General features: G+C 34.3%; 52 protein-coding genes, 1 pseudogene and 1 riboswitch (1 of these 54 running past the window's edge). Of the genes and pseudogenes, 16 read left to right on the forward strand and 37 right to left on the reverse strand.

Annotated elements, in window-relative coordinates:
- Window positions 1–188 (forward strand): annotated as a pseudogene (locus CBF36_RS12570) (transposase); the annotation flags it as partial.
- A gap of 119 nt (window positions 189–307) precedes the next feature.
- On the opposite strand, the gene CBF36_RS03865 reads toward CBF36_RS12570, so the two are convergent.
- From CBF36_RS03865 to CBF36_RS03900, 8 genes are all read right to left on the reverse strand, one after another.
- Window positions 308–616: a PTS sugar transporter subunit IIB gene (locus CBF36_RS03865; protein WP_125956795.1), complete on the reverse strand. Its 309-nt coding sequence runs from the start codon at window positions 614–616 to the stop codon at window positions 308–310.
- A 12-nt stretch (window positions 617–628) separates the two neighbouring features.
- The gene (gene iolG / locus CBF36_RS03870; RefSeq protein WP_125956797.1) at window positions 629–1,633 is read right to left on the reverse strand and encodes an inositol 2-dehydrogenase; all 1,005 of its coding nucleotides are present in this window, start codon (window positions 1,631–1,633) and stop codon (window positions 629–631) included.
- Window positions 1,634–1,657: 24 nt separating this feature from the next.
- Window positions 1,658–3,253, reverse strand: coding sequence for a solute:sodium symporter family transporter (locus CBF36_RS03875; protein ID WP_125956799.1), 1,596 nt, complete (start codon window positions 3,251–3,253; stop codon window positions 1,658–1,660).
- Between the two features lie 15 nt (window positions 3,254–3,268).
- On the reverse strand, window positions 3,269–4,153 hold the full coding sequence (gene iolE, locus CBF36_RS03880; RefSeq protein ID WP_125956800.1) for a myo-inosose-2 dehydratase: 885 nt from the start codon (window positions 4,151–4,153) through the stop codon (window positions 3,269–3,271).
- Window positions 4,154–4,242: 89 nt separating this feature from the next.
- Complete coding sequence (gene iolD, locus CBF36_RS03885) at window positions 4,243–6,156, reverse strand: 3D-(3,5/4)-trihydroxycyclohexane-1,2-dione acylhydrolase (decyclizing) (RefSeq protein ID WP_125956802.1); 1,914 nt, start codon at window positions 6,154–6,156, stop codon at window positions 4,243–4,245.
- 14 nt (window positions 6,157–6,170) lie between these two features.
- Complete coding sequence (gene iolC / locus CBF36_RS03890) at window positions 6,171–7,130, reverse strand: 5-dehydro-2-deoxygluconokinase (RefSeq protein ID WP_125956804.1); 960 nt, start codon at window positions 7,128–7,130, stop codon at window positions 6,171–6,173.
- Between the two features lie 17 nt (window positions 7,131–7,147).
- Window positions 7,148–7,966: a 5-deoxy-glucuronate isomerase gene (gene iolB, locus CBF36_RS03895; RefSeq protein WP_125956806.1), complete on the reverse strand. Its 819-nt coding sequence runs from the start codon at window positions 7,964–7,966 to the stop codon at window positions 7,148–7,150.
- 13 nt (window positions 7,967–7,979) lie between these two features.
- Window positions 7,980–9,437, reverse strand: a complete 1,458-nt coding sequence (locus tag CBF36_RS03900; protein WP_125956807.1) for a CoA-acylating methylmalonate-semialdehyde dehydrogenase — start codon at window positions 9,435–9,437, stop codon at window positions 7,980–7,982.
- 224 nt (window positions 9,438–9,661) lie between these two features.
- Here CBF36_RS03900 and CBF36_RS03905 point away from each other — a divergent pair, with 224 nt between their 5' ends.
- On the forward strand, window positions 9,662–10,417 hold the full coding sequence (locus CBF36_RS03905; protein WP_125956809.1) for a DeoR/GlpR family DNA-binding transcription regulator: 756 nt from the start codon (window positions 9,662–9,664) through the stop codon (window positions 10,415–10,417).
- A gap of 46 nt (window positions 10,418–10,463) precedes the next feature.
- Here the strand turns inward: CBF36_RS03905 and ftsY are convergent, their stop codons facing one another.
- From ftsY to aspS, 11 genes are all read right to left on the reverse strand, one after another.
- Window positions 10,464–11,669 (reverse strand): signal recognition particle-docking protein FtsY, encoded by a 1,206-nt coding sequence (gene ftsY, locus CBF36_RS03910; protein WP_125956811.1) that lies wholly within the window; start codon window positions 11,667–11,669, stop codon window positions 10,464–10,466.
- A gap of 11 nt (window positions 11,670–11,680) precedes the next feature.
- Entirely contained in the window at window positions 11,681–12,499 is an 819-nt protein-coding gene (locus CBF36_RS03915; RefSeq protein ID WP_125956812.1) for a Cof-type HAD-IIB family hydrolase, read from the reverse strand.
- 14 nt (window positions 12,500–12,513) lie between these two features.
- Window positions 12,514–16,086 (reverse strand): chromosome segregation protein SMC, encoded by a 3,573-nt coding sequence (gene smc / locus CBF36_RS03920; RefSeq protein ID WP_125956814.1) that lies wholly within the window; start codon window positions 16,084–16,086, stop codon window positions 12,514–12,516.
- 18 nt (window positions 16,087–16,104) lie between these two features.
- Window positions 16,105–16,806, reverse strand: coding sequence for a ribonuclease III (gene rnc / locus CBF36_RS03925; RefSeq protein ID WP_125956815.1), 702 nt, complete (start codon window positions 16,804–16,806; stop codon window positions 16,105–16,107).
- Between the two features lie 113 nt (window positions 16,807–16,919).
- Window positions 16,920–18,707 (reverse strand): oligopeptide ABC transporter substrate-binding protein, encoded by a 1,788-nt coding sequence (locus CBF36_RS03930; RefSeq protein ID WP_125956817.1) that lies wholly within the window; start codon window positions 18,705–18,707, stop codon window positions 16,920–16,922.
- Window positions 18,708–18,730: 23 nt separating this feature from the next.
- Window positions 18,731–19,633, reverse strand: coding sequence for an ABC transporter permease (locus CBF36_RS03935; protein WP_125956818.1), 903 nt, complete (start codon window positions 19,631–19,633; stop codon window positions 18,731–18,733).
- A gap of 30 nt (window positions 19,634–19,663) precedes the next feature.
- Entirely contained in the window at window positions 19,664–20,626 is a 963-nt protein-coding gene (opp4B, locus tag CBF36_RS03940) for an oligopeptide ABC transporter permease (RefSeq protein ID WP_125956820.1), read from the reverse strand.
- A 1-nt stretch (window position 20,627) separates the two neighbouring features.
- Entirely contained in the window at window positions 20,628–21,578 is a 951-nt protein-coding gene (locus CBF36_RS03945; RefSeq protein ID WP_125956822.1) for an ATP-binding cassette domain-containing protein, read from the reverse strand.
- Complete coding sequence (locus CBF36_RS03950) at window positions 21,575–22,579, reverse strand: ABC transporter ATP-binding protein (RefSeq protein WP_125956824.1); 1,005 nt, start codon at window positions 22,577–22,579, stop codon at window positions 21,575–21,577. Before CBF36_RS03950 ends, CBF36_RS03945 begins: the two co-directional genes overlap by 4 nt.
- A 423-nt stretch (window positions 22,580–23,002) precedes the next feature.
- Window positions 23,003–23,857: a YitT family protein gene (locus tag CBF36_RS03955; protein WP_125956965.1), complete on the reverse strand. Its 855-nt coding sequence runs from the start codon at window positions 23,855–23,857 to the stop codon at window positions 23,003–23,005.
- A 77-nt stretch (window positions 23,858–23,934) separates the two neighbouring features.
- On the reverse strand, window positions 23,935–25,701 hold the full coding sequence (aspS, locus tag CBF36_RS03960; RefSeq protein ID WP_125956825.1) for an aspartate--tRNA ligase: 1,767 nt from the start codon (window positions 25,699–25,701) through the stop codon (window positions 23,935–23,937).
- A 376-nt stretch (window positions 25,702–26,077) separates the two neighbouring features.
- Here aspS and CBF36_RS03965 point away from each other — a divergent pair, with 376 nt between their 5' ends.
- Window positions 26,078–27,394, forward strand: coding sequence for an N-acetylmuramoyl-L-alanine amidase family protein (locus tag CBF36_RS03965; protein WP_125956827.1), 1,317 nt, complete (start codon window positions 26,078–26,080; stop codon window positions 27,392–27,394).
- Between the two features lie 41 nt (window positions 27,395–27,435).
- Here the strand turns inward: CBF36_RS03965 and CBF36_RS03970 are convergent, their stop codons facing one another.
- On the reverse strand, window positions 27,436–28,518 hold the full coding sequence (locus tag CBF36_RS03970; RefSeq protein ID WP_125956829.1) for a 3D domain-containing protein: 1,083 nt from the start codon (window positions 28,516–28,518) through the stop codon (window positions 27,436–27,438).
- A 149-nt stretch (window positions 28,519–28,667) separates the two neighbouring features.
- On the opposite strand from CBF36_RS03970, the gene CBF36_RS03975 reads away from it, so the two are divergent.
- The 3 genes from CBF36_RS03975 to CBF36_RS03985 all read left to right on the forward strand — a co-directional run bounded on the left by CBF36_RS03975 (window position 28,668) and on the right by CBF36_RS03985 (window position 32,676).
- Window positions 28,668–29,144: a nucleoside 2-deoxyribosyltransferase gene (locus CBF36_RS03975; RefSeq protein ID WP_125956831.1), complete on the forward strand. Its 477-nt coding sequence runs from the start codon at window positions 28,668–28,670 to the stop codon at window positions 29,142–29,144.
- A gap of 85 nt (window positions 29,145–29,229) precedes the next feature.
- The gene (locus CBF36_RS03980; RefSeq protein WP_276330746.1) at window positions 29,230–30,939 is read left to right on the forward strand and encodes an ABC transporter ATP-binding protein; all 1,710 of its coding nucleotides are present in this window, start codon (window positions 29,230–29,232) and stop codon (window positions 30,937–30,939) included.
- A gap of 3 nt (window positions 30,940–30,942) precedes the next feature.
- A complete protein-coding gene (locus tag CBF36_RS03985; RefSeq protein ID WP_125956833.1) occupies window positions 30,943–32,676 on the forward strand; it encodes an ABC transporter ATP-binding protein in 1,734 nt (577 codons plus the stop codon).
- A 57-nt stretch (window positions 32,677–32,733) separates the two neighbouring features.
- On the opposite strand, the gene CBF36_RS03990 is transcribed toward CBF36_RS03985, so the two are convergent.
- The 4 genes from CBF36_RS03990 to CBF36_RS04005 all read right to left on the reverse strand — a co-directional run bounded on the left by CBF36_RS03990 (window position 32,734) and on the right by CBF36_RS04005 (window position 35,174).
- On the reverse strand, window positions 32,734–33,225 hold the full coding sequence (locus tag CBF36_RS03990; protein WP_125956835.1) for an LURP-one-related family protein: 492 nt from the start codon (window positions 33,223–33,225) through the stop codon (window positions 32,734–32,736).
- Between the two features lie 72 nt (window positions 33,226–33,297).
- Window positions 33,298–33,978, reverse strand: a complete 681-nt coding sequence (locus CBF36_RS03995; RefSeq protein ID WP_125956837.1) for a YjjG family noncanonical pyrimidine nucleotidase — start codon at window positions 33,976–33,978, stop codon at window positions 33,298–33,300.
- An 89-nt stretch (window positions 33,979–34,067) separates the two neighbouring features.
- Window positions 34,068–34,592 carry a folate family ECF transporter S component gene (locus CBF36_RS04000; protein ID WP_125956839.1) on the reverse strand — a complete coding sequence of 175 codons (525 nt, stop codon included), beginning with the start codon at window positions 34,590–34,592 and terminating at the stop codon, window positions 34,068–34,070.
- A gap of 39 nt (window positions 34,593–34,631) precedes the next feature.
- Window positions 34,632–34,736: riboswitch (THF riboswitch) on the reverse strand.
- A gap of 60 nt (window positions 34,737–34,796) precedes the next feature.
- Window positions 34,797–35,174, reverse strand: a complete 378-nt coding sequence (locus CBF36_RS04005; protein ID WP_125956841.1) for a methylglyoxal synthase — start codon at window positions 35,172–35,174, stop codon at window positions 34,797–34,799.
- 116 nt (window positions 35,175–35,290) lie between these two features.
- Here CBF36_RS04005 and CBF36_RS04010 point away from each other — a divergent pair, with 116 nt between their 5' ends.
- On the forward strand, window positions 35,291–36,397 hold the full coding sequence (locus CBF36_RS04010; RefSeq protein ID WP_117973577.1) for an ABC transporter ATP-binding protein: 1,107 nt from the start codon (window positions 35,291–35,293) through the stop codon (window positions 36,395–36,397).
- A gap of 49 nt (window positions 36,398–36,446) precedes the next feature.
- Here the strand turns inward: CBF36_RS04010 and CBF36_RS04015 are convergent, their stop codons facing one another.
- The 8 genes from CBF36_RS04015 to CBF36_RS04050 form a co-directional block, all read right to left on the reverse strand.
- Complete coding sequence (locus CBF36_RS04015) at window positions 36,447–37,013, reverse strand: hypothetical protein (protein ID WP_125956842.1); 567 nt, start codon at window positions 37,011–37,013, stop codon at window positions 36,447–36,449.
- A gap of 83 nt (window positions 37,014–37,096) precedes the next feature.
- Window positions 37,097–37,981 carry a 16S rRNA (adenine(1518)-N(6)/adenine(1519)-N(6))-dimethyltransferase RsmA gene (gene rsmA / locus CBF36_RS04020; RefSeq protein ID WP_125956844.1) on the reverse strand — a complete coding sequence of 295 codons (885 nt, stop codon included), beginning with the start codon at window positions 37,979–37,981 and terminating at the stop codon, window positions 37,097–37,099.
- A complete protein-coding gene (rnmV, locus tag CBF36_RS04025; protein WP_125956845.1) occupies window positions 37,974–38,549 on the reverse strand; it encodes a ribonuclease M5 in 576 nt (191 codons plus the stop codon). Before rnmV ends, rsmA begins: the two co-directional genes overlap by 8 nt.
- Window positions 38,542–39,318 carry a TatD family hydrolase gene (locus CBF36_RS04030; protein ID WP_125956847.1) on the reverse strand — a complete coding sequence of 259 codons (777 nt, stop codon included), beginning with the start codon at window positions 39,316–39,318 and terminating at the stop codon, window positions 38,542–38,544. The genes rnmV and CBF36_RS04030 overlap by 8 nt, the downstream gene beginning before the upstream one ends.
- 78 nt (window positions 39,319–39,396) lie before the next feature.
- Window positions 39,397–41,406, reverse strand: coding sequence for a methionine--tRNA ligase (metG, locus tag CBF36_RS04035; RefSeq protein WP_125956848.1), 2,010 nt, complete (start codon window positions 41,404–41,406; stop codon window positions 39,397–39,399).
- Window positions 41,407–41,532: 126 nt separating this feature from the next.
- Entirely contained in the window at window positions 41,533–42,153 is a 621-nt protein-coding gene (locus tag CBF36_RS04040; protein WP_243637970.1) for a DUF1054 family protein, read from the reverse strand.
- An 82-nt stretch (window positions 42,154–42,235) separates the two neighbouring features.
- A complete protein-coding gene (locus CBF36_RS04045) occupies window positions 42,236–43,624 on the reverse strand; it encodes an MmgE/PrpD family protein (RefSeq protein WP_125956850.1) in 1,389 nt (462 codons plus the stop codon).
- Window positions 43,625–43,648: 24 nt separating this feature from the next.
- A complete protein-coding gene (locus tag CBF36_RS04050) occupies window positions 43,649–44,614 on the reverse strand; it encodes an AEC family transporter (protein WP_125956852.1) in 966 nt (321 codons plus the stop codon).
- 244 nt (window positions 44,615–44,858) lie between these two features.
- Here CBF36_RS04050 and CBF36_RS04055 point away from each other — a divergent pair, with 244 nt between their 5' ends.
- The 7 genes from CBF36_RS04055 to CBF36_RS04085 all read left to right on the forward strand — a co-directional run bounded on the left by CBF36_RS04055 (window position 44,859) and on the right by CBF36_RS04085 (window position 51,002).
- Window positions 44,859–45,455 (forward strand): TetR/AcrR family transcriptional regulator, encoded by a 597-nt coding sequence (locus CBF36_RS04055; RefSeq protein WP_125956853.1) that lies wholly within the window; start codon window positions 44,859–44,861, stop codon window positions 45,453–45,455.
- 12 nt (window positions 45,456–45,467) lie between these two features.
- The gene (locus CBF36_RS04060) at window positions 45,468–45,872 is read left to right on the forward strand and encodes a DUF2871 domain-containing protein (protein WP_125956855.1); all 405 of its coding nucleotides are present in this window, start codon (window positions 45,468–45,470) and stop codon (window positions 45,870–45,872) included.
- A 62-nt stretch (window positions 45,873–45,934) separates the two neighbouring features.
- Window positions 45,935–47,002 (forward strand): ABC transporter permease, encoded by a 1,068-nt coding sequence (locus CBF36_RS04065; protein WP_125956857.1) that lies wholly within the window; start codon window positions 45,935–45,937, stop codon window positions 47,000–47,002.
- 5 nt (window positions 47,003–47,007) lie between these two features.
- Window positions 47,008–47,688, forward strand: a complete 681-nt coding sequence (locus CBF36_RS04070) for an ABC transporter ATP-binding protein (RefSeq protein ID WP_125956859.1) — start codon at window positions 47,008–47,010, stop codon at window positions 47,686–47,688.
- Between the two features lie 143 nt (window positions 47,689–47,831).
- Window positions 47,832–48,785, forward strand: coding sequence for a glycosyltransferase family 2 protein (locus tag CBF36_RS04075; RefSeq protein ID WP_125956861.1), 954 nt, complete (start codon window positions 47,832–47,834; stop codon window positions 48,783–48,785).
- Between the two features lie 2 nt (window positions 48,786–48,787).
- A complete protein-coding gene (locus CBF36_RS04080) occupies window positions 48,788–50,569 on the forward strand; it encodes a glycosyltransferase family protein (RefSeq protein ID WP_125956863.1) in 1,782 nt (593 codons plus the stop codon).
- Entirely contained in the window at window positions 50,562–51,002 is a 441-nt protein-coding gene (locus CBF36_RS04085) for a GtrA family protein (protein WP_125956865.1), read from the forward strand. Before CBF36_RS04080 ends, CBF36_RS04085 begins: the two co-directional genes overlap by 8 nt.
- Window positions 51,003–51,027: 25 nt before the next feature.
- Here the strand turns inward: CBF36_RS04085 and CBF36_RS04090 are convergent, their stop codons facing one another.
- From CBF36_RS04090 to CBF36_RS04110, 5 genes are all read right to left on the reverse strand, one after another.
- Window positions 51,028–51,894: a MurR/RpiR family transcriptional regulator gene (locus tag CBF36_RS04090; RefSeq protein WP_125956867.1), complete on the reverse strand. Its 867-nt coding sequence runs from the start codon at window positions 51,892–51,894 to the stop codon at window positions 51,028–51,030.
- 117 nt (window positions 51,895–52,011) lie between these two features.
- Window positions 52,012–52,971: a siderophore ABC transporter substrate-binding protein gene (locus CBF36_RS04095; RefSeq protein ID WP_125956869.1), complete on the reverse strand. Its 960-nt coding sequence runs from the start codon at window positions 52,969–52,971 to the stop codon at window positions 52,012–52,014.
- An 18-nt stretch (window positions 52,972–52,989) separates the two neighbouring features.
- On the reverse strand, window positions 52,990–53,748 hold the full coding sequence (locus tag CBF36_RS04100) for an iron ABC transporter ATP-binding protein (protein WP_125956871.1): 759 nt from the start codon (window positions 53,746–53,748) through the stop codon (window positions 52,990–52,992).
- On the reverse strand, window positions 53,745–54,701 hold the full coding sequence (locus CBF36_RS04105; protein WP_125956872.1) for an iron chelate uptake ABC transporter family permease subunit: 957 nt from the start codon (window positions 54,699–54,701) through the stop codon (window positions 53,745–53,747). Before CBF36_RS04105 ends, CBF36_RS04100 begins: the two co-directional genes overlap by 4 nt.
- A complete protein-coding gene (locus tag CBF36_RS04110) occupies window positions 54,698–55,645 on the reverse strand; it encodes an ABC transporter permease (RefSeq protein ID WP_125956874.1) in 948 nt (315 codons plus the stop codon). The genes CBF36_RS04105 and CBF36_RS04110 overlap by 4 nt, the downstream gene beginning before the upstream one ends.
- 142 nt (window positions 55,646–55,787) lie before the next feature.
- Between CBF36_RS04110 and CBF36_RS04115 the strand changes: the two genes are divergently transcribed.
- A complete protein-coding gene (locus CBF36_RS04115; protein ID WP_125956876.1) occupies window positions 55,788–56,255 on the forward strand; it encodes a DUF1694 domain-containing protein in 468 nt (155 codons plus the stop codon).
- A gap of 304 nt (window positions 56,256–56,559) precedes the next feature.
- On the forward strand, window positions 56,560–57,671 hold the 5' portion of the coding sequence (gene trpB / locus CBF36_RS04120) for a tryptophan synthase subunit beta (protein WP_125956877.1). The gene runs 73 nt beyond the window's last position; the window shows 1,112 of its 1,185 coding nt (coding positions 1–1,112); the start codon lies at window positions 56,560–56,562; its stop codon lies beyond the right edge, outside the window.

Here is a 57,671-nt window from a genome sequence, read left to right on the forward strand (position 1 = left end):
CAAAAGCACTTATCAATGCAGAAGAAACAGGCAAAATTTATAAACAAAGAAAAATTGATGTAGAACCAGCCTTTGGAAATCTAAAGGCTAATTTGTCGTTCACTCGTTTCTCTGTTAGAGGAAAAGATAAGGTGATTAATGAGTTAGGTTTTGCATTAATGGCAATAAACATAAGGAAATTAACTGCCTATAGGCAGTTGAAAAGTACGAATGAACTCAAAAACAAGGATTTAAAAATGATATTTTCATTCTTAAATCCTTGTTTTTTTATTTTAGAGACTTTTGGGTCAGCCTCTTCTTTGTCGTTTTATCTAATTCTCTCTAAAATGCGTTCAATATTCATTGTAACGAATTCGTCATCTTGAATCCCACTCACATATGACTCATGCGATTTTTCTTCAAGTATGCTTCTTAGCTCTTTTTCATAACGTTTAATTTGTGGTGCAAGTAAAATCACATCATAATGTTGTTGTGACAATTTTGTTTCCACACGTTGAACAGGCGCATAATCTACATCGTAGTCTAAACCATGTTCTTTTAAACTTTCTAACATTTTTGAAACAAATAATGAGGCACTGATACCTGACTCACAGATAAATAAAATACTTTTTTCCATGTCATTCACCTTTTATAATTTTTTAACTTTAACAGGCTGACCAGTTTTTAATGATTCATTTGCAGCAAACGCTAAACGTTGTGCCATGATGCCATCTTCATACGTCACAACAGTATCTGTGTCATCTTTAATCGCTGTCAAGAATTCTTCAACTTCTTTAATATACGCATCATTATAACGCTCTAAGAAAAAGTGAAGTGGTTTTTGGCTATGTACTCCAGCTTCATCTGATAACACAACATTATTCACTAGCTCATTTTCTGCTTGAGAGGCACCTTTTGAACCAAATGCTTCTAAACGTTGGTCATAGCCATACACTGCTTGACGGCTATTGCTAATCACACCTAAACACCCATTTTCAAATGTTAATGTCACAATCGCCGTATCAACATCCACACCCTCTAGCTCTGGGTTAACTAATGCATCCCCTGTAGCATAAACTTCTTTTACTTCACTACCAGTGATAAAACGAGCCATATCAAAGTCATGTATCATCATATCAAAAAATAGACCGCCTGACGACTTAACATAAGACAAAGGTGGTGCTTCTGGATCGCGTGAATCAATACGTAATAATTGGATATCTCCAATAGCGCCATCTTGAACATGTTTTTTAACTTGTGCAAAATTACGATCAAAACGACGGTTAACACCTAATTGGAATTTTACACCAGCTTCTTTCACGATATGATAAGTTTCAACTGTTTCTTCATCAGAAAAACTAATTGGTTTTTCACAGAAAATATGTTTTTTCGCTGCCGCAGCTTTTTTAATTAACTCAACGTGTGTATCTGTTGGTGTACAAATAAATACTGCATCTATTTCATCATCATTAAAAATTGTATCAAAATCCGACACTAAAGGGGCACCATATTCTGCTTCAAATGTTGGCATGTTATCTGCAAAAATATCTGCGACTGCTTTTACTTTCACACCTGGCATTTGTACCAAATTTTTTGTATGAAGTTTTCCAATACGTCCGCCACCAATTACACCTACAACTAATTCTTTTGTCATATCATTCATCCCCTAATTTTTTATTTATCTAGCAATCCCCAATGGAGAAAACATTAAATATGTTAAAATAACTACTAAAATGGTAATCACACTCACTAATTTGGTATGTTTCCAAGGTGTGATATCTACCTTTGTATTAAAGACTTTCAACTCAAAATCACCATCTGGCTTAAGTTTTGAGACAGCAAACATGACAAACATGTCTAAGAAAAATAGTACACTTAACACATATAAAAAATGCACATCTTTTAACACAACTTTTGATAACGCATACAAGACGATGTGCAAGTAAATCGTTACTTTTGCTGCAAAGGCTGTTGCTTTTTTAGAATAAAACGCTAATAAAATAATCACTAACAATGGCATATTATACAATCCATTAAACTCTTGCACAAATTGATACAATCCAGCTGGTGCAAATGAAATTAATGGTGAAATAAAGATAGATAATAATCCAATCGCAATGGTAATTCGTTTACCAAAACGCGTGATATCATGATCGGTTGCTTGTTTATTAAAAACAGGCTTATAAAAATCAAGAGATAATAACGTTGATGTGGCATTTAAAGCACCTGAGAATGATGATAAAATTGCGCCAAAAATAACGGCTGCAAAGACACCATAAATCATCTCTGGTAATACGTGTGTTACAAGTGTTGGATACGCATCATCAGGCATCCCCATTAATGCATCGCCAAAAATATTTCTCGCCACAATTCCTGGAAATACTAAGAATAATGCACCAAATACTTTAAAGAATCCAACGATAAATACCCCTTTTTGTGCTTCTGCTAAGTTTTTTCCAGCCAAAGCTTTTTGGACAATCATCTGATTGGTACACCAGAAATATAAATTGTTAAACATCATACCTGTTAATAGCGTTGGCCAAGGAACAATCGCTGAATCAATTGAACCAACAGAATTTAGTAACCACGGTGTGTTATCCACAATATGATCAATACCTCCAATGAAACTGCCATTACCAAGCATTGTAACCCCAATCGTTGGAATCAATAAACCACAAGCTAGTAAGCCAAAGCCATACACTGTATCACTGTAAGCACTTAAACGTAATCCTCCAATAAGTAGATATAAAATACCAATCACACCAATAGCAAGCGAAACAATAATAATAGACGTTATTGGGCGAATACCTAATAACTCATCTATTCGAAAAATCTTATTAAAGACTAATGAGCCTGAATACAACACTACTGGTAAAAACGATGTGATGTAAGTAATAATAAATAATGCCGAAATAATTCGCTTAATTTGTGTATCATAACGTATTTCAATAAAATCAGATACGGTGTTGATACCATACTTCAAATACTTTGGTAAGAAAACAGATGCTAGCATAACAATTGCAATGGCTGATGTGACTTCCCATGCCATAACTTCCATGCCCGCGACATAACTTTGACCATTTTGACCCACAATTTGTTCTGTTGATAAGTTCGTCATAATGATCGAACCCGCAATCGGTAGGGCAGTCAAACTTCGACCACCCATAAAGAATCCTTCTGCCCCATCAACATTGACACCACGTGAGCGTTTATAAGCAAATACCCACACACAACTAATAATGACAACAAAACTTAGAATAGAAAATAGATTCATGACCGTCTCCCTTTATTACAGTTTCGTAACTGATTTGATGTATTCACGAGCATTTTTGGCATAAATAAATGGATTAGCTTTTGCTGGATCTTGTTCTGCCTCTACGACAATCCATCCTTCATAACCATCTTTTTCAATTTCTTCCCAAATTGGCGTAAAATCAATCATGCCATCTCCAGGAACGGTGAACACACCTTCTTTAACACCTTTTAAGAAACTAAATGAGTTGGTTTTAACTTCTTCCATTTTTTCCTTGCGAATATCTTTAAAGTGGATATGTTTAATACGGTCTTTATGTGTTTGATAGATACTAATTGGATCTTCACCTGAGAAAACTAAGTGACCAGTATCATATAATAGGGATACTTTTTTAGGGTCTGTCTCAGCCATCAAACGATTGATTTCATCAGTTGTTTGAACGCCTGTCCCCATATGATGGTGGTAAACAATTGACATATCTTTTTCATTTGCCAACTCACCTAATTTTTCTAATCCTTCTGTTAATTTTTGCCATTCTTCTTCACTGAATTCAGGTTTTTTATCAAAAACAGGTGTATCCATTTGACCTTGTACACTATGTCCTTGTTCTGAAACAACAATAACTTTTGCTCCCATAGCATGTAAAAAATCACGATGTAACATAAAGGCTTCTTTTGTTTCTTCAAATGGTTTGGTTGTTAAAAAGGCACTAAACCATGCACTAGCTACTGATAATCCACGTGGTTCTAAGTAGCTTTTTAATTCTTCTGGATTTTTCGGATATTTGTTTCCAATTTCTGTTCCTGTGTACCCTGCTAATGCCATTTCACTGACACATTGTTCAAACGTATTTTCTTTACCTAATTCTGGCATATCATCATTTGTCCAAGCTATTGGTGCAATCCCTAACTTAATTGTCATAGTATCCTCCCGGCTCAAAAAGAGCGCTTTCTTTATTTTTAAAAGAAATATAGCTAACACCTTTATTTAGCTAGCTATATTCCCCAACCTTAATACTTCCACGCTTTTTCTAACTTTTGTTGTCGTTGTTTCCATGCTTGTGTCACATTAGGATTATCTGATACTTCTGATACCCCAACATTCCACCAACCACCATATCCATCAGTCATGGTTTTTGGTAATACTTTAATGTCAATCAATGTTGACACTGTTTGTTTTTTCGCATCTTCTAATGCGGCAACGAGTTCCTCTCGTGTGGTAACACGATACACTTTTGCTCCGTATCCTTTTGCAACCATCGCATAATCAATTGCCATAATTTGATTATCAACATCACGTAATTCACAGTTGAAACTTCCGCCACCATTAGACATTTGTAAATTATTAATACAGCCATATCCAGCGTTATCAAACAAACAAATATTAATTTTTTGTTTGTACTGTAGGGCTGTTACTAACTCTGTATGTAACATCAAGAAACTACCATCGCCTAATACGGCATAGATTTCTTGATCTGGGTTAGCTAATTTTGCTCCTAACGCTCCTGCCACTTCATACCCCATACATGAGTAACCATACTCTAAATGATATGTATTAACTGTGTCCGTTTCCCATAATCGTTGCACATCACCTGGTAAAGAACCCGCTGAAGCAACGACAACACTGTCATCTGCTACCGTATCATTTAACGTGATGAGTGCATTGGTTTGAGTAAATTCAGTTTGCAATACATCAGCATAATCATTCATGATTTCTTGAGAAAAATGATCCGCAATTTCTGCTTTAAATGTTTCTCTATTAAAGACAATATTATGTAAACGTTGGCGTTCTTCTTGCCATTCTTTTTGCCACTCTTGTAGCTCCTGACCATAACTTGCTTTATAATTACCAAGATGTTGACTAAACCATTCTAAACTAGCTTTTGCATCACCTACTACTTGTAGTGCATCAAATTTATAAGCTTGTACTCGACTCACATTAATATTAATAAAACGTGTTTTATCATAGTCAAATGCTGTCTTTGATGACGTGGTAAAATCGGTATATCGTGTTCCAATACCAATAACTAAATCAGCTGAGTCAATTGCTTTATTGGCTGCTGATGTGCCTAAGATACCTGTTCCTCCTAGGTTATAAACAAAACTATTTGGAACAGTTGATTTTCCAGCATGCGTTTCAACTAATGGGATATTATGTTGCGTTGCAATCTGTTGGATTACCTCACCAGCACTAGAATATCTCGCACCGCCACCCACAATCATCACTGGACGTTTGCTTTCTTTGATTCTATCTAGTGCATCATTCAAGGCTCTTTCAACTGGACTAGTACGATCTAAATAGTGTACACGTTTTTTAAAGAATGAGGCATCAAAATCAAATGCTTCCCCTTCAGTATCTTGCGGTAAACAAATTGTGGCTGGCCCTGCCGTTGCAGGATTTGTCATCACTTCAAACGCTCGAATTAACGCAGACATCAACTGTTCAGGACGTGTCACACGGTCCCAATATCGTGATACTGCTTTGAACGCATCATTTGTTGTTAGTGAAATACTAGATTCATGCTCTAGTTGTTGCAACACTGGATCTGGTTGACGTGTCGCAAAAGTATCTGCTGGTAAAAATAAAACAGGAATATTATTTGCATGCGCTGTTGCGGCTGCCGTAATCATGTTTGCTGAACCAGGTCCAGCTGAAGCTGTCACAGCATAAATTTTTTGTCGTTTCATTTGTTTGGCATAAGCAATCGCAGCATGCGCCATCCCTTGTTCATTTTTACCTTGCATTACGTTTAAATGCCCTGGATTTTCTTCTAGAGCATGACCTAGACCTAAGACATTACCATGTCCAAAAATATTAAATACTCCCTCAACAAAAGGTGTTTCTACACCATCAACATAGATATATTGTTGATTTAAAAACTTAACTAATGCTTGTGCTGTTGTTAATCGAATCGTTTCTCTCATTAGCTTACTTCCTTTTAGTTTGATTGTTCTTCCATTAATTCTTCAATTTGTTCTACTGTTGGCATGGCTTCAGATGAGCTATGTTTACTTACCACGATGGCTGCTGAGGCACTACCATATTGCAATGCTTCTTGAATTGTTTTTCCCTTACTTAAGGCATATAAAAAGGCTGCGGCATAAGAGTCCCCTGCGCCAAATGTTTTTAATACATTTGATTTATACGCTTTACCACGGAATGTTTCGCCCTCTTTTGTATAAGCATATGATCCTTCCACACCATGTTTAATGACGATTAATTCTGGCTCATGTTGGAATAAATACGCTACGGTGTTGTCGTTATTTCCTTCTGTTACGTTTTCCAACATATTAAACTCATCACGCGTACCAATCACGACATCTGATTGTTCTGCAACGATTGAGTAGTAAACAGATACTTCTTCCGCGTTTTTCCATGTGTAAGGACGATAGTCTAATTCAAACACCACTTTGACATCATTTTTTCGTGCTAATGCAACTGACTTTAATACGGCTTCACGGCTAGGACTTTGTGCTAAACCTGTTCCTGATACAACTAACATTTTCGCTTGTTTGATGTAGTCTTCACTGACTTCACTTGGCTCTAAATATAAGTCAGCCACATCATCACGGTACATTAAAATACTACATTCTGACGGACTTAAAATTTCAGTAAAAGCCAATCCTGCTTTATGTCCATCTTTATCTATTGCCATTTGGCTTGTATCAATTCCAATTTCTGACATGTACTTTGAAATAAATCTTCCGTGTTGATCATCAGGAATTTTCCCAATAAATCCACAAGATAATCCTAATTTTGATGCCCCAATTGCAATATTGGCTGGAGAGCCTCCAACGTATTTACTGAATGTTTCTGTCTCTTCCATTGGACGATTGTACTCGACTGCATTCAAATCAATACACGCACGACCAACGGCAATTAAATCATAAGTTGTCATAGTTAAACTCCTTTTTATTAATCTCTACTTAAAATCCATTCATGATCTTTGTCATTATGAAATTGCCATTTTTTGATTGGCCCTGCCATAATATTTAAATAATAACCATCGTATCCATCAGGGACTGATACTGGATGATAACCTTTTGGTACTAACACCACATTTTCATGTTCTACAGTCATTGTTTCATCTAACGAACGATCATCGGTATACACTCGTTGGAATACAAATCCATGTTTAGGGTTCATTTCATGATAATAGGTTTCTTCCAAGAATGACTCGTGCGGTAAATTATTTTGATCGTGTTTATGAGGGGGATAGCTAGACCAGTTACCACTATCTGTATACACTTCAACCACAATCAATTTATCTGAAATGGGACTTTGATCATCCATAATATTATGCACTGTTCGTTTATTTTGATATTTACCACGATGTTCTACTGTATTATCAGAAGCTTTAATTAAAGCTGTTGGCAATGATTTATTACTTGGTGCATAAGCAATTAGCACTCTAGCTTCATCACTTGTCGTAATCTGGAATGATTTGCCACTTGAAACATAGACACTATCAGTCGGTACTCGGTCAAACACGTCTTGTCGTTGTCCAATTTGTGTAAATGATTCTTCACCAACTGTCACATCAACTTTCCCAGTCATTGCAACAATACAGGCTTCTAAATCTGTTAATTCTTCTGTATAAATACCATCTTTAGATAGGTTTAAGACCCGCATTTCAATGTAGCGTAATCCATCGGCTTCACGTGTCACGTGATGGCATTCCACCACGTGTTCAGAAAGTTCTTTTTTATATGGACGTCGTTTTAGCTCAACCATTTTGTTTCCCCCTTTACACATCACTACGTGCATAACGTGCTGTTACGACTTTATTACGTGTATAGAAATCTACTCCTGCTTTTCCATTTGCTGGTAGTGTCCCGTAGAATGATGATTTCCATCCTGAGAATGGGAACATTGCCATTGGAGCAGGAACTCCTAAGTTAATACCTAACATTCCAGCATCAATGTTTTCTCTAAAGTATCGAATAGCTGAAGCATTATTAGTAAACAAACATGCGCCATTAGCAAACTCTGATGCATTTGCTATAGAAATACCTTCTTGTAAATCTTTAATTTTCATAATAGATAACACTGGAGCAAATAATTCGTCTTTCCAGATTGTCATGTCTGTTGTCACACCTTCAAAGATAGTTGGTCCAACAAAGAATCCATCTTCATCTAATTGATCACGGCCGTCACAGATTAAGTTTGCTCCTGCTTCAACACCTTGCTCGATATAGTTTAGTGTACGATCTAAGTTTTCTTGACGAATAACTGGTCCTAAGAACACACCGTCATCTAATCCATTCCCCATCTTGATATCTTTTGTGGCTTTTGTTAACTCAGCCATGAATTCATCATAGATACCTTCTTCTACTGTCACCACTGCAGCTGCCATACAACGCTCACCAGCTGAACCAAATGCGGCACTTACAATAGCAGGAATGCTATCTTTAAGATTTGCATCATTTAATACAATCGTATGGTTTTTAGCACCTGTTAGAGATTGAACACGTTTTAAGTTTTTAGAACCTTCTGTATAAACATATTGTCCAACTGGTTGTGACCCAACGAATGAAATAGCTTTGATATCTGGGTGTTGTAATAAACCGTTTACAACATCATGTGCTCCAAAAACAACATTGAACACTCCTTTAGGTAGACCAGCTTCTTCTAATAAGCTCACCACTTTTTCCATTAACATTGGCGCTTTTTCAGATGGTTTTAACACCACTGTGTTTCCTGTTGCAATCGCCATTGGGAACATCCAGAATGGCACCATCATTGGAAAGTTAAATGGTGTAATCCCACCAACTACTCCGATTGGGTATTTATAAACACTTGCTTCAACATCTGTTGCAATAGAAGATAAATTATCACCCATCATTAAGGTTGGTGCTCCAGCAGCAAATTCTACGTTTTCAATCCCACGTTGAACTTCACCATATGCTTCTGATAAAGCCTTTCCATTTTCTAACGTAACTAATTTGGCTAACTCATCTTTGTTTTCAATTAACAATTGATGAAATTTATATAAAATGCGTGCTCGTCTTGGCACAGCGACTTCTTTCCATGTTTGAAATGCTTCATGCGCTACTGTTGCTGCATGATCTAAATCTTCACGCGTTGATAAAGGGACGTCACACATTGCTTCTTTTGTAGCAGGATTTACCACTGTTTCATAGGTTGTTGTTTGACTTTCTATCCACTCACCGTTTATATAATTTTTTAATTTTCTAATTGACATTAATACCCCTCCATAGATTTACTTAAAACATACCATTTTAATTGTTATATCTTGGTTGTTTTGGTTAACTTCGACTTAATATTACCTTTAATTTAATCAACAGTCAATATTTTTTGTTAATTTTATAAAAATTATTGGTAATTGAAACGTAATTTGATTAACTCTTGATAAACTTATGTTTAAGTGATATGATAAAAGAAATGACAGAAAGCGGAGAAATACTTATGAAAGAGAAACGATTTGAATCAATGAAACAATATATTTTAGACCACAACCATGTGAGTCTAAAAGAATTGGAAGAGGAATTCAACGTATCCATGAATACCATCAGACGCGATGTTAATAAGATACTTAAAGACTCACGTTTTGAAAAAGTTTACGGTGGTGTTAGTGTAAAAGAGGGAACTCTTGTTGATTTTGAATACCGAAACATTGAAAATAAAGAAGATAAAAAAGCAATCGCAAAAAAAGCGGCTTCTTTTATTGAGGCAGATGACTTAATCTATATTGATTCTGGTACTACAACGAAATATATCCTAGATTATGTGGATGAAAACATTCCTCTTACAATTATTACCAATAGTTTAGATGTTGTATTAAAAGCTGAAAAACTAAGAAAAGCAACTATTTTTCTGATTGGTCATATCTTTAAGAAACCTACCCGTTCATTTGTTGGGGTAGAAAATGACGAATTATCCGTTAAATATAATATTACAAAAGCTTTTATGGCAGCAACAGCTGTTTCTATCAATAGTGGATTAATGAATTCTGATATTATGGAATACGAAATCAAGCGACAAGTGATTGATAAAGCGGGTAAAATCTTTTTACTAGCTGATGAAACAAAATTTGATCATTCGACGTTATTAACTTATGCAGATTTGAGTGATGTTGACCTACTCATTACAAATAAAGAGTTTTCTGAACCTTATTCTTCTTATTTTATTGAGCATAACATTGACGTTCTACATTCACTATAAATAACAAAAAAGCGATAAAACCTATCAAGGCTTTATCGCTTTTTATTTACCCATCATAATCTTCCATTAAATCTTTAAATAATCCATAAACAAATTGATTTGGATTGAAGGCTTCTAAATCAGTTATTTTTTCTCCCAATCCAACTAATTTTACTGGTAAATGTAATTCATTTCTAATAGCTAAAACAATCCCACCTTTAGCTGTGCCATCAAGTTTTGTTAAAACTATTCCTGTCACATCTGTGGTATTTTTGAATTCTTTTGCTTGAATCAATGCATTTTGTCCAGTTGTTGCATCTACTACTAATAACACTTCATGAGGAGCTGAAGGGTATTCACGTTCAATGATACGCTTCATCTTTTCTAATTCTTTCATCAAGTTTACTTTGTTTTGTAAACGACCGGCCGTATCCACTAGTAAAATATCATAATGCTCATTTTTCATTTTCTCAACAGCATCATACACGACTGCAGCTGGATCTCCACCGGCATTATGTCGAACAACATCAACACCAGCACGTTCTCCCCAGACAACTAATTGATCAATCGCTCCAGCTCTAAAGGTATCAGCTGCAGCTAACAACACTTTTTTTCCTTCGTCTTTGTAGCGTTTAGCTAGTTTCCCAATACTTGTGGTTTTACCCACGCCATTTACACCAACAAATAACATAATTGTTGGACTATCTTTTTGAATATTTAATTCATTGTTTTCTTCAACGCCCTCAGCTTCATAAATCTCAACTAATTTTTCAATAATTGTCGCTTGGACATCTTTTTTCTTTTTAACATTTTTTAATTTCACTTCTTCTTGCAACTCATCGGAAATACGCATCGCTGTTTCAAATCCAACATCGGCAGAAATCAACGCTTCTTCTAAATCCTCAAAGAATTCATCATCAACCATTCTAAAGTTAGCAAATAATTCATTCATGTATTGACCAAAAGATCGTCTTGATTTTTCTAATCCTTTGTCATATTTTTGAACGGTATCTTGTGGTTTTTCTTCAACCACCACTTCTTTGACTATTTCTTCTTTTGGTTGTTCTTGTTTTGGTTCTTCTTGTTTTGAATCAATGATTTCTTCAACCGCTACTTCTTCTGGTTCTTCGACAATGACAGTTGTTTCAAGACCTTCTTCTTTATCTATTTCTTCAATGCTTTGTTCTAATTCTTCGACAATCTCTTCTTTTGGTGTTTCTTCAACTTTTTTCTCACCGAGAACTGCTTTTTTAATCTTATCAAAAAATCCCATCTAACTGCCTCCTACTCATTAATTAACACAAATTTTTCAACGGCATGTGCCACGCCATCTTCTTGGTTACTTTTCGTAATAAATTGGGCAATGTCTTTCACACCTTGACTGCCGTTTTCCATCACAACACCTAATCCAGCATACTCAATCATTGAGAAATCATTTTCTTCATCACCAATTGCCATCACTTCTGATTGTTTAATCCCTAAATAATTTGCCAATTCATCAATGCCAGCAGCTTTACTCGCTTCTTTATGGATGATTTCTAATAAATTTTCACGTGATTTCATGATATTAAACTCTTCTAATAACTCTTTTGGTAATTGAGCTAATTTTTCATCCAAATAACTTGTTTCAACAGCCACAACCATTTTGTTAAACAAACGATTTTGATCCAATGTATCAAGTGTCGCATGCTCCACCTTAAGCAGTGGATTCATACTTTCATAAATAGAAGAGTAAGGTTCTTTAGCAGTATCTAAATGAATAACCGTATCCACTGAAATAATATCTAACGGTAAATTTAATGCGGTCATCACGTTAGTCACTCGACTAACTTCGTCAAAAGATAAAGAATGAGCTAATAGCGTCTCGCCAGTATCATTTTTTTGCACGGAACTACCATTAAACGTGATACTATAATCCCCTTCATCTCTCAACTCAAGTCTATCCAAGTAAGGCTCAATCGCAAATAACGGACGTCCCGTACAAATGACAACCTTTACTCCTTGTTCTTTCGCTTGAGTTAACACTACTTTATTTTTATCAGAGATTTTTTTATCATCAGTTAATAATGTGCCATCTAAATCAATCGCAATCAACTTAATCATGTTGTGTCTCCTATCTATTTTAATGTGGTTTCTAATTTTTCCATCTCTTCTAAGTGTACTGAAACAATCTTCGATACACCAGATTCTTGCATCGTGACCCCATATAATACTTTAGCAGATTCCATCGTTCCTTTACGGTGAGTAATCACAATAAACTGTGTCGCATCACCAAAATGACGTAAATAATTTCCAAATCGCGTCACGTTTGCTTCATCTAGTGCTGCCTCTACCTCATCTAGAATACAAAATGGGATAGGTCTTGCTTGAATGATAGAAAATAGCAGAGCAATAGCTGTTAAAGCTCTTTCTCCTCCTGAAAGTAAACTCAATTGCTGTAATTTTTTACCTGGTGGTTGAGCCACAATATCTATCCCTGTATGCAGTAAATCTGTTTCATCACTCAAGATTAAATCAGCATGTCCTCCACCAAACATCTTAGGAAATACTTGACGGAACTCTTCACGAATGTCACAGAATACTTCATGAAATTGCTTCATAACTAACATGTCCATCTCATCCATTGTTTCTTTCAATTCATCTTTAGCTAAATTCAAATCATCACGTTGACTCGTTAAAAAGTCATAACGCTCTAATATATCATCATGTTGAGCAATAGCCGAAATATTAACAGGACCTAAGTCAGCTACTTTTATTTTTAATTCTCTAATATTCTGACTCACGTTTGCTACGTCTTCAATCATGAAAGAACGCTCTTTTGCTGCTTCAAACGTTAAACTATATTCTTCTTGTAAGTAAGTTAATAAACTATCTAACTGATTATCACATGTTCCTTGATTAATGTCTAATTCTGTTTTTTGACTAACTAACACTTGAATATCTTGTCGATTTTTCTCAACAACTTTTTCTTGTTCTTTGATACTTGTTGTATAGTGTTCTCGCTGTGTTTTGGCTTCTGTAATTCGAGTTAAAACATCCTCACGCTTATTAGAAACGCTCCCCATCTCTTTGATAATTCTAGCTTCTTCTTCATGAAATTGACTGCTATCCTGCTCATTAGACTGCGTTTCTTGTAGCATGTCACTCATTTTCTTATCCGCAACATCTAAGCGTTCCATGCGTTCTTTTTGTTTTTCGTTCAATTGACTGATTTTTTCTTTCACCACTGCTAACTCAGCTTCTTTTTTAGCAAGTGATTGCGTCAACTCTTCTTTTTTCTCTAAATTAGTAGCCTCTAATTGATCCACGTCAGCCATTTTTTTATCAAGCTCGGCTATTTTTTTTGCTAACTCTTTTTGTTCAAGCTCGTAATTTTCTTTATCTTGTTGATATAACGTTAAAAATTGGTTCAATTCACTTTGCTCATACTCTATCACTTTTTTCTCTTTTTCTAATTGACTCACATCTTGTGTTAAAAGAGACACTTGAGTGCTTAACTTTTGCTCTGTTAATCTCGCTTCTTCGCCTAATTGACGTAACTTTTCAAGAGACTCATCTACTACAATGAGTTCCTCTTTTATATGAGACACTTCTGCTTCTTTTTGCTGATACAAAGTCGTCATTTGAAACAATTGTTTCTCTATTTCTTGTAATTCTTTTGATTGTGAAAACCAGTGCATAGACTGACCTGTTTTACTCATCCCACCAGTCATCGAACCACCAGGATTCATCACATCACCATCTAAAGATACCACACGATATTGAAAATTAATTTGTTTCGCAATGTGTGTCGCAGAATCCAATGAATCAGCCACAATCGTTAATCCAAGTAAGTTTCTCATAATAGTTGCAACTGTCTCATCATAAGATACCAACTCACTTGCTACACCAATAAAGCCAGACATATGAGACACTTTATCTAATACATCTTGACGAATAAAACGAGCTTTGACGGTTGTTAATGGTAAAAATGTCGCACGTCCCAATCGTTGTTTTTTTAGATAAGAAATAGCCTCTCTAGCACTTTGGTCATCAGTTGTTACAATGTGCTGAACACTTGTCCCAAGTGCTGTTTCCAATGCTAATTGGTATGCTTCTGGAATATCAATTAATTCTGCAACAGCACCCACTACTCCAGGAAATTGCTGTTTATCTTTTAATACTGCTCTAACACCTTGATAAAATCCAGCATAGTTATCTTGTAGCTCTTTCAAGCTTTTTTGTTTTGCTTGAGCTTGCTGTAAAATACGTAACGCATCCATTAATTGTGTATTTAATTTTTGAAGTTGCGTATTTAACTGTTCTTTGACTTGTCTTTTTTGCTGATAATCTTCCAAGTAAGTCACGACATTCGCTTTTTTTATGTCATACTCTTTCTCTAAATTTTCTAGGGTTTCTTGTTTTTCTTTAATCACCGAGACAAGCTGTTCATAATGATTGATTTCACGCGAATTTTTATTGGTTTCTTGACTATACTGTTTCTCTAAATGTTTTAACTCATTATTCACATGACTTTGTTGTTGCATATATTCTAAATAATCACTACGCATATCATCTAACTGTTCTTTTGCTGATTTGCTATATTGAACTAATGCCTCTCTCATACGATAAATATCTTTTTGTATCGCTTGCTTTTCTTTCATTAGTTCTTGTTCATCTTGCTTTAATGTATCAATCTCACGTCGTAATAATTCTTTTTGTGTATCTAAATCTCGCAATGTTTTTTGTTGTGATTCTTTCGTTTGGACAGAAAATTTTTGTTTTTCCTCCAACACTCTTTTTTGTGTTTCTAACTGTTCATATTGCGTACTGTAATCAAGCAATCGCTGTTGATGACTGTCTAACATTTGTTCAAGTGTTGCTTGTTCTGATTTTAGTTGTTCTAGTGTTTCTTCCAATGTGATTTTTTCTAATTCTCTAGTCTCTAGAGCTTGTTTTTTTTGACGTAATTGTTCTTTATTTTTTTCCCATTTTTCTTTCGTTTCTTCAATAAGATGGGTTGTCATACTGATATCTTGCTCAGATAAAGTCTCCTTTAAAGCTAGATATTGTTTCGCATTATCACTTTGTTTCTTTAATGGAGCTAATTGCATCTCTAGCTCATAAATAATATCTTGTACTCGACTTAAATTATCATCTGTTTCACCAAGATGTTTTTCAGCTTGTTTTTTTCGGTTTTTATATTTTAATACCCCTGCTGCTTCTTCAAATATAGCTCGACGTTCTTCCGGCTTACTATTAAATATTTCTTCTACTTTCCCTTGAGAAATAATCGAAAAAGAATCTCTACCTAAACCTGAATCCATAAACAAACTAATCACATCTTTTAATCTGCAACGTTGCTTATTAATAAAGAAATCACTCTCACCATCTCGTGTTAATCTTCTTGTGACACTCACTTCAGAGTATTCAATTGGTAAGAAGTGGTCTTCATTATCTAACACAAGCGTTACCTCTGCAATATTTAACGGAGAACGTGAAGAAGAGCCAGCAAAAATAACGTCTGGCATTTTCCCCCCACGTAAACTTTTTGCTGACTGCTCCCCTAAAACCCATCGAATGGCTTCTGTAATATTACTTTTTCCACTTCCATTAGGACCAACTATTGCCGTCAAGCCTTCATTAAATTCTATTATCGTTCGTTCTGCAAAGGATTTAAATCCTGCAATTTCTATTCGTTTCAAATACACAAAAAATAAGTCCCCTTCCTAGGATTCTTCTGCCAAAATGTTAGCTAGTGCTGCTTCTGCTGCATTTTGTTCTGCCATTTTTTTGGACTTTCCAGAACCCTTTCCTAAAGGTGTTCCTCCACCACATACTTCAACATGAAAAATTCTTGCATGTGCTGGTCCTTCTTCATCAATTAAATGATATTCAATTAAAATATCACCATTTTTTTGTAAGACTTCTTGTAAAGCTGTCTTGTGATCCATCTCATGTGAAAAAGCACCTGTTTCTATTTTTGCCACCACTACTTGATAGATAAATTCTTTGGCTTTTTTTGCTCCTTGATCCAAATAAAGAGCCCCTAAAAATGCCTCAAATAAATCACATAACAAGGATGAACGACTTCTACCATTTGAATTTTCTTCGCCTTTACCTAATTTAACAAACTGGTCAAATCCACATTCTTTAGCAAACATTGCTAGACTATCCTCTCTAACAATCGTTGAACGTAATTTCGTTAGTTTTCCTTCTGGTAAATCTTGAAAATGACGGTATAAATAATCAGATACTTCTAATTCTAATACAGCATCTCCTAAAAATTCTAATCGCTCATTATCTTGTAAATCAAAGTGTCGATGCTCATTCACATAGGATGAATGGGTAAACGCTTGTTCCAATAACGTAATGTCTTTAAAAATGATATCGTATTCTGTTTTCAATAATTGTGTTAACGTTTGTTCCATTGAATGTGCCTCTCCCTTTTAACCATAGATACTCTTATTATACGTTTTTTTTGTTTGAAAGAAAACAAAAACTATCAATTTGACCAAATAGCCAAATTGATAGTCATTAAATATTATTTTGTATCAGTTACACCAACGTGAGACCATGGGTTACTTGTTACATCATAAGCCCAGTCAAAGTTAGTTACTTTATCACTTACTGGTAATACAGCATCTCTGAATAATGTTGGGATAACAAATGCTTCATCTGCAACATATTCTTGCCATTCTTTGAATTTCTCTGTACGGTATTTACCGTCAAATGCTTCATTAGAGTCAATTTCATTTAATAATTTAGTGTTTTCATCACTGACAAAACGAGTGTAGTTAAACGCTGCTTTAGGTCCGTATAATCCTGATTGAGATGGATCTGAACTTAATCCCCAAGCTGCTTGGTACACATCAACGTCTGGTGAATCATTTTTTAATTTATCATAGAATGATTGGAATTCAATTAAACGACCAGTTGATAATTTAACATCTAAACCAATTTCTTTCCAGCAATCCATGTAGTATTCAGCTAATGGTTGGGCAGTTTCGCCACCTGACATAGAAGCAAAGTTGATTTCTAGTTTTTCACCGTTTGGATCGCGACGGAATTCTTCGCCATCTTTTTTCTTGTATCCAGCTTCGTCTAATAATTTGTTTGCTTTGTCTTTATCTTGTTTAGAGAATCCAACTAAGCTCTTATCACTAAACTCATCAAAGATTGGTGGAATAATAGTATTAGCAGGTTGACGTAAGCCATTGTAGAATTTGTTTGCTACAGCTTCGTTATCAATAGCATAGCCCATTGCTTGACGTAATGATTTGTTTGCCATTTTAGAATCTGGGTTATAAACAGCTTCACCTTTAGCATCATCCCATTTACCTAATTTAAATCCAATATAAGTATAAGCTAAATCTTGACGTCCTAAGATTTCATATCCTTCTACATCTTTGTAGTTTGGATAGTTATCAGTTGGCATACTGAATACCATATCATATTTTTTAGCTTTCAATGATTCTACAATTGAACTAGATGGTGCAACACGCATTGTAATTTTGCTTAATTTTGGTTTTTCTCCGTAGTAGTACTCGTTTGGAGTGTATTCTACAGACTCACCTTGGTTAATTTTTTCCATTTTGTATGGTCCAAAAGTCACAATATTTTTACGTACGGCATCACTTGATTCCATCCCTTTTACTGGGATATCTTTAAAGATATGAGAAGGCATTGCGTTTTCCCAAACAGTTTCACTTGTTTGTTTCATACCTGGATTCATTTCTTTGTAAGAAATTTCGACAGTTTTATCGTCTACTTTTTTGATTCCTGAGATAGAATCAGCTTTACCATCATGGTACTCATCCATCCCAACAATGTTTTGGAAATCTGATCCGTAACGAACACCTGAATAATCTTTGTTACCAATGATTAAATATGGTTGGATAATATCGTCTGCTACTAATGGTTTACCATCTGACCATTTTGCATCTTTAGTAATTGTGATTGTAATTTTCTTACCATCAACATCGATGTCTTTTTTCGCTACCCCATCTTCTGTTGTCTCAAAGTTAGCATTACTTCTAAACAATGATTCATGAGACGGTTGCATAAATTGTAAATCATAGTTATCTTCGTAAAATGTTTCAGAGAACATTCCTTTAAACTGTGTATCCATTACAACGGCTGCTTCTAATGTTCCGCCTTCTTTGGCTTTTTCTTCATTAGAAGTTTTAATTGGGAATTTTGATACATCTTCTGTTTTTTCTGTTTTCCCACTACTTGATTTTTTGTCAGATTTTCCTCCACCACAAGCTGATAACCCAACTGTTACTGCAGCACCAAGTGCTACGACGCTAAATAATTTTTTGTACTTCATTCCTTCATCCCCCTTAGATTTTTTTATCCTAAACGTTGACGTGCATCTGCTGAACGCTTCAATGCTTGACCAACGTAGTTGATACATAACATCATGACAAGAATTAATATAGACGCTGGCGCCCATACCCAAGTCATATCTGATAAAACGACACCATTTGACGCATACCCAATCAAAGTTCCTAAACTAGGTGTTGATTGTGGTAATCCAAATCCTAAGTATGACAACGTTGTTTCAATCCCGATGTTGCCTGCAAAGTTCATCGTCAAATTTGTAATAATTAATGAGCTTAAGTTTGGCATTAACTCGCCAAACATAATCTTGAAGTCGCTTGTTCCCAGTGTTTTTGAAGCACTGATGTAATCACGACGTACCTCAGATAATGTTTTCCCTCTAAAGAGACGTGCTTTAGCTACCCAATAGAAGGCACTCATAATCATAATAAAAGAAAATACGTTATAGCTTGGAACGATTGTAACAAATACAATAATAATCATCATAATCGGTAAAATCATGATAAAGTCAACAATTCTCATGATAATACCATCAACCATACCACCATAGTACCCTGCAACAATCCCTAATCCCACACCAATGATTGATGTCAAAATAGTGATTGAAAACCCAATAACAACTGAGTTACGAGCACCAATAATTAATTGTCCAAAAACATCACGCCCACCTTCGTCGGCACCTAATAGGTAACCATCACCTGGAGCAGCGTATTTATCTAAAATACTTACTTTCATTACAGCATCTTTATCTAAGACAAGCGCTCCGATAAAAATAACTGCAAAGATAATAACTAATAACGCCAATGAAAATAATGCTAATTTATCTTTTTTAAATTCTCGAGCAATCATTTTAAAACCTGTTGGTGGAACACTAACAGCTTCTACAGTTGCTTCTTTTTTTTCTTTACTCATAGCGAGTCTCCTTTCTTAACTATTGGTTTGTTACTGAATACGAATACGAGGATCGACGATACTCATAACAATATCTGAAATTAAATTTCCGATAATTGTGACAACACCTAGTATTAATACTATGGCTGTAATAACTGAGTAGTCACGTCCATTGATTGCATCAATAAACAATTTACCAATACCTGGATAAGCAAAGGTTTGTTCAATAACAACTGACCCACTAATTAAAGCTGTAATTTCATAACTTAATTGGGCTGCTATTGGTAAAGAGGCATTTCTAAAAATATGATGTGTAAAGACTTTATTAGTCGGTACACCTTTTGCTCTTGCTGTACGAACAAAATCTAGCTGTTTTGCATCAATAACTTCATTACGTAAGTATTGAATCGTTACAGCTGTCGCAAGTAACGCTTGTGTAATCGCTGGTAAAATCATGTGATACAAGCGACTCATCATGTAAGCCATACTTCCTTTTTCTAATCCTGTTGCTACTGACCCTGTTGTTGGGAACCATTCTAAACGGTAACCAAAAACAAATAACATCAGTAACGCAAAGATAAAGATTGGAACAGCAAAACTGACAAAGTTATAAACCACAACTGCTTTATCGAACCAAGAGTTTTGGTAACGACCTGAGAATAATCCCAAAGGTAAAGCAATGGCATAAGTAATAATAACTGTTAATAATGACAAGTAAATTGTGTTCCCAACACGAGAACCAATAATATCACTTACAGGTAATTTATATAAGAAACTTTGTCCAAAGTCACCTTTAAAAGCATTCGTTATCCAATCAAAGTACTGTACGTACCAAGGATTATTTAACCCTGCTGCTTCACGCATGCGATCAATTGTCGCAGGATCCATGTTTGGATTAATTAACCCAGTAAATGGGTCACCTGGCATTGCCTTAGCAATGATAAAGATAAACAGACTCAACACAAAAATTTGTGGAATCATAAGTAACACACGTCTTAATATCGTTTTCCACATACTATTGTCCCCCTCCTTCAGTTGTTTTAACTGCTGCCTGATGAGTTGGGCTAATAGTTTTCAAGTCATACACACGACCATTTTCATCATAATACTGGCTGTATAAGTCTTGGAAATCTTGTTCCACTTTTCGACGCTCTTGTTTGTGCTTTTCACGATTTTCTACATCAATCTTAGGAATGGCAGACAGTAAGCGTTTTGTATAAATATGTTGTGGATTATTATAAATATCTTCACGTGTTCCGATTTCAACAAAACGACCATGATTCATAATCGCAATATTGTCACACATGTGTTTTACCACACCTAAATCGTGAGAGATAAATAAATAACTCAAATTATATTCTTCCTGAATACGTTTCATGAAGTTAAGTACCTGCGCTTGAACTGATAAGTCAAGAGCTGATACTGGCTCATCGGCAATGATTAATTTAGGATTTGTCGCAACAGCTCGTGCCACACCTAAACGTTGTCTTTGACCACCAGAAAACTCATGAGGGTATTTATAAAGAGCATCCGTTGGCATCCCAACGATGTCTAATAAACTTTGAACACGTTTCTTTTCTTCTTGAACAGATAAGTTTTCGAAGTTTCGAATGGGTTCAGCAATAATATCCAATACACGTTTCTTAGGATTTAAACTTGACATTGAATCTTGGAAAATCATTTGCACATCTTTATTGTAACCAATTGATTTTCTTGCTCTTTTTGAAATAACATTTGTGTTTTCAAATAAGATTTCTCCGGCTGTTGCTTTTTCAAGACCCACAATTGTTTTACCAATTGTTGATTTACCTGAACCAGACTCTCCAACTAAACCGTATGTTTTTCCTGCTTCGATTTCAAAGTCAACACCATCAACGGCATAAACATAATCAACAACTTTATTTAAAAAGCCTCCACGAATTGGGTAATGCACTTTTAAATCTTTTATTTCTATTAATCCCATTATGCGTCACCTTCTTCTCTAAAGTGGAAATGTTTGTAACATGTGCATCGAACGAAATGACCTGGTTCAACTTCATGCAACGTTGGTTGTTCCTCATGCGCATCTTCTGGTATCCAAGGAATACGAGCAGCAAATCGGCAACCTGTACGTGGCATATTTTTTAATGAAGGAACCACTCCCTCGATAACATGTAATTCAGAGTCATGTGCGTCTTCTTGTGGAATTGAGTTCAGTAACGAGCGTGTATAAGGATGTTGTGGATTAGAGAATAAAACATCAACAGGTGCTTCTTCTACAATTTGACCACCATACATAACAGCGACTCTATCTGCTGTCTCAGCTACTACACCTAAATCGTGAGTAATTAAAATAATACCGGCTTCTGTTTCCTCTTGTAAATCTCCTAATAAGTCTAAAATTTGTGCTTGAATTGTTACATCAAGTGCAGTAGTAGGCTCATCAGCAATAATAATTGGTGGTTTACAAGAAATAGCGATAGCGATGATAACACGTTGTCTCATCCCACCTGACAATTCATGTGGATATTGTTTTGCAACACGTTCAGGATTTACAATCCCTACTTGGTTTAATAACTCAATCGCACGTTCAGTCCGTTGTTTTTCATCTAAATCTGTGTGATAAAACAACGCTTCTGCAATTTGATCTCCTATACGCATCAATGGATTTAACGCTGACAATGGATCTTGGAAAATCATCCCGATATCATTTCCTCTAATCTTGTTATAAAGCGTTTCGGATAGCCCTACAAGATTTAAATCGTTGTAGATGATATCCCCAGTAATTCTAGTATTTTTTGGATCTTGTAATCCCATTATGGTCATAGCTAATGTACTTTTCCCACAACCAGATTCTCCAACAATTGCTAAAATTTCATTTTTGTCTAATGTAATTGACACGTCATCTACTGCATCATAAAAATTGTCTTTGATTCGAAATCCAGTATGTAAATTTCTCACGTCTAATAATTTGTTGTCAACAAACAATAGAATTCTCCTTTCTTATATTATTCCCGTACTGATTTTATTTATACATATAACTCTTCATTTTTAATATTATCTATATGCTTAATAGATGAAATCTATCAAGATATCTTATAATTATATTAGAAAACAGTCGATTAAGCAATAGTTTTAATAGCAATTAAATTACTTTAAGATTAAAAATAAATGGCATGTGTCTCATTATATACCATTGACCCAATAATTTAAAGTCATTTTTCTTAATTTCACAAACATTCCATATGTAAAATGTCTTTAATATCAACATTTTAACCGTTTTTTCTCAAACTAAGTAAATTTATTTTACAAAAATGGGGCATTAATAGAATTTAATGTAACTTTCTTCAATCAGCTAAACGTATCATTTAAAAATGATACGTTTTGTTTTATTAATAGAAGATAACCTGACTAATCAATCGTTTCATAAAAGTTCCCCATAATGGTTACGTTCTCGGATATACTGACAAATGCTTGTGGATCTGCTTCTTGCATAGCATGCTGCAGCATTGGAATTTGATCACGAGTCAACACTGTTAACAATACTTTTTGTTCATTATGAGAAAATGCCCCTTCTGCATCATTTAAAATCGTAATTCCTCGGCGCATCCTCGATTGTAATTCATCTACAACTGCTTGTGGCTGAGTTGTAATAATCATGACTTGCATTTTCTTTTGCTTAGTGAACACCATATCCACCACTTTTCCATTCACGAAAATGGAAAACGCACTGTAAAATGAATATGGCCAACCAAATAAATAACCTGATGTTAAAATAATGCATGCATTAAAGATTATATTTAATGACCCTACATTTCTTCCGGTTAATTTTCTAATGGTCATACTGACAATGTCTAATCCACCAGAAGATAATCCACTACGAAGAGCTAATCCTACACCTAAACCACATATTCCCCCTCCAAAAATAGCACAAATGATGGGATCAGTTGATAAAACAGTGATAGGAATGATTTGAACAAAAAAAGCCGTCATAAATACAGAAATCATCGTAAAAATGGTAAATTTTCTACTTAACATTTTCCAAGCCAGTATAAACAATGGAATGTTTAGGCAATACAACACAACCCCCATTGGTAATTCAATACCAGATGCTTTTTCAGCTAACGTCACAATAATTTGTCCTAACCCGGTAATCCCACTAGCATAAATGTGTCCTGGTCTCCAAAATAAATTTAGTGCAATAGCTTGTAAAATACCATTAACAACAGCCATCGAAACTTTTTCCATATACCCATTGTCAATCATATATTCTTTATATGTTTTTAATCTTTCCACTGATTGCGCCTCTCCTCGATTTTTTTGACTAATTAAGCGGCATGATCTTAATCTTCTATCTCAACATCTAATGATAACTCAGCTAGTTGTTCTTTTGATGCCATACTTGGTGCAGACGTCATTAAATCAGCTGCTTTACTATTTTTAGGGAAAGCAATCACTTCTCGAATATTGTCTTTTTTAGCAAGTAACATCACCAATCGATCCAATCCTAGTGCAATTCCGCCATGTGGAGGGAACCCATAATCAAGCGCATCTAAAAGGAAACCAAACTGTGATTCCGCTGACTCTTTCGTAAATCCTAGTGCTTTAAACATTTTTTCTTGTAAGTCACGTTGGTAAATTCTTAAAGAACCCCCTCCAAGTTCATACCCATTTAACACAACATCATATGCTTTGGCATAAACTTTTTCTGGTGCTGACTCTAATAATTCAATGTCACTTTCTTTTGGCATAGTAAATGGATGATGCGCCGCAACAAATCGATTTTCTTCTTCTGAGTACTCAAATAACGGCCAATCAATAATCCATAAGAAATTAAATTTATCTGGATCAATTAAATCTAACTCTTTTCCTAAACGATTTCTTAAAGCCCCTAAAGAAGCCGCAACCACTGATTCTTTGTCTGCACAGAATAATAATAAATCTCCAACTTCTGCCTCTGTCGCATTAATAATTTGTTCGCTTGAATCTACTAAGAATTTAGCGATTGGTCCTTTTAATCCATCTTCTTCAACTTTTACCCATGCTAAACCTTTAGCACCAAATTGAGATAACCATTCACCTAGTTTATCTAAGTCTTTACGTGAATACTTGCTTGCTGCTTGTTTCGCATTTAATGCTTTAACAGCGCCACCTGAGTTCAATGCATTTTGAAATACTTTAAATTCAATGTCTTTGACAGCATCTTTCATGTCAATTAGTTCCATTGCAAAACGTGTATCTGGTTTATCACTACCAAAACGAGCCATGGCATCATCATAAGTCATGCGTGGAAATGGTAATGGAATATCAATATTCATGACGTCTTTCATCACTTTATAAAGCATATTTTCAGTATATGCTTGAATATCTTCTTCGGTTAAGAAACTTGTTTCGATATCCACTTGTGTAAATTCTGGTTGGCGATCACCACGTAAGTCCTCATCTCTAAAGCAACGAACGATCTGATAGTAACGATCAATCCCTGCACCCATTAATAGCTGTTTCGTTGTTTGAGGTGATTGTGGTAACGCATAAAAATGTCCTGGATGTACACGAGAAGGCACTAAATAATCTCTTGCTCCTTCAGGTGTTGATTTATTTAAATAAGGTGTCTCAACATCTAAAAAACCATTAGCATTTAAAAATTCACGAATCGTTTGTGTGACATGATGTCTTAATTTTAAATTATTTAACATCGACGGACGTCTAATATCCATATAACGATATTTCATACGAACATCATCACTAATTGTTTGATCATCTTCAATTACAAATGGTGGTGTTTTCGCTTCATTGTATACAACAATATCTTCAGCGATAATTTCAATTTTCCCTGTTTTCATGCGAGAATTAACTGCTGAACCTGTACGTTCAACCACTTTTCCTTTTACACCAATCACATATTCACTTCGACATGAATCAGCAATATCCAACGCTTCTTTTGACACTTCTGGATTAAAGACAACCTGTACAATGCCTTCTCTGTCTCTTAAATCAATAAAAATCAATCCACCTAAGTCACGGCGCTTTTGCACCCAACCTTTTACTACAACTTCTTGGCCTAAATCTTTTTCTGATACTAGTCCACAATATGTTGTTCTTTCTTGCATGTTATCTATCTCCTTTTAAATTAATCATTCATAAAAAAAAGCCCTTGTTATATTATCATAACAAGGACGAATAATTGCTTACACGTGGTACCACCTATTTTTTAAAAAGTTCAAAAACTTTTTTCTCTAAACGAGATAACGCTCGTTAGCGGGGTATCTTACTACCCATCTCCAGAGTGTCAGTCCTTTTTAATGAATGATTTCACCAAGTTCATTCTCTCTTTTAAGAAAAAAAGGCACGTCTCTTTCATCGATACTCTACTTTAAAATACTAAAAATTGTACAAAAAGTCAAGATATAATAGGTTAACTCACTACTCATCTTTCCATTTTTTTGCTATAATATTCTTTATTAATAAACCAACGAGGTAAACCATGTGAAAAACACAAACTCAATAAAACGTACGATAAAAATGTTAATTATCAATATCTTAGTTATCGCTCTTGTTTTTATCGGATTCTATTATATGCGAGGCAATAGCCAAATCGCAACCGTTGGAACAACTGCTTTAAACGTCAGAGAAAAACCCGATGCCTTCTCTACTGTTATCACACAAGTTCATAAAGAAGACAAAGTCACTATCTCTGATCAGAAAAATAACTGGTTCAAAATACAAACAGCAGATAAAACAGTTGGCTGGGTACCAGATTGGTTACTTTTTGATGGAACAAGTGGACCCTATACTAATCTTAGTGCTTTAATATCTAAACGAAACATCGAACTAAAAAAAGAGAATTCTGAAAATAGTAAAACCATTAAAACACTGAAAAAAAATGAACATGTTAATGCCACTCTTGAGTTAAATGGTTGGGTGAGGATTTATAGTGATGGGGATTATGGATGGGTGCCAAACGACTGCTTAACTATCCAAAAAAATCGCCCAAACAAATACAAAGAGAATCAAGCACTTCATGTTGCTACTACTGCTGCTTTTTTAATGAGTGACAATTCAACTTCTAGTAAAAAAGGAAACTTATTAAAATATGGCGATTCTCTTACTTATGTATCTGAAACCGAAAATGGTTGGATGAAAGTTAAAACAAAAGACGGAAAATCTGGTTTCCTTAATTCCTGGCAAGTCACGTCTAGAAAAATATCTAGCAAAGAGAACAAACCTGGTATTCCAATGCCAGAGTTTACCATTATGTTAGATCCAGGTCACGGTGGAGATGATCCAGGTGCTCAAACAACAGATGGCAACACTCTTGAAAAAGATGTTACTTTAAAAACAGCCTTAGCTGTTAGAAAAGAATTACAGTCTCATGGATTTAATGTTTTAATGACTCATGATACAGATAAATTTGTTTCTCTAACAGATATTGGAAAAATTAGTTCTTCTAGTCAAGCAAATGCGTTTATTAGTTTCCACTATGATTCTAGCGCACAACCAAATACCGCTTCTGGAACCACAACATTTTACAGAAAAGATGGCAGTAAAATGTTAGCTCAATCCATCAATGATAGTATTGCCAATATTTTACCACTGGATAATAGAGGCTTTGGAAAACAAGATTACCAAGTTCTAAGAGAAAATTCGAAACCAGCTGTTTTACTTGAACTGGGATATATTAATAATGATTTTGATGCTTCTTATATTACGAATAAAAAATACCATCAAAAAATCGGTGAAGCTGTGTATGATGGCCTCATGCATTATATAGAAGAAAAAAGTAGCCAAGGTGCTGAAAACTAAAAAAGTATCAACCAACAAATGACTTGTTGGTTGATACTTTTTTATTGAACGGTTACTGTGACTGTTCGTCTTCCCCACTGTAAACATTCTGCTACTGTATTAAAATGAACATCAATAATATTTCCTTTAATTGCACCACCTGTGTCTCCAGCAATAGCAAACCCATATCCTGACACTTCTACTAATGAGTTTAATGGAATCACACTTGGATCAACTGCAATAACACGAGAATTTTGTCTTAAATCAATTCCTGTTGCTGTATAAGGAGTTAATCCTGCTTCACTATATGAATACGCTGTTGATTGCATAGTTAAAACCCGTCCATTACCACTTGACGCTGGTTTATCTGTAGATACAGGAGTTATACTTGCGGAATTATTAGCTTCCGTCTTATTACTATCTGTTGCCTGAGCTGTCGCATTAGATGCAGTTGTTGTATTTTCTTTTGTTGCTTCTTTAGCCTCTTGTGCTTTTTTAGCTAATTCTTTTTCTTTGGCTGCTTGTGCTTCTTTTATGACACGTTCTTCCGATAACTTTTTCAATGTTGCTTCGTTATCAGCCAGTTCTTTTTTCAAATCATTTACTTGTGCTTCTAATGCCACTTTATCTGCCTCTACTCTAGATTGTTTCTCAGATAAAATTTGTTGGTCCATTACTAATTCTTCTCTTAATTTTTCCAACTTTTCTGTATCTGTTTCTAATGTATCAATTTTAGACTTTTCAGCTGTTTGTAAAACGGACATCGCATAAGCTCGACTAATCAAATCTGACACGCTGTTCGCATTTAACAGTGTATCAACCATTGTTGTACTCTTTTCGTTGGTTTGGATAGTTTTCATACGAGAAGCTATCATCTCTTTGCGTTTATCCATGCTACGTTTTGTTTTTTCAATTTGTTGTTGTGTAGACAATATCTTTGTTTCGGTATCGACTACCTCTGATTTTAATTCTTCTAAAGCTTTATAATTTTTATTCACATTATCAAGCGCACTATCGATTTTTTGACTAATCTCAACGCTTTGTTTTTTGACTTCATCTTCACTTGTTGCTGCAAATAACGACACTGGCATGCTCGTTAACATCACTAAGCACAATAAACCAGTTACGGCTTTTTTATAATTCAACAATCGCCAACACCTTTCATTTAATAACGTTCACTTTTTATCTTTCCTAATTATACAAGAACGACACATACTTAATATGACAATCTCTTTACAAATTGTTACAAATTAAGGTATTCTATTATACAAATGTAATAGTGAGGAGTAATTTTATGACAAACATCTATTTTGCAAGCCCATTATTTTCTAACATGGAGAAACATTACAATGCATCTTTAGTCAAACAAATTAGAAAAACTTATCCTGACGTTTCTGTGTATTTACCTCAAGAACAAATGGAAATCAACAATAAAGAAAGTTATGCAGACTCAAAAATGATTGCCACCTATGATACAAAAGCCTTACTAGACAGTCAATTAATGATTGCTATACTCGACGGTGTCAGCATTGATGTCGGCGTAGCTTCTGAAATCGGTGTGGCCTACCAAGCAGGTATTCCTATTCTTGGATTGTTCACCGATAGTAGACAGCAAGGTTCTGATAACCAACAAAAAATAACAGCATTAAAAGACGTAGCAGAATCTCAATTTCCTTATGTTAACCTTTACACTGTGGGGTTGATTAAATTAAACGGACAAGTAGTCAATACTGAGGAAGCACTTTTAGACACCATTCAAACCTATATTTAACATTAGCGAACATCTTATCCATCGTTTTGGTATAGGTTGTTCGCTAAAATCATGTTAACCTATTAAAAGAAAGGATGTGACCCCATTGTCAGTATTTTCTTATGCGAAAAAATATAAAAAACAACTTATTTTAGGCCCAACATTTAAACTAATGGAAGCGATATTTGAATTAACGCTACCTTTATTTATGGCTTATTTGATTGATTCTGGTATTCGAGAAAAAAATATGTCCGTTGTCTACTCTGCAACCCTGTATATGTTAGGTTTATCTGTATTAGGATTAGCCTGTGTTTTAATTTGCCAGTATTATGCTTCTGTTGCCTCTCAAGGATTCGGAACTGAATTAAGGCTTGCAGTTGTCAAAAAAATCACGCAATTTTCTCACACAGAAATAGATGAATTTGGACCTGATACTTTTTTAACTCGAACCATAAACGACGTTAACCAACTACAACTCGCTTTAGCGATGTTAATACGGTTAGTGATACGCGCACCCTTTTTAAGTATCGGCTCAATCGTCATGGCTTTTACGATTAACCCTTCAATGGGATTTATTTTCTTATTAACCGTTCCTATTTTTTCATTTATTCTATACCTTTTAATGAGCAAAACAGTTCCTAAATATAAACAAGTTTTAACAACGATAGATGAATTAAATACTGTCACAAGTGAACAATTAACTGGCGTTAAAGTCATTCGCGCTTTTGGTAATGAATCATTGATGGAAGAAAAATCAAATCGCGTCAGTGAGCGACTTGCCGATCGTTATTTGGATATGACCAAACTATCCGCTTTAATGTCTCCTTTAACCCTTTTTATAACAAACATTATCATTGCTTTAATCTTATGGGTTGGAGATATTAATGTTTCTATTGGAAACTTACAAACCGGTGATATTGTGGCTTTAATTAATTATATGTTGCAATTATTAGCTGCTTTGATTGTTGTAGCGAATTTAGTGACTATTTTTGTTCGAGCTTTTTCCGCCAAAAATCGGGTAGAAGAGTTACTCAATACAACACCAAGCATTCCCACACATAAAGCCAATCAATTACTTACTTTTCAAGCTGATATAACCCTTGCATTTGATCAGGTGTCATTTCACTATCCTGATACAACACAAAATGTGTTACAAAACATTCATTTTGACTTAAAAAAAGGACAACAATTAGGGATTGTCGGACCAACAGGGAGTGGAAAAACAACATTAGTGGAGTTGATTCAAAAATTCTACTTGCCATCAACAGGTAATATTTTATTAGATAACCAAAATATCCTTGATCTAACCACTGGTGATATTAAACAATCTATTCGATATGTTTCCCAAAAAAGTGTCATTTTTTCTGGAACAATTAAAAGCAACTTAACGATGGGATTTCCTAATGCTACTGAAGAAGAGTGTTGGACCGCTTTAAAATGGGCTGACTGCTTAGAATTTGTGGATGATTTGAATATGCCCACTGCTGAAAATGGTACAAATTTCTCAGGTGGACAACGTCAACGATTAGCAATTGCTCGTGCTTTAATCAGTCGTCCTGCTATTTTAATATTGGATGATTCATTAAGTGCCCTTGACTATAAAACAGATTTGACTATTCGACAAACACTTGCCTCTTTAACTTTTATTAAAAATAGCATTATTATTTCTCAACGTATTTCATCGGTTAAAGAATCAGATCACCTTTTAGTTTTAAATCAAGGAACCCTTGTCGCTCAAGGAACTCATGCAGAACTTATGGATGAATCACCTTTCTATCAACAAATTGTCGCGTCTCAATCAAAGGAGGAGGAATAACAAATGTTTAAACAAATGATAACTAAATTTTCTCCTTACTTACATCCATTTAAAAAAGCCATTTTGCTGAATGCTCTATTAAGTATCTTTTATGGACTATCAAGCGTGTTGGTTACCATGTACATCGGAAAAGCGATTGATAGCATGAGTCAAACAAATAAACATGACTTAACAAGAAACATCATGATGATTGTATTTCTTACGTTTGTGTCTGCTCTTAGTTTTTACTTTTTGCAACGTATCAGTCAATACATTGCATACACTTCAATGAAACAAGTCAGAAAAGAAGCCTATCATAAATTAAACAACTTACCTATGAATTATTTTGATACACACTCTCATGGTGATACAATGAATCGTTTTAGTACAGATTTAGATTATATTTCTGAAGCATTGCTTGCTTTATTTAACCAGCTATTTCCAAGTATCACGATTATTATCGTCGCACTAGGCATTATGCTTTCTTTAAATGTCATGCTAACTGGCATTGTTTTACTGATTACGTTAGGAATGTTTGGCGTCAATGTCGCGATTGTAAAAAAAGGACAACCTTATTTCAATACACAGCAACAAATACTAGGAGAGATGTCTGGTTATATTAACGAACAATTCAATCAATTAAAAACAATCAAATCTTATGAATACGAAGAAACAGTGATTCAACAGTTTCAACAAATGAATGAGTCCCTTCAATATACAGGACAAAAAGCGCAATTCATCTCTTCTTTAACCAATCCTTTATCACGTTTTATCGATCATATTGGTTATTTGCTGATTGGTTTTGTGAGTGGCATCCTTATCTTACAATTTCCACTTCCACTATCACTTGGTATTTTGTCCAGTTTTATCATCTATTCTGGACAGTTTTCTAAACCCTTGATTGAACTATCTAGTATTACTACTCAGCTACAAACCGCTGTCTCTAGTACCAAACGGATTAACGATCTACTTAATGAAACTGAAGAAAAAACAGGTACGCAACCGATGACAGACACTTTTTCTCCAAAAGGATATGTCACCTTTTCTCATGTTTATTTTTCTTATCAGGCAGAAAATCCTTTAATTGAAGATTTTAATTTAGAAGTCAAACCTGGACAGACTGTCGCGATTGTAGGAAAAACTGGTGCTGGAAAATCAACATTAGTTAATCTCTTAATGAACTTCTATCCACTTGATAAAGGGGAAATCACAATAGATTCCATTCCCATTACTAATCTGTCTAATCATGAATTACGACAATCTTTTGGAATGGTTCTTCAAGAGACGTGGCTTTTCCAAGGAACGATTTGGGAGAATCTTATTTTTGGTAATCCTAATGCAACGAAAGAACATGTCATCCATGCTTGTAAAGAAGCAAATATCTATTACTTTATTGAGCAATTACCAAATGGATTTCAAACACTTTTAGGTAAATCTGGCGTCTTACTATCTGAAGGCCAAAAACAACTATTTACCATTGCCAGAACCATGATTAGTCAGCCTCCTATGCTTATCTTAGATGAAGCAACAAGCTCAATTGATACACTAACTGAACAACATATTCAAACAGCCTTCAACAAAATGATGCAAGGTAAAACAAGTTTTATCATTGCTCATAGATTATCAACGATAAAAAAAGCGGATATTATCCTTGTCATGGATAAAGGAAAAATCATTGAAACAGGAACACACAATGACCTATTAAACAAACAGAATGGCGCCTACTCTAGTTTGTATCATTCTCAATTTAGCCATTAAAAAAACACATACTCTAGATATTAGCTACTTTCTAAGCTTAAACTAGAGTATGTGTGTTTATTTTACAGATTTCATGTTTGCTTCAATTTTCTTTACTGAATCAAGAGCCAACATCAACCCAATCGTTTCTGGTTCACTTGATTTTTCAAATACAGTGATTTCATAAGCATCACCTAATCCTGTCCAACGATTACGGACTTTTGATACTTTACGATAACCTGACATAACATCAAAATCCATTGACCACCAATCATCGTATACTTCAAAATTTTCACTGGTTATTTTAAAAGACATCATTGATAAAGATTCTGACTGTTCTACTGTAAACATAATTCGTTCATTTACAATAACATCTAAACATGGCAATGTTGTGCCGACATGTTTTTCAACACGCGCAATCTCTTCTTGTTTGGTATTAGATACACGATAACAAGTTAAACCATTGTCATTAAAACTGTCAACAGAATAGACTTTATCTCCATTTCTCGTAATAATTTCTTTTTGGTTTTCATTAGTATAATCTTCTTTTAACATAAATAGTTGACGCATAAACGCACACCTCTTTAATAGTTTATTATACCAATCAAACGATTCCCCATACCTAACTGTCACTCTTTTTTGTTAAACCAGTGCTAAAATTTCTGATAAATTATCAACTTTTTTAGTATAGATTTTATCTGTCGTCTCAGCTCCATTACTAAGCCATATGGAATCAATTCCCACACGTTTAGCTCCCTCAATATCTGATGACAAGCTATCACCAATCATCACGGCAGTTGATAAATCTATAATTCTAGCATCATTAAAAATATAATCAAAGAAACGAACATCGGGTTTTTCAAATCCAACTTCCTCAGAAATATACAACTCATCGAATAAATCTGTCATGTTTGCACTAGCTAGACGTTTGCGTTGTGTCTGACCAACACCATTTGTTCCAGCAAAAATGGTATAACCTTGCGATTTTAGTTGAGTTAATAAACTCATTGCCCCATTTATGACATCATTTCTCTCTTCAAGAAAACCTCGATACTGTTTATCAACTAATACACCATCAACAACAATATTGTTTGCTAAAAAGAATCGTTTAAAACGCTCCTTTAAAACAACATCCTTACTGATTTTACCATCTTCTAACTGCTCCCACAAGTCATGATTGATTTCTTTATATTGATTAAATGTGTTTTCATTAAAAACCACACCATAAGTAGCAAATACTTTTTGTAGTGCGTAGTATTCAGAGCGGCTAAAATCGAGCAACGTATTATCTATATCAAATATAATATATTGGTATTTTTTCATGTATACCCTCCTTTTTTTCTACCTATCATACTTTATAACATAAAAAAAAGCAGTGTGTCCATATACACTCTGCTTTTTGTATGATTTTTTTATGAAGCAAATTTAACCAATTGCTTTTGTATGACTTTTACATTTGCTAACCAATAAGTCCCTACAACATGAATCACTAATAAAATAAGTGAACTCACAATACGACTTGGAATATTGGCAACAATCCCTGGACCATACATTAAGTATAACCAAAATGTATTCATCCCTAAATTTACTACAATTGTCACAATCACATTGACTGTGATAATTCGTTTTAATGTCATCTCTTTTTTATAATAGAATAATCCATATAAAAATGCTGATAAAAAGGCTGACAACGTAAACCCTGGGAAAAATCCTGCTGTTACTGGAAATAAGGTGATTCCAATAAAATCAGCTAAGGCATTTCCTATTCCTGCCACAAGTGGCGAGAACATCATACACATCAAAACAACCGCAATAAACGTAAAACTAATACGAACAAACGGTGTTTGAATTGAAATAAATCGTGTTAACACGATTTGCAATCCCATTAATACTCCCATCAATGCGATTGACTTTGGCGTAAAATCATTTTTGCTCATCCTAGCATCTCCTTTTATTTAGAGTTGCTACATCCATTATGCAGCGAATGCAGAAATAAGGCCGCAAGTACTCCACTTGTACTTTTCGTCCACTAAGCAACATCCCATCCTAGTGGCACTTGACGCTATATTTCCTACTCTGTTATTTGTTTTACATTCGTACTATATCATAATGGAAAAAAATTACAATAAAGACTATCTCAGTCAAATTTCCGCCAAATTCTCTAATTCTTTAAAAAGTAATATCGCTGTACTTTTATTTGTTGCTAGAGGGATTTCATAGACATCACTTAGACGAATCAACGCAGTCACGTCTGGTTCATGTGGTTGGGCTGTTAATGGATCTCTTAAAAAAATGATCATATCCATCTCTCCTTCTGAAACGCGTGCGCCTATTTGTTGGTCTCCCCCTAAAGGTCCTGATTTAAATCGATGAACGTTTAGATCCGTTGCTTCTTGAATACGAAGTCCTGTTGTACCCGTGGCAAATAATTCATGTGTACTCAATACTTCCTCAAATTTTTTTGTTAATTCGACCATCTCTTGTTTCTTTTTATCATGTGCTATCAGTGCTATTTTCATCTTTTCCTCTCCCTTTCGTCATATTGCCCAAAAATATAGGCATGTTTACATTGTAAGCGTATTACTAAATTCATTATACTGTATTTAATAAAACAAATGAAAGAAGGAAATACACTATGGTAGAAATTGCTTTAAAACACATTTATAAAAAATATGATGGCAACCCTAATTATTCTGTTACAGATTTTAATTTACATATTGAAGACCGTGAATTTATCGTGTTTGTTGGCCCTTCTGGTTGTGGTAAATCAACAACATTACGTATGGTTGCAGGTCTTGAAGATATTTCAGAAGGTGAACTTTGGATTGGTGATAAATTAGTCAATGACGTTGCGCCAAAAGACCGTGATATTGCCATGGTTTTCCAGAACTATGCTTTGTATCCTCATATGACTGTCTATGATAATATGGCATTTGGTTTAAAACTTCGTAAATATGACAAAGAAGAAATCAGAAAACGTGTCGAAAATGCTGGTGAAATTCTTGGTTTAACAGATTACTTACAAAGAAAACCCGCAGCTTTATCTGGTGGACAACGACAACGTGTGGCATTAGGTCGTGCGATTGTTCGTGATGCGAAAGTATTCTTGATGGATGAACCTTTATCAAACTTAGATGCAAAACTACGCGTGGCAATGCGTGCAGAAATCGCGAAGCTTCACCGTCGTTTAGAAACAACCACTATTTACGTTACCCACGACCAAACTGAAGCGATGACTATGGCTGATCGCATTGTTATTATGAAAGATGGTTTTATCCAACAGATTGGGACACCAAAAGAAGTATATGACACACCAAACAATGTGTTTGTCGCTGGATTCATCGGCTCTCCTGCTATGAACATATTTAACGTTGAATTAACAGAAGATGGTCATATCACTGATGGTCATGATTTAAACGTTCAGTTGCCTGAAGGAAAATTCAAAATTTTACGTGAACAAGGATACGTTAACAAACCATTAATTTTTGGTATTCGTCCTGAAGATATTCATAGTGAAATTTTAGCAAAAGAAGCATCACCTAATAGTATTGTAAAATCTGAAGTTGTTGTATCAGAGTTACTTGGTGCTGAAACGATGCTTTACACTAAAACTGGCGAAACAGAGTTCATCTCAAAAGTTGATGCTAGATCAACTTATCGTCCAGGAGAAGTCATTGAGTTGGCTTTCAACTTAAACAAAGCTCACTTCTTTGATCCTCAAACAGAACAAGTTATTAGATAATACATAATAAAGACCAAATTTTCTATCAAATGAAAATTTGGTCTTTTATTTATTTATTTTTTGCTGCTAAATAAACTGGAAATGAAAATCTTGTCCCTATTTTTTGAGCAATCATATACGCAATAGAAAAATCAATCAAACTATGGATAAATCCACCCAATCCTACTAACACAATGACTGACTGGAAGAATCCCATTGTATAACTTGCTTCACCTAATCCATCTGTCATAAAAAATACTGTCACAATCAGTGTTTCAAATAAAGCATGTACTAATCCTAAAACAATATTAAATACCATCATTTTTTTAGGTGAATGTATGATAGTAGGTCTTTTTTGTAAATACAATGCACCAAAAAAAGCAAAAATCACATGAGATAAGGCTCTCATCCCAATAATAAAAGGTGTTGTCATAAAGAAACCAAATGCTGTCCCTAATGCCACAAGCACTGCAACTAATGGAGAAACGAACATTGCTAGCATGACTGGTACATGGCTCGCTAAAGTATAAGACGCAGGTCCTATCACAATTCTTACTGGCATAACCATTGGAATAACAATCCCCAACGCAATTAAAAAGGCTGCATAAGTCATATTTAATACCGAATTATTTTTCATTTTTTATTTTCACTCCGTTTATCATTTATTTATATGATAAACAATGCACAAATTTTTGTCAATGAACAATTAATCCATTATATCTATTTTTTATTCGTGATTAACACGTTTGATAATTTCCCAAATTCTGCAATGCTTAATGTCTCACCACGACGTTTTGGGTCTATGTCACTCTCTTCTAACGATTTTTCTAACCACTGTTTTGTTTGGTCATCTTTTCCAAAATGACTCGTTAAATTGTTCCATAACGTTTTACGACGTTGTGTAAACGAAGCACGTGTTAATTCAAAGAAAAATGCTTCATCTATCACGTCAACAATCGGCGTTTCTCTTTTTTCTAACTTAATAATCGCTGAATCCACATTGGGTTGTGGCACAAAAGCTGTTTTTGGTACAATAAATGCGAGTTTTGCTTCCATATAAAATTGGACAGCAATTGATAACGAGCCGTAAGCTTTCGTTGAAGGTTTTGCAGTCATTCTATCTGCTACTTCTTTTTGCATCATAACAACCATCGCGGTGATATCTAATGGTGACATTAATAGATGCATCATGATTGGTGTGGTGATATAGTAAGGCAAATTAGCAACGACTTTGATGGGTTGTTCTTCATCAAATACTTTTTTGGCTTCTGCCACAACATCAGCTTTTAAAATATCTTCATTTACGACCGTAATATTATCATAAGGTGATAGCGTATCTTCTAAAACTGGGATTAAACGTTGGTCAATTTCAAAAGCGAGAACTTTTCCGGCATTTCTTGCCAAATGTTCTGTTAAAGCACCAATACCTGGACCAATTTCAATCACACCATCTTCTTTTGACAAGTCTCCTGCTTCGGCAATTTTTCTTAAAATATTAGGTTCTGTTAAAAAATTTTGTCCTAAACTCTTTTTAAATGAGAAACCATGTTTTTTTAGTATTTCTTTCGTTCGACTAGGTGTTGCTATGTCTTTGTATTCATTCATTCGTTTCACCTTCTATTATCTCTTTCATTGCCTCTAAGAATTTTTCTTTTGTTATTTGAAACATACTTAATCGTTTTTTTAATTGTTTTCCATTTGTATAGCCGATATTAAGTAACTCACCAAGTTTTTCTCGTCTAACTCTCGAGCCATTTCCGGCTATTAACCCAAATTGAATTAAATCTTCAATCGCTATCTCAGAATCAAATATGTCTGTTGTTGGTGTGGAAACAGCTTTTAATGCTTGTATGATGGCTTCATTACTGGCATGTTCTACTCCTAAACTACCATGTTTCTTTTTAGGGACACCTTTTTCTCTAGTAATAAAAGCATGTTTAGCCTCAGGCACGACTGCCATGATTTGTTTACGAATTTTTTCACCTGGAAAGTCAGGATCAGTAAACACAATCACACCCCGTACACGTTGAGCGTGTTTAATTTTATCCAGCGTTTCGTTATTTAACGCCGAACCATTTGTTTCTATCGTGTCAACATTTAACACTTGTTGTAAACGCTTCGTATCATCTTTTCCTTCTACTACCACAATTTCTGATATTTTTTCTTTAGTCATTTTCATCCAACCTAAATAATCGATGCGCATTTTTTGTGGTTTCTTTTGCCAATGTTTGATAAGGTAAATCTCTTAATTCGGAAATTTTATCCACGACATAATGTGTATAGCCAGGCTCATTACGTTTTCCACGATAAGGAACAGGTGCTAAATACGGTGCATCTGTTTCCACTAATAATTTATCCATTGGGACAATTTTTGCTGCCTCTTGAACTTCTATCGTCTTCTTAAACGTCACAACGCCACTAAATGAAATATGCATCCCTAAATCTAAAAAACGTTTCGCCCACTCGCTATCGCCACCAAAACTATGCATGATGCCGCCGATATCTTGGATGCCTTCAGATTTTAAAATTTTGTAAGTATCTTCCATCGCATCTCTTGTATGGATACTAATTGGTAAATTCATCTCTTTAGCAATCGCAATTTGGCGACGAAAAACTTTTTCTTGTACATTAGGTTCGTCATTCATCCAATAATAATCTAATCCTATTTCCCCTAATGCTACGACACGAGGATGCGTTAATTTTTCTTGTAAGTCTTTTTCAATGTCTTTTGTATACCTTCCAGCTTCAGTTGGATGCCATCCAATAATACTATGGATAAATGGATACTGTTCACTTAATTCTAATGAACGTTCAATCGTTGGTGTATCAAATCCTACTACTGCCATTTCAGTCACACCCAATTGTTCTGCTCGTTCAATCACTTCTTGATAATCATCATTAAATTGTTCTGCATTTAAATGTGTATGTGTATCAAAAATCATAGTCTTCACTCCTATCACGATGATTTTAACATAAAAAGAGATTGAAAAAGACCACTTTTCCAATCTCTTTAAAAATTTCTATCCAACGATACTGCCGTTTTCTGCTCCCTTAGGTGCTTCAACAACATATAATTTACCATCTGAATTTTCAGCTGATAAAATCATCCCTTGACTAATATGTCCTCGGATTTTTCTTGGTTTCAAGTTAGCTACAATCACTACTTTTTTACCAATTAAATCCATTGGTTCTGGGTAAAATTCTGCAATGCCGGATAAGATTTGACGATTTCCTTTGTCGCCAGCGTCTAATCTAAACTGCAATAATTTATCTGCCCCTTTGACTTTTTGGCAATCTAAAATTTCAGCCACTTTAAGTTCGACTTCATCAAATGTTTCAAATTTTACTTCTTTGTCTTTTACTGATACTAACTCAACGTCTTCTGGCTTCCATTCTTCTTCTTTTGTTTGTTGATTCATACTTTGAGCCATTTGCTCTTTAATATAAGCAACTTCTTCTTCAACATCTAAACGTGGGAAGATTGGTGTTCCTTTGCTGACAACTTTAGTACCAGAAGGAAACTCTCCAAAACGAATATCAATCATAGAAACTGTTTCAACATCTAATCCTAATTGACTAAATATCTCTTTTGGTGCTTGCGTCATAATTGGTTGCAATAAGATAGCAGAAATACGTAAACTTTCAGCTAAATGAACCATGACACTGTTTAATTCTGTTTGTTTTTCTTCGTCTTTTGCTAAATTCCATGGTTCCGTTTCATCAATATATTTATTGGCACGAGAAATCAGACGCCATACTTCACTTAACGCAATGTTAAATTCTAATTTTTCCATCGCTTTGTTGTATTTACCAATAACATCTGCGGCTGTTGTTGACAATTCACTATCAAAGTCCGTTACTTGAGACGCGTAATTTGGCACAACTCCATCGCAATATTTATTAATCATCGCAATCGTACGATTTAATAAGTTTCCTAAATCATTAGCCAAATCATAATTAACACGTGCAACAAAATCTTCTGGTGTAAACACACCATCTGAACCAAACGGAATCGCACGCATCAAATAATAACGTAATGCATCTAATCCATAGCGTCGTACTAACATTTCAGGGTAAACCACATTCCCTTTTGATTTAGACATTTTACCATCTTGCATTACTAACCAACCATGAGCAAAAATTTGTTTTGGTAATGGTAAATCAAGTGCCATTAACATAATTGGCCAATAAATCGTGTGGAAACGAACAATTTCTTTACCAACCATATGGACATCTGCTGGCCAATATTTTTTAAAGTTACTATCATCATCTGTGCCATAACCCAATGCTGTAATATAGTTTGATAACGCATCGATCCACACATAAACCACATGCTTCGGATCACTTTCAACAGGGATTCCCCATTTGAAAGACGTACGACTCACAGCTAAATCTTCTAAACCTGGTTTAATAAAGTTATTGATCATTTCATTTTTACGAGAAACAGGTTCAATAAACTCTGGATGTTCTTCATAATATTCTAACAAACGGTCTGCATATTTACTCATTTTAAAGAAATAACTTTGCTCTTTAACCAATTCAACTTCATGACCACTTGGTGCAAGACCACCTATTACTTTTCCATCTTCATCTTTGAAGACTTCTGCTAATTGATTCTCAGTAAAATATTCCTCATCTGAAACAGAATACCAACCTTCATACTCACCTAAATAAATATCGCCTTGATCAACTAAACGTTGGAATATCTTTTGAACAGATTTTTTATGAGAAGGATCAGTTGTACGGATAAATTTCGTGTAATCAATATCCAATAATTTCCATAACTTTTTAACATCCGTCGCCATCTCGTCAACGTATTCTTGAGGTTCAACGCCTAATTCTTCGGCTTTTTGTTCAATTTTTTGACCATGCTCATCAAGCCCTGTTAAATAAAAGACATCAAACCCTTTCATTCGTTTGTAACGAGCCATAGCATCACATGCTATTGTTGTATATGAGCTTCCTATATGTAATTTCCCACTTGGGTAATAAATCGGAGTGGTGATATAAAAAGTTTTTTTATCTTCCACTGTTCATCCTCCTTTAAGTCACTTTGAATAAAGTCTAGTGACATATAATCACCGTTCATTATAGCATATTTCAATAAAAAAAATCATCCTAAGCAAAAAATTCAAACTGTCTAGTCTACTTATTTGTTATTGATTAGATAATTTTCGGCAAGCTTGATAAATTGGTATAAGTGATAGATAGGTTTCTAAAATAGTATCATATAATTCTTGTGATGTTTTTTCTGTAAATGCTTGTTTCAACATCACACGGCCCACTTGAAATTCTCCTTTTTTAACCTCTTTCCATCTGGTTAAATCTTTAATAACTTGTTCTTTTTCTAATGCATGGTAATTATTTTTTGTATGGTCTGTGTTTACAACAAAATCATTTGGCAATGACTCAAACCACTCGAGATGATCTAAACATGTTTGTGCCATCAAAACTTCATTTTGTGGGTTATCAATAAATGATAACCATACAACCACATATTCTGGCGTAATGCCTAACTGAAAATGAGGGAATTTTTTATAACCTCTTTTATTTCCACCCATTGCGCTCCATGTAAAATCAGGTGCATTTGTAGTTCGTCGTCTGTGTTGTGCTATATGTATAGGTAATTTTTCACCTAGCAAAGGTTCTAACTCTTCAACTACTTTCTCATCAATCGATTGAAAAACAGGTTGAATTTTTTCACGAACCCCAATCATTCGATTGTCTAAACCTTCTATATCAAATACTTCAAAACAAGCTTCATTAAACATTAACATATATCGACTCCTCAATAATTTTATCCACGAAAAAGTGGTCTAAATAGATTACTTTTAATCTATCAGACCACTTTTGTTCTGTCTATTTATTTGTTGTTGGGTACTTAATTTTAGTTAAGATATCAAACAAGTCTTTTGTTGATCTGTTTTCAATATCTTTTACGATTTCTTTTAATTTTTCAGCCAATACTGGATCAATATATCCTTTTGTTAAACGATCAAATTTATCGACTGAGTCTTCCCAAGTAAATGGTCGACAAGGCATACCTGGATAATTGCTTACCTCATGAGTTGTAACAGTACCATCCATTTGTGTAATGGTAATACGTGCACAAAAATCTTTTGGATAACGTTTTGTGAAATCAGCATCTGGTTTCACAATGACTTTTTGAAGAAGTGTTTGAACATCAGGTTTTATAATACGTGATTCTTCAAACTGTGGTTGCATCACTTGTCCATCTAACACGGCAACGGCTAACAAATAAGGTAGAGAATGATCAGCTTGTTCTTTTGTTGTGATTGCTGCATCAGCATTACCATATAATCCACCACCAGAAAAATCATAAGTAATTTGCGGCACATCAGCTTCAATGGATTTTATATTTTCTGATTGAATAGGTGTTTTAGCTAATAATTCTAAAATACATTCTATAGCTGATTGTGTATGAATCATTGCAACAAATTTTTTAATGGTTGATTGTGGCACACCTTCATAGTTTTCATGTTCCCAATCAATATCAATTGGTTGACCTAGTAAATGTTCAATTCCTTGAGGTTCTTCTACAATAGCTAGAGGACCTTCTACCCCTCTTTTAGCTAAATACAATGCATTAAAAGCACCTAGTGTTGATTGAGCAGAGGCTAGACCTTTCCATTCTGATAATGGTTTAGAACGAATACCAGCAAAAGATGCATCACTTGATGCTGCCATAGCAATCGCATTAGCAATTGTTTCACTATCTAAGCCTAACAATTTACCTGACGCTGCAGTAACTGAAAAAGCTAACTGTGCCGTATGGTCAAACCCTCTTGTCATAAAATTAGCTTTTTCAACTAATAATGTTTGAATTGTCCAACCAATAGCAACTCCTAACATTAAATCTTTACCGCTTGAATTTGCAATGGAAGCTGCCGTTAAAATTCCACCAAAATTATCTGCTGTATGTGCGGTTTCTTTTGGGGCAAGAATATTATCCATCGCATCAACATAACGAACAAGAGCTGTATGCCAAAATGCAGCAAAGACTGGGTTTGATGTTCCACCCGCAATAAGAGGTGCTATACCGCTTGGTGAAAATTCTCTTACTTGATCATGACAAGCATTAACCGGACCTGCTCCTAAAGCAGCTATTTGACAGCCTAAAGAATCCAAAATATGTACAGGAATTTGTTTTTTTGATTCATCAGATAAATCCTCGAATTTAGCACGAGTCGCATAATTGGCAATACGTTCAATTTTAGTTAATGTCATAATATATTTCCTCTTTTCTTTTAATTAAACATTTAATAATGCAATAATAGCAGTCACTGTCACAAGCATTCCAACAGTTGAAAAAGCAAGAATTGAAGATGCTTCTTGTTGATATTGTTTGTATCGAGTAGCAAGCAACACTATCATTGGACCTGATGGCAATGCCGATAACAATAACCCCTGATCAAATGTTGTACTGCCCTTAGTCATATGTAGCAATAAAGCTACTCCAACAAATAATAAGGGCAACCCAATATTTTTTAATAACGCAATCGTAACCACTTCTTTAGTTAATTTAAATTTATTCTCAGCAATCGTCATACCTGCTACAAAAATAGCGATTCCGGCAGTGGCTTCACCAATTAATTTTAAAGAACTAGTTACAATGTCAGGCATATGGATATCTAAAAATACTAAAACAAACGCAAGTAACGGCGCCCAAACAAAGGGGGTTTTAAAGATTGCATCAAAAATGGATTGACCAATCATCTTTGTTAATGAAGTCTTTTTATTAGATGATGAAACATTTAGCTTAATAATTATCGTTGCAAGTGGCACAATAAAAACATTCAGCAATAATGCAATAATGCTGACAGATACACCACCTGATTGTCTATATATACTATCTAATAACGCTGGACCATAAAAAGGACCTGCTGAAAAACTAACTGCTAGTCCTGCGATAGAAGCTTCAATCATATTGCGTTTAAAAATATACTTTGCAACAAATAAACCAATAAAATAAGCAACTAGTAAGCTAATCAATAATGAGATAAACAAGTCAGTATCACCTAGTAACTGTGCTCTTGTTACACTAATTGTCCCTACAAATAATGACGCTGGTAAAGCAAAGTTTAAAACTAATTCATTAATAACACTAATTGAATCACTAGATTTACCGAAAGCTTGTTTTTTTCCAGCGAAAAAACCCAACGCCAATACAAAAATAATAGGTGTAACAATTGTGATAGATTGTAGAATATGCGACATTCATAAACCTCCTTTCTTAATTAATTCATAGAATAACTCTCAAATGAGAACGATTATCGGTTATTTTTATGTTTTTATATGAAATTTTTAAAAAATTTTCAGTAATATCACTAAGGCGTTAAGGTTCTTACTATAAATTATTTTTTATACCTTAAATCCCCAAGCAACATAAGTGACAACTTGTTACTTATTGTGCTATTATTTTCCTTAGTTAATGAGTTAACACTTGAAAGGAGGTCATTATATGCCAAAAGATACATTCCTTAATCTATCTGCACCAAAAAAAGAAAAAATAGATATGATTTTGTTAGATACTTTTTATAACCAGTCTGTTAGTCAAGTAAAAGTCTCGCATATCGTTGAGCAGATGGAAATGTCAAGAGGTGCATTCTATAAATACTTTGTTGATCTAGAAGATGCCTACGCCTATATCGTGAAACAACAATCCCTACTTATTCATCAAGATATTTTAGATTACATTGCTCAATATAAAAATGATTTTTTCCATGGAATCGAACAATATTTGATTTTTTGTTCTCACTTAGAAACAGACAGTGCTTACTGGAAAGGGCTATTGTTACTAACACGAGCGGATTATCAACGTACGATGAAACGATTAGATTTAGACGAATCTTCTTACATGTTAAAGGAATGGGTCAAACTACTACATAACAATGAATTTCAAATCCATGAAACTCAAGAAGCCATTAGTTTTCTTTACTTTATTATGGAGGTTGTCATGAATTCGTTAACAGACTTTATTGTTAATGATTGGACACCTGAAGAGTTAATTATGGATTATCACTATAAAATTAAATGGATTATCAAAGGAATTAAATAGGAGGATTTTTAAATGCAAAAGTTAGCAAGAGCAAGTTTAAGTTATATGATTATTGGGTTAATTAGTGGTGTCTATTTCCGAGAATTGACAAAATTTAACGATTTTGATGGTTGGACGCAACTAAGTGTAGTTCACACACATACATTAATTTTAGGGATGTTTTTCTTTTTAATTGTCTTATTATTAGAAAAGAACTTCAATCTGACTCAACACAAAAATTTTAAAAAGTTTTATGTCTTTTATAATATTGGTTTAGGTGTGACGATACTAATGCTACTAACTCATGGAACAATGACTGTCTTAGGTACTGAGAGTTCTGCTGCGATTAGTGGGATAGCTGGATTAGGTCACATTATTTTAACGGTTGGATTAGGGTTCTTTTTCCAAGTGTTATTACAATCAATCAAAAAAGACTAATTGTCTTTTCAACCAATTAGTGACAAGTTGTTACTAAGTGAAATGAAACGGAGGAAATACATATGTTCTTAGCTTTAAAAGAAATGCGTTACTCAAAGTTACGCTATAGTTTAATAGTTGGTATCATGTTTTTAATCGGACTTGTTGTTTTTTTACTTTCAGGTCTTGCTGATGGTCTATCACAAGAATTTAGACAGTCTGTTGACGACTGGGATGCCAAACAAATTGTATTATCTGATGATGCCAATAATATCTTGGCAGCCTCTCAATTAAAATTAGAAGATGAAAAAGATATTTCATCAAATGATAAAGCTCCTTTATCTCTTTATAGTGGGGCGATTGGTAAAAAAAATGACAAAGTCAACATTAGTTTATTTGGTACAACTGATGATGCTTTCTTTTTACCAAAAGTAACAAGTGGAGAGTCTTTCAAAAAAGATAATGAAGTGATTATCTCTCAAAACTTAGCAGACAAAGGATTTAAACTCGATGATACAATCAAAATTGGAAGCAATGATTTAAAAGTAAAAGTTGTTGGTATTTTCCCATCAACCTCTTACATTGCTACACCTGTTATGTATTCTACTATCAAAACAGCGACTGAAATTAAATTTGGGGAAGAGATGGTTAAAACAACTGATAATTACCCTATCAATGCTGTGTTAAGTAATGCTTCAGATACAACCTTGTCAAATGATTCATTAACCAAACTATCAACACAAAAATTTATCGATAACTTACCAGGATATACAGAACAAAGTTTGACACTTGATTCAATGATTTATGTACTATTCGTCATTGCTTCAGCTGTTATAGGTATCTTCATGTATGTCATCACACTTCAAAAAACCGCTATTTTCGGTGTGATGAAAGTACAAGGGATTAACTCATGGTTCATCTCAAAATCTATTTTGGCTCAATCATTCTTAGTTGGAGTGTTTGGCGTATTACTATCTGGTTTAGCAACTTATGGATTAAGCATGGTTTTACCAGACGCTATGCCATTTGCGATTAACATTACACAGTGGGCCATTTACGGTGTTATTTTAGTCATCGTCTCAACAATTGGTGGATTATTCTCCATTGTTACTGTTAACAAAGTTGACCCTATTAATGCCATTGGAGGTTAGATAAAATGAAAACTATTTTAAATATGTCACATATTACAAAAAAATTTGGTAAAGGTCACAATGAAGTGACTGCCTTAAATGATTTAAATTTCCAAGTAAAAGAAGGAGAATTCATCAGTGTTATCGGGCCATCTGGGTCTGGTAAAAGTACCTTTTTAACCATCGCTGGTGGGTTACAAAGTACAACTAGTGGAAACATTAGTATCAATGATATTGACTTTACTGCATTACCTGAAAAAAAACGTGCGAAATTACGTTTTAATGAAATTGGGTTTATTCTACAAACTTCTAATCTAATCCCTTTTCTTACTATAGAAGATCAATTCACTTTAGTTGGCAAAGTAAAAAAAGAGAAGGTCGACAAAGATAAACTTGATAGTTTGTTTAAATCACTTGATATTGACCATCTAAGAAAAAGTTACCCAAGTGACTTATCTGGTGGAGAGCGTCAACGTGTTGCGATTGCTCGTTCATTATACAATGATCCTAGCCTCATCTTAGCTGACGAACCAACTGCCAGCTTAGATACAGAGCATGCTTACAATGTTGTGAAACTACTTGTTAAAGAAGCACATGATAAGAAAAAAGCAACGGTTATGGTCACCCATGATATTCGTATGATTAAATGGAGCGACCGCGTTTTTCAAATGGAAGATGGCACTCTAAAAGAGGTTCATGATTTTTAATTTACACACCTTAGCCTTATAATGGGTTAAGGTGTTTCTTTTTTGTGTAATTGAAAATAGATACGACTATCTTTTCAATTTGTTTTCATTTAAAATGTATATACTATGACGAAATTTGTCACTATTAAAAAAGGAGTATTACCATGTCAAAAAAAATTCTATCCGTTGTTGTTCCATGTTACAACGAACAAGATACCATTCACCCATATATCAGTCGCATGACTGACATAGAAAAACTATTACCAGAGTTAACAATTGAATATTGGTTTATTAATGATGGCTCAAAAGATAAAACCTTAAGCACATTAAAAGAAATCAGTAAACACTCTGAGAAATATAACTATTTATCCTTTTCTAGAAATTTTGGAAAAGAAGCAGCTCTTTATGCTGGATTAGAACATGCTAGAGGCGATTATATTACTGTAATGGATGTGGATTTACAAGATCCACCAGAACTCCTACCTAAAATGGTGGAATTACTTCAACAAGATGATTATGACTGCATCGGAACAAGACGTGTTACTCGTGCTGGAGAACCCAAAATTCGTTCTTTTTTTGCCAAACAATTTTATAAAATCATCAATAAAATTTCCGATGTTGAAATCGTGGATGGCGCAAGAGATTATCGTTTGATGTCTCGCCAAATGGTGGATGCTATACTCGAATTAAAAGAATACAATCGATTTTCTAAAGGAATTTTTAGCTGGGTTGGTTTCAATACATATTATTTAGAATTTGAAAACATCGAACGCGTTGAAGGAGAAACATCATGGTCATTTTGGGATTTGTTACAATATTCAATTGATGGCATCATCTCTTTTTCTGAGTTTCCATTAAAAATGTCGACTATTTTAGGATTTATATCCTTTGTTACCTCGATTATTGCGTTAATTTTCATCGTCATACGAGCACTTATTTTTGGAGACCCAACGTCTGGATGGCCATCACTTGTTTGTATTATTTTAGCATTAGGTGGTTTACAGTTGCTCTGTCTAGGTGTTGTGGGTCAATATCTTGGAAAAACTTTCTTAGAAACGAAACGACGACCAATATACATTGTTAAAGATAAGAAAATTTCACCTTTGAAGGAGGATTGATGGTGTTACTGAGTATTAAAAAAAGAGGAAAGAAGTATATTCCTTTTATCATCATTACCCTAGTTGCTCTTTTTATTTTGTTACCACAGATTAATACTCGCTTCATCCCTGTAGGTTCTGATATCTCATTTCATTACAATCGCTTTTATGATTTATCTGAACAAATAAAAAGTGGTAACTACAATTATTTCATGTCCTTATATGGCTTTAATAGCAGCGGACGCATTATTAACGCCTTATATGGATATGATATTGCCTTTTTAAACGGATTAATCCTATTTTTCACGCAATCATGGTTAAAATTCCAACTCGTTTCATCCTTTATTTGCCTTATCATTGCCGGTATCGGTATGTACTTTTTAATGCGAGTCTTTGACTGTGATAAACGACTATCAACGATAGGAGCAGCTATCTATATGGCTTCTGCTCCTATCATGTATTATGTTAGAGCTCTAGGTTTTTCTAGTTGGGGAGCAGCCTTTTTACCTTATATTTTTATTCAAGCCATCCGCTCAGTAAAAAATAAAGAAAAGCCAATCAATCCTGTCTTTCTAGGATTATCTATGAGTTTACTGGTAAATACACATATACTTAGTGCTATTTTATCAGTGTTAGCAATTATCCCTTTTTATTTAGTTAGTTTTATCCACTCAGATAAAAAATTAAGCTGGATCAAGCAATTATGCTTGTCTATCCTTATTTTTATCCTACTTTCTTTAAATACATTGGTCGCTTACATAGATGTTTTTTTATCCAACAACATCTTGCAGCCATTTATCCCAAGTTCTTTTATTACAAATGCTACTTATATATCCATTACTGAAATGTATGGTAATCGAAACATCGGAATCTTTTTTGGAACCATTTTTCTGTTTCAACTCATTTACTTTATTCGAAATATCAAACGTACCAATACCTTAGAAAAAATAATGACTGTTGTGGGTGGGATTTTTCTACTACTCTCATCCTCTTTATTCCCTTGGGATAATATTGTTAACCATTATCCCTTCTTATCAGTTATTCAATTTCCTTTTCGTTTTTCAATGATTTCCTATGTTTTATTAGTTCCTGTATTTTTAAAGACAATTCACTCGATGGAACAACATCTTTCTATTAAACAAGCTAAAGTCATTTCACTTTCTTTGATGATACTTGTTGGATTTATCCTTGTTGAAGCAAACAGTAACATGGTTAAAAATGCTCAACGTTGGCAAGATGACCCTGTCGCAATGGGAAATAATCGTCCTAATCTAATTGAAAAAGATCCTGATGTGATTCGAAATAATCTTAGAGGGCCTGATTTGACAAAAGTCTTCGAAACGATTGAAAAAGGAACACCTGATTATCTCCCAATTTCAAAAGAGACTACTAGTCAAGAAATTTATGATGCTATGGATCCCTATGAAGTCTATGAAAAAGAAATTTTTAACAATCAAAAGAACATAACCACTACCGTTTTAGAAAATGGAACGATCCAACTTACCTGGGATAATAAAAAAAATTCAACGAAGAAAAAACAACTGCCTTTAATTGTTTATGACCATAGCATTGTTGAACTCAATGGAAAGCTGTTAAATAAATCAGATTATGAAACATCTGACATTGGTAGTTTAATTATTACACCTAAAAAAGGAAAAAATACGGTTGTATTATCTTATAAGCCCTTTGTAGATATGACTTATGTGCTTATAATTAAAGCAGCAACCACACTAATTGTTATCCTATATTGTCTAAAACATGGTTATACACTATTGATAAAAAGAAAAGAGAGAACTTATGACTAAGATAAAGCATTTTTTTACCCAAACGTTAGGTTTATCTGACACATTATTTGAATTATTTATGTATGTTGTGATGGGAGTCTTTACAACAATCATTAATATTGTCATCTTCTATGTAATGGAAAACTTACTCCATGTTAATTACATTATTTCCAATGTTATTGCGTGGATTTTTTCCGTGTTATTTGCTTATTTATCAAATAAAAAATATGTCTTTGCTCATGAAGATAATACGTATTTCATTAATATCAAAGAAATGATGTCCTTTTTTTCATTTCGCTTTCTATCACTTGGAATTGATACGGTCGTATTATTTGTATTAGTCCAATGGCTCAACCAACAACCACTTATCGCAAAAATTATTAGCAATGTTGTCGTATTAATTGCAAATTATCTATTTAGTAAATTTATCATCTTTAAAAAACCATCCAACTAGGTCACATGAACCTAATTGGATGGTTTTACTTTTTAGATGTTCTTTTTTTATATTCATCTACTAATTTTCTTGATTCTCGGATGTTATCCATATTTTCATCATATTGTTCTAATACATAAACATGGAATAATAAATCAATTAAAATAAATTGAGACATCAACGAACTCGTCGCAGCACTTCTAAGCTCTGCTTCTTTTGATTTCACTGTCTGCATAGAAACATCCACATGTTTACTTAATGTATTCATCCCAAATTGAGAAATCCCAATCGTTTTGATATCATGTTCTTTTGCGATACGGTTTATTTCTAACACTTCCGAAGTCTCACCAGAATGCGATATTCCGATAAAAATCGAATCTGGTGCAGCAGATGTTAAACTGGCTATTAACAAATGAACATCTGCTATGCAAATACACACCTTCCCTATACGATTCCATTTTTGAGCGATATTTTCAGCCACAAGATAAGATGACCCTATCCCATAAACATAGACAAATGGTGCTTTAGAAATCAGTTCTATCGCTTCTTTTAAAGTTTCTTCGTTCACTAATTGAATGGTTTCTTGCATAGATTGATAGGCGTTTCCTAATAGTTTTGCCTTCACATCAGCAATTTTTTCAGTTGGTAAAATATCTGAATATTCTTTTGGAACATCCCACTGTCTCTCTGCAGATAATGCAATTTTTAACTCAGGAAAACTTGGAACATTAATGGATTTACAAAATCGAATCACAGATGCAGGACTTGTCTGAGATTCTTTAGCCAGCTCACTAGCTGTCATTTTTGTGACATCTTCTGGTCTTTCTAACACTAAGTTGGCAATTTTTTTTTCTGATTGTGTTAAATCATTATAGATACTCTTGACTCTTTGATGAATATGTTTGCTTTTCATAAGTATCCCTCCAACCTACATAAGCTATTTACTTCTATTATACTATCATTAAATAGATAAAACTATCCAAACAAAAAACTAGATACTTGATGTTACCTAAGTATCTAGCGAATTATCTTATTTATATGCTGTTTCTACATCTTCCATCATGATTCTTGTTGACTCAATCCCACCTGCAGCCAAATACCAAACATCTGGTGTTAAACTAATCACTTTTCCTTCTTTGCCTGCTGTTGTTTCTTTTACTAAAGCATTTTCTGCTACATTATTTTTACTTGCATCCCCACCAATAGCTTTCGTACGATCGACTACAAACAAAATATCTGGATTTTTTTCTAAAACATATTCATAGGATACTTCTTGTCCATGAGGAGACGGTTTAATGGTTTCGTCTGCTGGTAACACACCAAATCCTTCATAGACAATACCAAAACGTGATTCAGGACCAAAAACTGATAATGAGCCTTCATTCACTAGACTCATCAATCCCTTTTTACCACTTTCTTTTGCTGTTTTTTCTAATGCTTCACGTTGTTTATTTAATGCGTCGATTTTTTCTTTAGCAACATCTTCTTTAGCAAATACTGTTCCTAATGTTTCGATATTCGTCATTGTCGATTCCCACGCTTTTTTACTGTCTACAGCAAGATACAATGTTGGCGCAATTTTTTCTAATTCTTTTTGCATATCTTGTTGACGTCCAGAAATAATAATTAAATCTGGTTGCATAGCATTTATTTTTTCCATATCAGGTTCTTTAATCCCACCTGCTGATTCCACATTTTTGTAACTTGATAAATAACTAGGTAATGTTTTTAGTGGTGCACCTACAACAACGTCCGATTTTCCAAATTCTCTGATCGTATCTAAGGCTCCCATATCAAACACCACCACTTTTTTAGGGTGTGACGCTAACTCTAATGTTTTTCCATTACTGTCTGTTACCTTAACAACTTCTTGTTTTTCACTGGAAGTGTTGGTTGTTGTATCGGATGTTTTAGATGCCCCACATGCCCCCAACATCACTAACCCTATTACTACTAAACTAACTAAACGCCATTTTTTTAATCTCTTCATCCATCTATCTCCTTTTATCTATTCATTAAAATATAAACAAAATCGTTTTCCCTCTAATTCACACACACGCATGTTCATATCATATAAGTCATCTAATACTTCCTTTGTAATAATCTCAGCGGTTGGTCCTGCTTTAAATACCTTCCCAGATTTCATCGCCACAATATTATCCGCATAACTCGCTGCAAAATTAATATCATGCAACACAATCACCACAGTCTTATTTGCTTCATCGACTAACCGACGAATAGTTTTCATCAACATAACAGCATGATTCATATCCAAATTATTTAGTGGCTCATCTAAAAAAATGTACTCTGTATCTTGAGCAAGTACCATCGCAATGTAAGCTCGTTGCAATTGACCACCTGATAGTGTATCAATTGTGTCACTTGCCAAGTCATCTAGTCCTAAATAAGACAAAGACTCATCTATCTTTTTTTCATCAATTTGGGTCAATCGTCCCTTACTATGTGGAAATCGACCAAAGGCTACCAGTTCTCTAACTGTTAAACGTAGCTGAATCCCATTTGCTTGTTTTAATATTGATAACTTTTTGGCAAGTTCATGTTGATTCCACGCCTTCACCTCCTCTCCATCTAAATAAATGCCACCTTGATCTTTATCAAGAAGTCGACTCATCATACCTAATAGTGTACTTTTCCCTGCTCCATTTGGCCCAATAAAAGCTGTCAACGTTTGTGGTAAAATATCATAATCAACTGTATCAACCACACGTTTTTCACCATATTTTTTAACCACTTTTTCAATTTTCATTGTCGTGTTTTCCCCCTTTCAGAGAGTAACTTCCATATAAAGTACACGCCACCACTGAACTCAATCACAACACTTAACGTTGTGTTCATATGAAAGACATGTTCCACTAAAAACTGACCTAACACAAGCATTAATATGCTAAGTAGAGCGGCTAATGTAAACAACCAGTAATGTTTGTATACAGGTAACCATTGATACGTCATATTAGCCACTATAAAACCTAAAAAAGTAATAGGACCAATTAAAGCAGTTGATACAGCCACACTCAAACTAATTAAAACTAAAATAAACCAACGAAATGTTTGGACATTAACCCCTAAATTGATTGCCTGACAAGTCCCTAAATGAAAGACATCTAAAATAGGTGCTACTAACCAAAATAACAAAACAATTCCAATCACAATTGGAATGACAATATATAACAAAGACACATCAACATTAGAAAAACTGGCGAATAATTTTCCTTGTAATTTATCGTATTCATTTGGATCCATTAATACTTGAAAAAACGTGCTAACACTTTTAAAAAATGTTCCTAAAACCATTCCTATCATGAGTAGTAAAAACAAATCTTGAGTTTCTTTCTTCAATAAAAAACCAAATAATGTGACACTAAAAATAACCATTAAACCGACATTTACCCCAAACATTAATAAGGGATGTGACGGTGATTGACCAAAATAAAAGAATAAAATAGTTTGAACTAACACATACAATGAATCAAATCCTAAAATACTAGGTGTTAGAAAATGATTTTGTGTAATGGTTTGAAAGCTTATAGTTGATAAACTCGTTAATAATCCCACTATAATAAAAGCTAGTAATTTTTTCCCTCTAATAGATGACGCAAATTGCCAATTACCATACGTTTGATACGTCATAAATAAAGCGATACTAATTAACACGATAATAACTAAACAAATCACCCTTATATAAAGACTTTTTTGACTCATTTCTTTGCCCCCTTAACAAGTAATATGACAAAGATGATACTCCCTAAAGCACCAACAATTAAACTAACAGGTATTTCATATGGCGGATAAACTACACGAGATAAAATATCTGCCATCACTAAAAAAATGCTCCCCGTAATAGCCGTCAACCACAACGTCTCTTTCATATGGTCACCTAGAAGCATAGAGACAATATTTGGGATAATCACACCCAGAAATGGTAACCCTCCAATTGTAACCAAAATAACACTACTAGCAACGGAAATTAATAATAGACCGATTAAATGAACAAATCTATAATTCATACCAACGGAGATAGAGAACTCTTCTCCCATTCCCACAATCGTAAATTGATACGCATACATATAACAAATCAAAAGAACTGGTACAGTGACATAAATCAACTCATAATTTCCTTTTGAAATGGTTGAAAAACTACCTTGTAACCAAGATGTCATATTTTGAATCAATTGATATTGATAAGCAAAAAAAGTGACAACTGATCCAATAACATTTCCAAACATAACCCCTACAAGTGGTATCATCAATTGATTTTTTCCTGGTAGTACACGGATTAATTGAATGAACAACATCGTACCTAAAAAAGCAAAAACAAAGGCTATTATCGATTTTGTCAAAATAGTGCCATTGGGGAAAAATAACATTGCCACTAACATCCCTAAACGTGCACTATCCATTGTTCCTGCGGTTGTTGGTGACACAAATTTATTTTGAGTCAGATGTTGCATAATTAATCCCGACACGCTAATCGTTGCTCCTGCTATGATTAAACTAATCGTTCTAGGAACACGCGTGGTCCATAACACTAGTGATTGCATCTCGCTTAGTTGAAAGATATCTTGAATAGGAATGCTTTGAACGCCAATAAATAAAGACAGGGTAGCTAGTAATAATAAACTAACTATCGGTATACATTTTTTCATCAAAACTCTCCTAATTGATAATGATTTTCATTTACAGTCAATTCTATCCAAAATTTAACTTAATTGCAATATCTTTTCACAAATTTTCCATGGGATGATATGTTATACTAAAAGTAATTGGCCAATAAAGGAGTGAATAACGATGGGAAAAGATATTCAAGACTATTTAGATAAAGGACTATACGGTAGTCCCCAATTAAAACCTGATGAACAAAGGAAGTTTCTAGGTACTTTTAGAGAAAGAGTTGTCTTTATTTTATCCTTGTCTGATTTAACCTCTGCTTCTTACGAAAATTTTGCAATCAGTCAATTTCAAAAATATCCTGGTGGGACATTGCTTGTTAATGCTTTATTAAAACCAGCTATTCAAAAACAGTTAATCCATCTCACACAAACCAATCACGTGTCTCTAAAATTAGTGGACACAGAAAACACCCTATTAGCTGATCAAGCTATCGTGGTGGTTTATACTCTCAATCATGCTGTTAATAAAGAAAATATTGAATTACCCTTACAAACTAAATTTTCAAACACCACTCGCGATATAAAAAAAGCACCGACTACAACAAAATCTGAAAGTTTTTTTAAGTCCTTATTTTCAAAAAAATAAGATATTAGTTGCTTTATAAAAAAAGTAGTGTTAATATTACTAACAATAATAAAAACGAAAGGATGATCATCATGATAGTAGCAAATCACACAAAAACATGGCAAAACTGGCAAAGATGAAGTTGTGTGTATGCTAAATTTGGCATAGATGCAACTTTTAGAGTACTTTCTAAAAGCATCTATGTCGGTGATTATCTTTAAAATAGATAAAAGACCACACCGTCAATACAAGGACGGTGTGGTCTTTTTTAGAAGTACTCTCTTAGTTGAACAAATAAAAAAACAATATAAGGGAGAGTTTTATTATGGAAAACAATCAAGGATTTTTTGGAAATTATGGTGGACAATTTGTTCCCGAAGAAGTAAAAAAAGCATTGGATGAATTAAATGATTTCTATTTAAATACAAAAGACACTGCCGAGTTTAAGCAAGAATTATCAGAACTATTAACAGATTACTCAGGACGACAAACTCCTCTTTATTTTGCTGAATCTCTCACTCGTCAATTGGGTGGGGCAAAAATTTATTTAAAAAGAGAAGACCTAAATCATCTAGGTGCACATAAATTAAATAATGTGTTAGGGCAAATTTTACTAGCGAAACATATGGGAAAAACAAACATTATTGCCGAAACAGGAGCCGGTCAACACGGTGTGGCAACGGCGGCTGCAGCTGCTAAATTCGGTATGACATGTACCGTATTTATGGGCGAAGAAGATATGCGAAGACAACGATTAAATGTTTTTAGAATGGAACTTCTTGGTGCAACAGTTCAAGAAGTCACTCAAGGTAATGGAACATTGAAAGAAGCGGTTGATGCAGCATTCGACTATTTTATCCAATATCTCGACGATACATTTTATGTCTTAGGTTCAGCAGTCGGCCCACATCCTTATCCAACCATTGTAAAAGATTTTCAAAGAATTATTAGTGAAGAAGCTAGGCAACAAATACTTGAAAAAGAAGGTCGCTTACCTGACTATGTCATTGCTTGTGTTGGTGGTGGCTCCAATGCAATTGGTGCTTTTGCTGAATTCATTCCAGATGAGTCTGTTGTATTAATTGGTGCTGAAGCAGCTGGAAAAGGAACTCATACAACAGAACATGCTGCTACCATGACAAAAGGAACGGTTGGTATTATTGATGGTATGCAGACCTACGGATTATTTGATGACGATGGAAACGTTTCTTCTGTTTATTCTATTTCTGCTGGACTTGATTACCCAGGAATTGGCCCAGAACATGCTTATTTAAGCGATACAAACCGAGCAACGTATGTTCCAATTACTGATCAAGAAGCAGTGGATGCTTTTGTCACTCTTTCAAAAGCAGAAGGCATTATCCCAGCCATTGAAAGTTCTCATGCCGTTGCTGAAGCAATCAAGTTAGCTCCTACATTAGATAAAGATAACATCAT

This window comes from Vagococcus bubulae (genome assembly GCF_003950315.1).
In the GTDB taxonomy this organism is placed as follows: Bacteria; Bacillota; Bacilli; order Lactobacillales; family Vagococcaceae; genus Vagococcus; species Vagococcus bubulae.

What these genes read in the sequence shown, in the direction of transcription:
- CBF36_RS04055 (WP_125956853.1), top strand. Translation starts at nt 44,859, where the DNA reads ATGCCAAAAGATACATTCCTTAATCTATCTGCACCAAAAAAAGAAAAA.
- aspS (WP_125956825.1), bottom strand. Translation starts at nt 25,701, where the DNA reads ATGCAAGAAAGAACAACATATTGTGGACTAGTATCAGAAAAAGATTTA.
- CBF36_RS04110 (WP_125956874.1), bottom strand. Translation starts at nt 55,645, where the DNA reads ATGAAAAAATGTATACCGATAGTTAGTTTATTATTACTAGCTACCCTG.
- ftsY (WP_125956811.1), bottom strand. Translation starts at nt 11,669, where the DNA reads ATGGGATTTTTTGATAAGATTAAAAAAGCAGTTCTCGGTGAGAAAAAA.
- CBF36_RS04040 (WP_243637970.1), bottom strand. Translation starts at nt 42,153, where the DNA reads ATGTTAATGTTTAATGAAGCTTGTTTTGAAGTATTTGATATAGAAGGT.
- iolC (WP_125956804.1), bottom strand. Translation starts at nt 7,130, where the DNA reads ATGACAACTTATGATTTAATTGCCGTTGGTCGTGCGTGTATTGATTTG.
- CBF36_RS04095 (WP_125956869.1), bottom strand. Translation starts at nt 52,971, where the DNA reads ATGAAGAGATTAAAAAAATGGCGTTTAGTTAGTTTAGTAGTAATAGGG.
- CBF36_RS04005 (WP_125956841.1), bottom strand. Translation starts at nt 35,174, where the DNA reads ATGAAAATAGCACTGATAGCACATGATAAAAAGAAACAAGAGATGGTC.
- CBF36_RS04015 (WP_125956842.1), bottom strand. Translation starts at nt 37,013, where the DNA reads ATGAAAAATAATTCGGTATTAAATATGACTTATGCAGCCTTTTTAATT.
- CBF36_RS04065 (WP_125956857.1), top strand. Translation starts at nt 45,935, where the DNA reads ATGTTCTTAGCTTTAAAAGAAATGCGTTACTCAAAGTTACGCTATAGT.
- rnmV (WP_125956845.1), bottom strand. Translation starts at nt 38,549, where the DNA reads ATGACTAAAGAAAAAATATCAGAAATTGTGGTAGTAGAAGGAAAAGAT.
- CBF36_RS03905 (WP_125956809.1), top strand. Translation starts at nt 9,662, where the DNA reads ATGAAAGAGAAACGATTTGAATCAATGAAACAATATATTTTAGACCAC.
- rnc (WP_125956815.1), bottom strand. Translation starts at nt 16,806, where the DNA reads ATGGAACAAACGTTAACACAATTATTGAAAACAGAATACGATATCATT.
- rsmA (WP_125956844.1), bottom strand. Translation starts at nt 37,981, where the DNA reads ATGAATGAATACAAAGACATAGCAACACCTAGTCGAACGAAAGAAATA.
- CBF36_RS04105 (WP_125956872.1), bottom strand. Translation starts at nt 54,701, where the DNA reads ATGAGTCAAAAAAGTCTTTATATAAGGGTGATTTGTTTAGTTATTATC.
- CBF36_RS04000 (WP_125956839.1), bottom strand. Translation starts at nt 34,592, where the DNA reads ATGAGCAAAAATGATTTTACGCCAAAGTCAATCGCATTGATGGGAGTA.
- CBF36_RS03975 (WP_125956831.1), top strand. Translation starts at nt 28,668, where the DNA reads ATGACAAACATCTATTTTGCAAGCCCATTATTTTCTAACATGGAGAAA.
- CBF36_RS04075 (WP_125956861.1), top strand. Translation starts at nt 47,832, where the DNA reads ATGTCAAAAAAAATTCTATCCGTTGTTGTTCCATGTTACAACGAACAA.
- iolE (WP_125956800.1), bottom strand. Translation starts at nt 4,153, where the DNA reads ATGACAATTAAGTTAGGGATTGCACCAATAGCTTGGACAAATGATGAT.
- CBF36_RS04115 (WP_125956876.1), top strand. Translation starts at nt 55,788, where the DNA reads ATGGGAAAAGATATTCAAGACTATTTAGATAAAGGACTATACGGTAGT.
- CBF36_RS03995 (WP_125956837.1), bottom strand. Translation starts at nt 33,978, where the DNA reads ATGAAAAAATACCAATATATTATATTTGATATAGATAATACGTTGCTC.
- CBF36_RS04060 (WP_125956855.1), top strand. Translation starts at nt 45,468, where the DNA reads ATGCAAAAGTTAGCAAGAGCAAGTTTAAGTTATATGATTATTGGGTTA.
- CBF36_RS04050 (WP_125956852.1), bottom strand. Translation starts at nt 44,614, where the DNA reads ATGTCGCATATTCTACAATCTATCACAATTGTTACACCTATTATTTTT.
- CBF36_RS04010 (WP_117973577.1), top strand. Translation starts at nt 35,291, where the DNA reads ATGGTAGAAATTGCTTTAAAACACATTTATAAAAAATATGATGGCAAC.
- CBF36_RS03930 (WP_125956817.1), bottom strand. Translation starts at nt 18,707, where the DNA reads ATGAAGTACAAAAAATTATTTAGCGTCGTAGCACTTGGTGCTGCAGTA.
- iolD (WP_125956802.1), bottom strand. Translation starts at nt 6,156, where the DNA reads ATGAGAGAAACGATTCGATTAACAACAGCACAAGCATTAGTTAAGTTT.
- CBF36_RS04090 (WP_125956867.1), bottom strand. Translation starts at nt 51,894, where the DNA reads ATGAAAAGCAAACATATTCATCAAAGAGTCAAGAGTATCTATAATGAT.
- CBF36_RS03955 (WP_125956965.1), bottom strand. Translation starts at nt 23,857, where the DNA reads ATGATTGACAATGGGTATATGGAAAAAGTTTCGATGGCTGTTGTTAAT.
- iolG (WP_125956797.1), bottom strand. Translation starts at nt 1,633, where the DNA reads ATGACAAAAGAATTAGTTGTAGGTGTAATTGGTGGCGGACGTATTGGA.
- CBF36_RS04100 (WP_125956871.1), bottom strand. Translation starts at nt 53,748, where the DNA reads ATGAAAATTGAAAAAGTGGTTAAAAAATATGGTGAAAAACGTGTGGTT.
- CBF36_RS03990 (WP_125956835.1), bottom strand. Translation starts at nt 33,225, where the DNA reads ATGCGTCAACTATTTATGTTAAAAGAAGATTATACTAATGAAAACCAA.
- CBF36_RS03900 (WP_125956807.1), bottom strand. Translation starts at nt 9,437, where the DNA reads ATGTCAATTAGAAAATTAAAAAATTATATAAACGGTGAGTGGATAGAA.
- CBF36_RS04085 (WP_125956865.1), top strand. Translation starts at nt 50,562, where the DNA reads ATGACTAAGATAAAGCATTTTTTTACCCAAACGTTAGGTTTATCTGAC.
- CBF36_RS03865 (WP_125956795.1), bottom strand. Translation starts at nt 616, where the DNA reads ATGGAAAAAAGTATTTTATTTATCTGTGAGTCAGGTATCAGTGCCTCA.
- CBF36_RS03935 (WP_125956818.1), bottom strand. Translation starts at nt 19,633, where the DNA reads ATGAGTAAAGAAAAAAAAGAAGCAACTGTAGAAGCTGTTAGTGTTCCA.
- opp4B (WP_125956820.1), bottom strand. Translation starts at nt 20,626, where the DNA reads ATGTGGAAAACGATATTAAGACGTGTGTTACTTATGATTCCACAAATT.
- iolB (WP_125956806.1), bottom strand. Translation starts at nt 7,966, where the DNA reads ATGGTTGAGCTAAAACGACGTCCATATAAAAAAGAACTTTCTGAACAC.
- CBF36_RS04070 (WP_125956859.1), top strand. Translation starts at nt 47,008, where the DNA reads ATGAAAACTATTTTAAATATGTCACATATTACAAAAAAATTTGGTAAA.
- CBF36_RS04045 (WP_125956850.1), bottom strand. Translation starts at nt 43,624, where the DNA reads ATGACATTAACTAAAATTGAACGTATTGCCAATTATGCGACTCGTGCT.
- CBF36_RS03915 (WP_125956812.1), bottom strand. Translation starts at nt 12,499, where the DNA reads ATGATTAAGTTGATTGCGATTGATTTAGATGGCACATTATTAACTGAT.
- CBF36_RS03985 (WP_125956833.1), top strand. Translation starts at nt 30,943, where the DNA reads ATGTTTAAACAAATGATAACTAAATTTTCTCCTTACTTACATCCATTT.
- CBF36_RS03875 (WP_125956799.1), bottom strand. Translation starts at nt 3,253, where the DNA reads ATGAATCTATTTTCTATTCTAAGTTTTGTTGTCATTATTAGTTGTGTG.
- CBF36_RS04030 (WP_125956847.1), bottom strand. Translation starts at nt 39,318, where the DNA reads ATGATTTTTGATACACATACACATTTAAATGCAGAACAATTTAATGAT.